This is a genomic window from Streptomyces sp. NPDC020996 (assembly GCF_040641355.1).
In the GTDB taxonomy this organism is placed as follows: Bacteria; Actinomycetota; Actinomycetes; order Streptomycetales; family Streptomycetaceae; genus Streptomyces.
Window position 1 is genome coordinate 67,046 of record NZ_JBFADM010000011.1, and the last position, 47,427, is coordinate 114,472.

At 73.0% G+C, this 47,427-nt stretch carries 49 protein-coding genes, 2 tRNA genes and 3 pseudogenes (1 of these 54 running past the window's edge); 30 read left to right on the forward strand and 24 right to left on the reverse strand.

Translation table 11 applies throughout. From position 1 onward, the window contains the following. A protein-coding gene (locus tag AB0G63_RS10890) for a transketolase (protein ID WP_360747567.1) crosses the window boundary here: on the reverse strand, nucleotides 1–235 show its 5' end (the start). 473 nt of this gene lie to the left of the window's left edge; only the first 235 of its 708 coding nucleotides appear in the window; it begins with the start codon at nucleotides 233–235; its stop codon lies beyond the left edge, outside the window. A 156-nt stretch (nucleotides 236–391) separates the two neighbouring features. Here AB0G63_RS10890 and AB0G63_RS10895 point away from each other — a divergent pair. Beyond that, nucleotides 392–465 (forward strand) — tRNA-Pro (locus tag AB0G63_RS10895). 97 nt (nucleotides 466–562) lie between these two features. Here AB0G63_RS10895 and AB0G63_RS10900 read toward each other — a convergent pair. Next, nucleotides 563–1,195: a TetR/AcrR family transcriptional regulator gene (locus AB0G63_RS10900; protein WP_360747570.1), complete on the reverse strand. Its 633-nt coding sequence runs from the start codon at nucleotides 1,193–1,195 to the stop codon at nucleotides 563–565. Between the two features lie 171 nt (nucleotides 1,196–1,366). Between AB0G63_RS10900 and AB0G63_RS10905 the strand changes: the two genes are divergently transcribed. Further along, on the forward strand, nucleotides 1,367–2,950 hold the full coding sequence (locus tag AB0G63_RS10905; protein WP_360747573.1) for an MFS transporter: 1,584 nt from the start codon (nucleotides 1,367–1,369) through the stop codon (nucleotides 2,948–2,950). 25 nt (nucleotides 2,951–2,975) lie between these two features. Continuing rightward, a complete protein-coding gene (locus tag AB0G63_RS10910; protein ID WP_360747576.1) occupies nucleotides 2,976–5,669 on the forward strand; it encodes a family 78 glycoside hydrolase catalytic domain in 2,694 nt (897 codons plus the stop codon). Nucleotides 5,670–5,684: 15 nt separating this feature from the next. Here AB0G63_RS10910 and AB0G63_RS10915 read toward each other — a convergent pair whose 3' ends face one another. Continuing rightward, nucleotides 5,685–6,311: an XRE family transcriptional regulator gene (locus AB0G63_RS10915; protein WP_360747579.1), complete on the reverse strand. Its 627-nt coding sequence runs from the start codon at nucleotides 6,309–6,311 to the stop codon at nucleotides 5,685–5,687. 110 nt (nucleotides 6,312–6,421) lie between these two features. Here AB0G63_RS10915 and AB0G63_RS10920 point away from each other — a divergent pair, with 110 nt between their 5' ends. Continuing rightward, nucleotides 6,422–7,252, forward strand: coding sequence for an IclR family transcriptional regulator (locus AB0G63_RS10920; protein ID WP_360747582.1), 831 nt, complete (start codon nucleotides 6,422–6,424; stop codon nucleotides 7,250–7,252). Nucleotides 7,253–7,966: 714 nt separating this feature from the next. On the opposite strand, the gene AB0G63_RS10925 is transcribed toward AB0G63_RS10920, so the two are convergent. Genes AB0G63_RS10925 through AB0G63_RS10935 form a run of 3 tightly spaced genes read right to left on the reverse strand, consistent with a single transcriptional unit; the run spans nucleotide 7,967 to nucleotide 10,739 of the window. Next, nucleotides 7,967–8,797: a fumarylacetoacetate hydrolase family protein gene (locus tag AB0G63_RS10925; protein WP_360747585.1), complete on the reverse strand. Its 831-nt coding sequence runs from the start codon at nucleotides 8,795–8,797 to the stop codon at nucleotides 7,967–7,969. Beyond that, complete coding sequence (locus AB0G63_RS10930) at nucleotides 8,797–9,744, reverse strand: 3-carboxyethylcatechol 2,3-dioxygenase (RefSeq protein ID WP_360747588.1); 948 nt, start codon at nucleotides 9,742–9,744, stop codon at nucleotides 8,797–8,799. The genes AB0G63_RS10925 and AB0G63_RS10930 overlap by 1 nt, the downstream gene beginning before the upstream one ends. An 11-nt stretch (nucleotides 9,745–9,755) precedes the next feature. Beyond that, nucleotides 9,756–10,739 carry a zinc-binding dehydrogenase gene (locus AB0G63_RS10935; protein WP_360747591.1) on the reverse strand — a complete coding sequence of 328 codons (984 nt, stop codon included), beginning with the start codon at nucleotides 10,737–10,739 and terminating at the stop codon, nucleotides 9,756–9,758. Between the two features lie 102 nt (nucleotides 10,740–10,841). On the opposite strand from AB0G63_RS10935, the gene AB0G63_RS10940 reads away from it, so the two are divergent. The 8 genes from AB0G63_RS10940 to AB0G63_RS10975 all read left to right on the forward strand — a co-directional run bounded on the left by AB0G63_RS10940 (nucleotide 10,842) and on the right by AB0G63_RS10975 (nucleotide 18,562). Continuing rightward, nucleotides 10,842–12,203 (forward strand): SRPBCC family protein, encoded by a 1,362-nt coding sequence (locus AB0G63_RS10940; RefSeq protein ID WP_360747594.1) that lies wholly within the window; start codon nucleotides 10,842–10,844, stop codon nucleotides 12,201–12,203. After that, nucleotides 12,200–12,535 (forward strand): non-heme iron oxygenase ferredoxin subunit, encoded by a 336-nt coding sequence (locus AB0G63_RS10945; protein WP_360747597.1) that lies wholly within the window; start codon nucleotides 12,200–12,202, stop codon nucleotides 12,533–12,535. The genes AB0G63_RS10940 and AB0G63_RS10945 overlap by 4 nt, the downstream gene beginning before the upstream one ends. Further along, entirely contained in the window at nucleotides 12,532–13,746 is a 1,215-nt protein-coding gene (locus AB0G63_RS10950) for an FAD-dependent oxidoreductase (RefSeq protein WP_360747600.1), read from the forward strand. The genes AB0G63_RS10945 and AB0G63_RS10950 overlap by 4 nt, the downstream gene beginning before the upstream one ends. A gap of 37 nt (nucleotides 13,747–13,783) precedes the next feature. After that, a complete protein-coding gene (locus tag AB0G63_RS10955; protein WP_360747603.1) occupies nucleotides 13,784–14,359 on the forward strand; it encodes a 3-phenylpropionate/cinnamic acid dioxygenase subunit beta in 576 nt (191 codons plus the stop codon). Between the two features lie 178 nt (nucleotides 14,360–14,537). Beyond that, entirely contained in the window at nucleotides 14,538–15,404 is an 867-nt protein-coding gene (locus AB0G63_RS10960; RefSeq protein ID WP_360747606.1) for an alpha/beta fold hydrolase, read from the forward strand. Continuing rightward, nucleotides 15,401–16,237, forward strand: coding sequence for a 3-(cis-5,6-dihydroxycyclohexa-1,3-dien-1-yl)propanoate dehydrogenase (gene hcaB / locus AB0G63_RS10965; protein WP_360747609.1), 837 nt, complete (start codon nucleotides 15,401–15,403; stop codon nucleotides 16,235–16,237). Before AB0G63_RS10960 ends, hcaB begins: the two co-directional genes overlap by 4 nt. A 278-nt stretch (nucleotides 16,238–16,515) precedes the next feature. After that, entirely contained in the window at nucleotides 16,516–18,099 is a 1,584-nt protein-coding gene (locus AB0G63_RS10970) for a long-chain fatty acid--CoA ligase (protein ID WP_360747612.1), read from the forward strand. A 1-nt stretch (nucleotide 18,100) separates the two neighbouring features. Further along, complete coding sequence (locus tag AB0G63_RS10975) at nucleotides 18,101–18,562, forward strand: hypothetical protein (RefSeq protein WP_360747615.1); 462 nt, start codon at nucleotides 18,101–18,103, stop codon at nucleotides 18,560–18,562. Between the two features lie 105 nt (nucleotides 18,563–18,667). Here the strand turns inward: AB0G63_RS10975 and AB0G63_RS10980 are convergent, their stop codons facing one another. Continuing rightward, nucleotides 18,668–19,948, reverse strand: a complete 1,281-nt coding sequence (locus AB0G63_RS10980) for a hypothetical protein (protein ID WP_360747618.1) — start codon at nucleotides 19,946–19,948, stop codon at nucleotides 18,668–18,670. Nucleotides 19,949–20,048: 100 nt separating this feature from the next. Beyond that, complete coding sequence (locus AB0G63_RS10985; protein WP_360747621.1) at nucleotides 20,049–20,516, reverse strand: helix-turn-helix domain-containing protein; 468 nt, start codon at nucleotides 20,514–20,516, stop codon at nucleotides 20,049–20,051. Between the two features lie 100 nt (nucleotides 20,517–20,616). On the opposite strand from AB0G63_RS10985, the gene AB0G63_RS10990 reads away from it, so the two are divergent. From AB0G63_RS10990 to AB0G63_RS11005, 4 genes are all read left to right on the forward strand, one after another. Continuing rightward, nucleotides 20,617–21,111, forward strand: coding sequence for a PaaI family thioesterase (locus tag AB0G63_RS10990; RefSeq protein ID WP_360747624.1), 495 nt, complete (start codon nucleotides 20,617–20,619; stop codon nucleotides 21,109–21,111). Between the two features lie 86 nt (nucleotides 21,112–21,197). Beyond that, the gene (locus tag AB0G63_RS10995) at nucleotides 21,198–21,860 is read left to right on the forward strand and encodes an NUDIX domain-containing protein (protein ID WP_360747627.1); all 663 of its coding nucleotides are present in this window, start codon (nucleotides 21,198–21,200) and stop codon (nucleotides 21,858–21,860) included. 99 nt (nucleotides 21,861–21,959) lie between these two features. After that, nucleotides 21,960–22,961, forward strand: a complete 1,002-nt coding sequence (locus AB0G63_RS11000) for an aldo/keto reductase (protein WP_360747630.1) — start codon at nucleotides 21,960–21,962, stop codon at nucleotides 22,959–22,961. 219 nt (nucleotides 22,962–23,180) lie between these two features. After that, nucleotides 23,181–23,513, forward strand: coding sequence for a DUF2218 domain-containing protein (locus AB0G63_RS11005; RefSeq protein WP_360747633.1), 333 nt, complete (start codon nucleotides 23,181–23,183; stop codon nucleotides 23,511–23,513). Between the two features lie 3 nt (nucleotides 23,514–23,516). Here the strand turns inward: AB0G63_RS11005 and AB0G63_RS11010 are convergent, their stop codons facing one another. From AB0G63_RS11010 to AB0G63_RS11025, 4 genes are read right to left on the reverse strand one after another with little or no spacing between them, the layout of a single operon-like run. Next, complete coding sequence (locus AB0G63_RS11010) at nucleotides 23,517–24,044, reverse strand: NUDIX hydrolase family protein (RefSeq protein ID WP_360747839.1); 528 nt, start codon at nucleotides 24,042–24,044, stop codon at nucleotides 23,517–23,519. Nucleotides 24,045–24,068: 24 nt separating this feature from the next. After that, nucleotides 24,069–25,202 carry an amidohydrolase family protein gene (locus AB0G63_RS11015; protein WP_360747636.1) on the reverse strand — a complete coding sequence of 378 codons (1,134 nt, stop codon included), beginning with the start codon at nucleotides 25,200–25,202 and terminating at the stop codon, nucleotides 24,069–24,071. Nucleotide 25,203: 1 nt separating this feature from the next. Beyond that, complete coding sequence (locus AB0G63_RS11020; protein ID WP_360747639.1) at nucleotides 25,204–26,607, reverse strand: glutamine synthetase family protein; 1,404 nt, start codon at nucleotides 26,605–26,607, stop codon at nucleotides 25,204–25,206. Between the two features lie 40 nt (nucleotides 26,608–26,647). Next, nucleotides 26,648–27,460, reverse strand: coding sequence for an SAM-dependent methyltransferase (locus AB0G63_RS11025; protein ID WP_360747642.1), 813 nt, complete (start codon nucleotides 27,458–27,460; stop codon nucleotides 26,648–26,650). 196 nt (nucleotides 27,461–27,656) lie between these two features. On the opposite strand from AB0G63_RS11025, the gene AB0G63_RS11030 reads away from it, so the two are divergent. Together AB0G63_RS11030 and AB0G63_RS11035 are read left to right on the forward strand one after the other, a co-directional pair. After that, nucleotides 27,657–29,204: a cytochrome gene (locus tag AB0G63_RS11030; protein WP_360747645.1), complete on the forward strand. Its 1,548-nt coding sequence runs from the start codon at nucleotides 27,657–27,659 to the stop codon at nucleotides 29,202–29,204. A gap of 64 nt (nucleotides 29,205–29,268) precedes the next feature. After that, nucleotides 29,269–30,135, forward strand: a complete 867-nt coding sequence (locus AB0G63_RS11035; protein WP_360747648.1) for a Cof-type HAD-IIB family hydrolase — start codon at nucleotides 29,269–29,271, stop codon at nucleotides 30,133–30,135. 159 nt (nucleotides 30,136–30,294) lie between these two features. On the opposite strand, the gene AB0G63_RS11040 is transcribed toward AB0G63_RS11035, so the two are convergent. The 3 genes from AB0G63_RS11040 to AB0G63_RS11050 all read right to left on the reverse strand — a co-directional run bounded on the left by AB0G63_RS11040 (nucleotide 30,295) and on the right by AB0G63_RS11050 (nucleotide 32,563). Further along, nucleotides 30,295–30,942, reverse strand: coding sequence for an endonuclease (locus AB0G63_RS11040; protein WP_360747651.1), 648 nt, complete (start codon nucleotides 30,940–30,942; stop codon nucleotides 30,295–30,297). Nucleotides 30,943–31,081: 139 nt separating this feature from the next. Then, nucleotides 31,082–31,564: a DNA starvation/stationary phase protection protein gene (locus AB0G63_RS11045; RefSeq protein WP_360747654.1), complete on the reverse strand. Its 483-nt coding sequence runs from the start codon at nucleotides 31,562–31,564 to the stop codon at nucleotides 31,082–31,084. A 189-nt stretch (nucleotides 31,565–31,753) separates the two neighbouring features. Next, entirely contained in the window at nucleotides 31,754–32,563 is an 810-nt protein-coding gene (locus AB0G63_RS11050; RefSeq protein ID WP_360747657.1) for a lysophospholipase, read from the reverse strand. A gap of 136 nt (nucleotides 32,564–32,699) precedes the next feature. Between AB0G63_RS11050 and AB0G63_RS11055 the strand changes: the two genes are divergently transcribed. Both AB0G63_RS11055 and AB0G63_RS11060 read left to right on the forward strand, forming a co-directional pair. Continuing rightward, nucleotides 32,700–33,887, forward strand: a complete 1,188-nt coding sequence (locus AB0G63_RS11055; RefSeq protein WP_360747660.1) for a thiolase family protein — start codon at nucleotides 32,700–32,702, stop codon at nucleotides 33,885–33,887. 166 nt (nucleotides 33,888–34,053) lie between these two features. Further along, nucleotides 34,054–34,836: a sulfite exporter TauE/SafE family protein gene (locus tag AB0G63_RS11060; protein ID WP_360747663.1), complete on the forward strand. Its 783-nt coding sequence runs from the start codon at nucleotides 34,054–34,056 to the stop codon at nucleotides 34,834–34,836. Here the strand turns inward: AB0G63_RS11060 and AB0G63_RS11065 are convergent. Further along, nucleotides 34,822–35,658 (reverse strand): HAD-IIA family hydrolase, encoded by an 837-nt coding sequence (locus AB0G63_RS11065; RefSeq protein ID WP_360747664.1) that lies wholly within the window; start codon nucleotides 35,656–35,658, stop codon nucleotides 34,822–34,824. The genes AB0G63_RS11060 and AB0G63_RS11065 overlap by 15 nt on opposite strands. A gap of 138 nt (nucleotides 35,659–35,796) precedes the next feature. On the opposite strand from AB0G63_RS11065, the gene rpmG reads away from it, so the two are divergent. The 4 genes from rpmG to AB0G63_RS11085 all read left to right on the forward strand — a co-directional run bounded on the left by rpmG (nucleotide 35,797) and on the right by AB0G63_RS11085 (nucleotide 37,380). Then, a complete protein-coding gene (rpmG, locus tag AB0G63_RS11070; RefSeq protein ID WP_324785832.1) occupies nucleotides 35,797–35,961 on the forward strand; it encodes a 50S ribosomal protein L33 in 165 nt (54 codons plus the stop codon). Nucleotides 35,962–36,005: 44 nt separating this feature from the next. Then, on the forward strand, nucleotides 36,006–36,269 hold the full coding sequence (locus tag AB0G63_RS11075; protein ID WP_360747668.1) for a type B 50S ribosomal protein L31: 264 nt from the start codon (nucleotides 36,006–36,008) through the stop codon (nucleotides 36,267–36,269). 128 nt (nucleotides 36,270–36,397) lie between these two features. Further along, on the forward strand, nucleotides 36,398–36,520 hold the full coding sequence (locus tag AB0G63_RS11080; RefSeq protein WP_360747671.1) for a ribosomal protein bL36: 123 nt from the start codon (nucleotides 36,398–36,400) through the stop codon (nucleotides 36,518–36,520). A 113-nt stretch (nucleotides 36,521–36,633) separates the two neighbouring features. Continuing rightward, the gene (locus tag AB0G63_RS11085; protein ID WP_360747674.1) at nucleotides 36,634–37,380 is read left to right on the forward strand and encodes a cobalt-precorrin-6A reductase; all 747 of its coding nucleotides are present in this window, start codon (nucleotides 36,634–36,636) and stop codon (nucleotides 37,378–37,380) included. Between the two features lie 21 nt (nucleotides 37,381–37,401). On the opposite strand, the gene cobF is transcribed toward AB0G63_RS11085, so the two are convergent. Next, nucleotides 37,402–38,172 (reverse strand): precorrin-6A synthase (deacetylating), encoded by a 771-nt coding sequence (gene cobF, locus AB0G63_RS11090; RefSeq protein ID WP_360747677.1) that lies wholly within the window; start codon nucleotides 38,170–38,172, stop codon nucleotides 37,402–37,404. Nucleotides 38,173–38,260: 88 nt separating this feature from the next. After that, nucleotides 38,261–38,773: a DUF309 domain-containing protein gene (locus AB0G63_RS11095; protein WP_360747680.1), complete on the reverse strand. Its 513-nt coding sequence runs from the start codon at nucleotides 38,771–38,773 to the stop codon at nucleotides 38,261–38,263. Between the two features lie 146 nt (nucleotides 38,774–38,919). On the opposite strand from AB0G63_RS11095, the gene AB0G63_RS11100 reads away from it, so the two are divergent. Then, nucleotides 38,920–38,993, forward strand: a tRNA-Pro gene (locus tag AB0G63_RS11100). Between the two features lie 446 nt (nucleotides 38,994–39,439). Beyond that, a pseudogene (locus AB0G63_RS11105) lies at nucleotides 39,440–40,066 on the forward strand (SAM-dependent methyltransferase); the annotation flags it as partial. 166 nt (nucleotides 40,067–40,232) lie between these two features. Here AB0G63_RS11105 and AB0G63_RS11110 read toward each other — a convergent pair. Further along, nucleotides 40,233–40,541, reverse strand: a pseudogene (locus AB0G63_RS11110) (ATP-binding protein); the annotation flags it as partial. 241 nt (nucleotides 40,542–40,782) lie between these two features. On the opposite strand from AB0G63_RS11110, the gene AB0G63_RS11115 reads away from it, so the two are divergent. Next, nucleotides 40,783–41,613, forward strand: a complete 831-nt coding sequence (locus tag AB0G63_RS11115) for a helix-turn-helix transcriptional regulator (protein WP_360747683.1) — start codon at nucleotides 40,783–40,785, stop codon at nucleotides 41,611–41,613. Then, nucleotides 41,610–41,813 (forward strand): DUF397 domain-containing protein, encoded by a 204-nt coding sequence (locus tag AB0G63_RS11120; RefSeq protein WP_360747686.1) that lies wholly within the window; start codon nucleotides 41,610–41,612, stop codon nucleotides 41,811–41,813. Before AB0G63_RS11115 ends, AB0G63_RS11120 begins: the two co-directional genes overlap by 4 nt. 148 nt (nucleotides 41,814–41,961) lie before the next feature. Here the strand turns inward: AB0G63_RS11120 and AB0G63_RS11125 are convergent, their stop codons facing one another. Both AB0G63_RS11125 and AB0G63_RS11130 read right to left on the reverse strand, forming a co-directional pair. Further along, on the reverse strand, nucleotides 41,962–42,813 hold the full coding sequence (locus AB0G63_RS11125) for a helix-turn-helix transcriptional regulator (RefSeq protein ID WP_360747689.1): 852 nt from the start codon (nucleotides 42,811–42,813) through the stop codon (nucleotides 41,962–41,964). Nucleotides 42,814–42,823: 10 nt separating this feature from the next. Continuing rightward, nucleotides 42,824–43,576, reverse strand: coding sequence for a DUF6879 family protein (locus AB0G63_RS11130; protein ID WP_360747692.1), 753 nt, complete (start codon nucleotides 43,574–43,576; stop codon nucleotides 42,824–42,826). A 347-nt stretch (nucleotides 43,577–43,923) separates the two neighbouring features. Between AB0G63_RS11130 and AB0G63_RS11135 the strand changes: the two genes are divergently transcribed. After that, nucleotides 43,924–44,424, forward strand: coding sequence for a hypothetical protein (locus AB0G63_RS11135; protein ID WP_360747695.1), 501 nt, complete (start codon nucleotides 43,924–43,926; stop codon nucleotides 44,422–44,424). Nucleotides 44,425–44,494: 70 nt separating this feature from the next. Continuing rightward, nucleotides 44,495–45,151, forward strand: coding sequence for a class I SAM-dependent methyltransferase (locus tag AB0G63_RS11140; RefSeq protein ID WP_360747698.1), 657 nt, complete (start codon nucleotides 44,495–44,497; stop codon nucleotides 45,149–45,151). Here the strand turns inward: AB0G63_RS11140 and AB0G63_RS11145 are convergent. From AB0G63_RS11145 to AB0G63_RS11155, 3 genes and pseudogenes are all read right to left on the reverse strand, one after another. Then, nucleotides 45,152–45,865, reverse strand: a pseudogene (locus tag AB0G63_RS11145) (transposase); the annotation flags it as partial. It abuts the gene before it with no gap. 197 nt (nucleotides 45,866–46,062) lie between these two features. Next, nucleotides 46,063–46,194 (reverse strand): hypothetical protein, encoded by a 132-nt coding sequence (locus tag AB0G63_RS11150; RefSeq protein WP_360747701.1) that lies wholly within the window; start codon nucleotides 46,192–46,194, stop codon nucleotides 46,063–46,065. 79 nt (nucleotides 46,195–46,273) lie between these two features. Next, a complete protein-coding gene (locus tag AB0G63_RS11155) occupies nucleotides 46,274–47,335 on the reverse strand; it encodes a tetratricopeptide repeat protein (protein ID WP_360747704.1) in 1,062 nt (353 codons plus the stop codon). Between the last annotated feature and the right edge of the window lie 92 nt (nucleotides 47,336–47,427).

The following is a 47,427-nucleotide window of genomic DNA, read 5'->3' on the forward strand; positions in this document are numbered from 1 at the left end:
CCAGCACCGCGTAGTACGCCATCGGCCCGTGTCCCTTGGACAGCAGGAACCGGTCCCGCTCCGGATCTCCGGCGCGCTCCGGGGTCACCCGCAGCACGCGGTCGTACAGCACCCATAGTGCGTCCAGCGTGGACGTCGCCGCCGGGCCGTGCTTCTCGTCGCCCGTCATCAGCCCCATCAGCCGGGGCAGGTCCTCGTACGTGTACATGTGCCGATGTGCGTGGGTGATCGTCATGCAATCGATCGTGCAACCTCAACCCAACTTGAGGTCAACTTCGGCAGGAAACGTAGCTGCGGCCCGGGGACGAAAAGCGGTGCGCGATCACCGAGCCGAGTGCGGTATTGTTCTTCTGCGCGCTCGGCCAGGGGAAACCCCAGGTCAGACGGGCACCGGGACGTGGCGCAGCTTGGTAGCGCACTTGACTGGGGGTCAAGGGGTCGCAGGTTCAAATCCTGTCGTCCCGACGGTGCGGAGGGCCTGCGCAGGCGAAAGCCTGCGGGGCCCTTTTCGCGTTCCCGCACACCGGCTTCCCGCGGGACCGGGACGCTCCCGCGGGCAGGATCACAGCCCCCGGCCGTCGGGCGTGATCGTGCGGGCGATGCGGTCGGCGTGCAGGCGCACGGCGTCGGCCAGGTCGAGGGAGCCCTGGGAGATGACCCACTGCAGTTGCAGGCCGTCGCTGACGGCGATGCACTCCCGGGCGACCGCGGCGCAGTCGGTGTCCTCGCGCAGCGTGCCGCGTTCCACGGCCAGCCGGAAGAGGTGGGCGAGTTCGTCGATCGCGCGCCGGTAGCGGTCGGCGAAGAGGGTGTGCGCCGCGCTGGTGGGGTCGGCGGCCTCCGCCGAGGTGAGCACGAACAGTTCGATGAGGCCCGGTTCGGCCAGGTGGCGTTCGGTGGCCGCGACCATGGCGCGCAGCACGTCCGTCCCGCCGGCGTCCTCCGGCAGCCGCGCCCACCACTCCGCCTCGGTGGCGAAGCGGTGCTCCATGACGGCCAGCAGCAGGTGTTTCTTGCTGCGGAAGTGGTGCAGCAGGCCGCCCTCGGTGATGCCGACGTCCTCGGCGATTCGGCTCAGCGCGGTGCGGTGGTACCCCTCCTGTGCGAACCGCTCCGCCGCCGCCTGGACGATCTTCCGGCGTCTGGCGATGCCGACCGAGTAACTGCCGCGCGGGCCCCGGGTGCTGCTGGTCATGGGGCTCACCGTAACCACTCGGCGGGGCACGCGAACGTCCGGGTGGCGCCGGACCGGCGTAGTGATGTGACCTGGATCACTCTACAAAAACCTAGTGCACTCGGTTTTCGCTGCGCATCATCGTCCGGAAACCTCGGCGTGACGAAGCGCCGACCTCCCCCCGGAGCGACCATGAACACTTCGCCCGACCCGGCGCGGCCGCGGACCGCCTCCCAGCAGGCACCCGCCACCGGCCCGACGGCTGTCACCACCGGCCCGACGGCTGTCACCACCGGCCCGACGACCGCCACCACCGGCACCGAGCGCTGGAGCGCCGCCGAACTGCGCAGGCTCACCGCGCTGATCTGGCCCGGCCAGCTCCTGGTGGTGGCGGGCATCGTCGCCGCCAACGCGCAGCCGCAGATCGCCCAGCACTTCCACACCACCCGGATCGCCTGGTTCGGTCTGGCGTTCACCCTGGCCACGATCGTGGCGACGCCGTTCGCGGTGCGGCTGGGCGACACCTACGGCAAGCGCCGCGTCATGCTCGTACTGGCGGCCGCCGGCCTGGTCGGCGACATGATCACCGTCCTCGCCCCGAGCTATCCCGCCATGGTCGCCGGCCGGGTGATCGGCGGCCTGTACGGACCGGTCGCCGTCCTGGTGCTCGCCGCGGTCCGTGACCTCTTCCCGCCCCGGAAGGTGGCCGTCGCGCTGGGCACCGTGGCCGGCTCGGTGGGCGTGCTCGCCCTGCTCACCCCGCTGCTGTCCGGCTGGCTGCTGGACGCCTTCGGCTGGCGCGGCGCGCTGTGGTTCCTCGTCGGCTCGACCGTCGTGGCCATCGCGATGCTGCTGTGCGTGCCGGAGACGCCGCGCCGGGCCGCCGTCGGCAGGCTCGACTGGCCGGGAGCCTGCCTGCTCGGCGGCGGCCTCGCCCTCGTCGTCTTCGCGCTCGGACAGGGCCGCGACTGGGGCTGGACCTCCGCGGGAGTCGTCGGCCCGCTGGCCGGGGGAGCGGCCGCGCTCGCCGTCTTCGCCGTCCTGGAACTGAAGGTCGCCGCCCCGATCCTCGACCTGCGGATGCTCGGACGCCGCCCGGTGGCGACGGTCCTCATCGGATCCTCCGTGCCGCAGGCCGCCTACTTCGCCTCGCAGACGATCCTGATCTTCCTCGCCCTGTTCCCCGCCATCCCGCACGTCTCCGACGGCCTGGGCTGGACCACCACCCACAACGCGGTGGTCGGCATCCCCGCGGGACTGGTCACCTTCGCCGCGGGCGTCGCCGTGGGCAACGCCGTCCGCAAGGTCAGCCCCCGTACCGTCTGGTACCTCGGCCTGGTGATCCTCACCGCCGGCATGGTGCTGGCCGCGTTCCTCCACCGCGACGCCACCGAGATCATCGTCACCGGCGTGGTGATGGGCCTGGGCGGCGGCATCCTGATGTCCGGCCAGCAGGCCATGATCGTGTCGGTCGTCTCGCCCGAGGAGCAGGCCGCCGCCAACGGCATGTCCTCCCTGCTGACCCAGGTGTTCCTCACCCTGACCAGCCAGCTCCTCTTCACCGTGCTGGCGGCCGACTCCACCGTGGTGCAGGGCACCGCCTTCTACCAGGACCGGGCGTTCACCCACGGCTACCTGGCGATGGCCGCCGTCGTCACCGTGGGCCTGCTCGTCTCCCTCGCCATACCGCGGCTGCGCCGCCCCTCGGAGACCGCCCAGGCCGACCCCGACGCCCAGGCCGCACCGGCTCCCGCGCCCGCCGCGCCCGCCGCCTGAGCGACCGCACCCCGGAAGGAACCCCGTGTCCTCGACCCGCCCCACCCACCTGCGTGTGGACCACCTCGACCGCCCGCTCGGCACGTCCGAGCCGAGGCCCCGTCTGTCCTGGCGGCTGCCGCGCGGCGCCACACGCCAGCTCGCCCACCGTGTCCGGGCGGGCGACTGGGACTCGGGGCGGGTCGATTCACCCGTCAACACCTACGTGCGCTACGGCGGTCCCGCCCCGGCCTCCGCCACCCGCACCGAGTGGCGCGTGAAGGTGTGGACCGACCTCGGCGAGAGCGACTGGTCGGAGCCGTCCTGGTGGGAGACCGGCCTGCTGCGCCCCGACGACTGGCGGGCCCACTGGATCGAACCCGCGGAGACCGAGCCGGCCGCGCCCGGCCACCGCCCGGCCCACCTCCTGCGCCACGGCTTCGGCCTCGGCAGGCCCGTACGGACCGCCCGCGTCCACGCCACCGCGCACGGCGTCTACGAACTCTTCCTCAACGGCCACCGCGTCGGCGACGCCGAGCTCACCCCCGGCTTCACCTCCTACCGCTCCCGGCTGCAGGTGCAGACCTACGACGTCACCGGCCTGCTCGCCACCGGCGACAACGCGATCGGCGCGGTGCTCTCCGACGGCTGGTTCCGCGGCCGGCACGGCTTCGCCCGCGAGGCGGACGGGTTCGGCACCCGCACCGCCCTGCTCGTGCAGCTGGTGGTGACGCACACCGACGGCACCCGCACCACGATCGGCACCGGAACCGACTGGCGCAGCGCCCGCGGCGCCGTCCTCGCCGCCGACCTGATGGACGGTCAGCACACCGATCTGCGCGCGTACGATCCGCGCTGGGCGGACCCGGGCTTCGACGACGGCGGCTGGGACAAGGCCCGCCCCGCTGAGGGCGGCCTGTACGCCGACCTCACCCGCCTGACCGGCCCCATCGCGCCGCCCGTACGGCGGGTGGCGGAGATCCGGCCGGTACGGGTGAGCGAACCGCGGCCGGGCCGCCACGTCGTGGACCTCGGGCAGAACATCAACGGCTGGGTCCGGCTGTCCGGCCTCGGCCCGGCCGGCACCCGCCTGACCCTGGTCCACGGCGAGGTCCTGGACCAGGACGGCGACGTCACCACCGACAACATCCGGGCCTTCGACTGGGCCACCCGCCGTCCGTTGCCGGCGGGCCAGGTCGACACGGTCGTCTCCGCCGGCCGCGCGGGCGAGGTGTTCGAACCCCGCCACACCACCCACGGGTTCCGCTACGTGCGCGTCGAGGGCCATCCCGGCCCGCTGACCGCCGACGACGTCACCGGCGTCGTCGTCCACACCGACTTGACCCGCACCGGCTGGTTCACCTGCAGCGACGCCCGCGTCGACCGGCTGCACGAGGCCGCCGTGTGGAGCCTGCGCGGCAACGCGTGCGACGTGCCCACCGACTGCCCGCAGCGCGAGCGGGCCGCCTGGACCGGCGACTGGCAGGTGTTCGTGCCGACCGCCGCCTTCCTCTACGACGTCGCCGGGTTCACCGCCAAGTGGCTGCGCGACCTGGCCGCCGACCAGTGGGCGGACGGCGTCGTCCCCAACTTCGTGCCCGACCCTGCGGGCGAGGCCGGCCGCCGCGCGTCCGCCGAGGGCGGCCTGAACGGCTCGGCGGGCTGGGGCGACGCGGCCGTCATCGTGCCCTGGGAGATCTACCGCGCCTACGGCGACCTGGACCTGCTGCGCGAGCAGTACCCGTCCATGCGCGCCTGGGTCGAGTACGCCGCCGGGCAGGCCCGCACCCGCCGCCACCCGGACCGGGCCGCCGCCCGCCCGCACCCGGCGGCGCACGAGGAGTTCCTGTGGGACACCGGCTTCCACTTCGGCGAATGGCTCGAACCCGGCGTGGCCCCCGACCTGGACCCCGCCCGCGACCGCGGTGACGTGGCCACCGCCTACCTGTTCCGCTCGGCGGGCCTGCTCGCCCGCGTCGCCGCCCTCCTCGGCCACCGCGACGACGCCACCCGCTACCGCCGCGTCGCCGACGGCGCCCGCGCCGCCTGGCGGCACGAGTACCTCACCGCCGACGGCGCCACCGTCCCCGACACCCAGGCCACCCTCGTCCGCGCGCTCGCCTTCGGACTGGTCCCGCCCCACCTGCGCCCCCGCGCGGCCGACCGGCTGGCGGAACTGGTCCGCGCGGCCGGGACCCAGCTGTCCACCGGGTTCCTCAGCACCGCGCTGCTGCTGCCGGTGCTCGCCGACCACGGCCACCTCGACCTCGCCTACGAGCTCCTGCTGCGGGACACCCCGCCCTCCTGGCTCGCCATGATCGACAAGGGGGCGACCACCATCTGGGAGGACTGGGAGGGCACCGACGAACACGGCCGCCCCAAGATGTCGTACAACCACTACAGCAAGGGCGCCGTGGTCTCCTTCCTCCACCAGTGCGTCGCCGGCATACGCTTGCCCGACGACCCCGTCGACTGCTCCGTCGACCCCGATGACATCGCCGCGGCCGGCGCGGGGTACCGGCGCTTCGTCGTCGCCCCGCGGCCGGGCGGCGGCCTGACCTCGGCGTCGGCCCGTCACGACTGCCCGCACGGCACGATCCGCTCCGCCTGGGAGCGGCACGGCGACAGCTTCGCCCTGACGGTGGAGGTGCCGCCGGGCACCGAGGCCGAGGTCCGCCTGCCCGGAGGCACCCGGACCGTCGCGGGCCCCGGCGTCCACCGCTTCGACGCCCACTTGTGAGAGCGGCCGCCGGTCCTAGCCGTCCTCGCCGGGGGCGCCGCCCTTCACGACGGTCGGCCGCGCCCGGCGGATCTGCGGCACCGTGGTGACCATGTGCACGGTGGCCCGGTCGGTCAGGCAGGAGAAGTGATGCGGGACGTCGCCCGGGAAGCGGGCGAAGTCCCCGGCCGCCAGGTCCACCGGCTCCACCACCGGCCCCGTGCGGACCTTGCCCGTGATCACGTAGACGTGGTGCAGGGTGCCAGGCGAGTGCGGTTCGACGACCGCGGGCTCGCCGGCCGTGCGCTCCATGCGCAGGGACAGCGTGCGGACGTAGCCGGAGCCGTACGTCTCGTCGAGCAGGCGCTCCGACCAGCCGCGGGCGTCGCTCCACTCGCCCTCGGCGTGCCGCTGGACGTAGACCGGGGTGCCCCACTCGGTGAGCAGGCGCCGGGCCGGCATGTCGAGGGCCGCGCCCAGCAGGGAGAGCGTCTCCACGGTGGGGTTGCCCGAGCCCTGCTCGATCTTCGACAGGGTCTGCTTCGACAAGCCCGAGCGGCGGGCGAGGTCGCCCAGGGACATGGCCCGCTCCAGCCGGAAGCGCCGGACGTTGCGGGCCACGAGCTCGTTCTCGCGGGCCAGGGCGTCACTTTTAATGTGCATGTTGTCATTGTTGACGAACCGCCGCCCGGCTCGCATCCTGTGTCACGTAAATGTTTCCACACCGTGTACTCAAATTGACGCGGACCCCTCGAAACTGAGGTGAGCCAACCATGACCTCCCCCGTCGCCAGCACGTCCCGGGACGACCGGGCCGCCGTCGACAAGGCGATCAGTCTTCTCATCGCCTTCGGCGACCGGGCGAGCAGCGGGGTAGGCGTGAGCGAGCTCGCCCGGCGGGCGCAGCTGAGCAAGTCGACCGCGTACCGGGTGCTCGGCATGCTGGAGCGCAACGGGGTCGTGGAGCGGGTCGGCACCGACTACCGGCTCGGCGAACGCCTGCACGACCTGGGGCGCGCGGTGTACGCCCCGGGGTACGAGGGCATCCGCGACGTGCTCCTGCCCTTCCTGACCGACCTGTACGAACTGACCCGGCAGACCGTCCACCTCTCCGTGCTGCACGGCACCGACGTGGTCTACCTGGCCAAGCTCTACGGTCACCGGCCGGCCCCGGTCCCCTCCCGCATCGGCGGCCGGCTGCCCGCGCACGCCACGGCCGTCGGCAAGGTGCTGCTGGCCTACGACTCCCGCGCCGCGGCCCAGGTGACCTCCACGCCCCTGCGGCGCTTCACCGAGCACACGATCACCGACCCGGACGCGCTCGCCGCCGAACTGGAGCGGATCCGCCGCACCGGCGTCGGCTACGACGACCAGGAGAGCCAGCGCGGCCTGAACTGCGTGGCCGTCCCCGTCCTGGGGCACGCCGGCCGTGCGGTCGCGGGACTGTCGGTGGCCGGCCGCTGCGGCGAGTTCGACCCCCGCCGCCTCAGCGCCGACATGCGCCGCCTCGCCGCGGCGGCCTCCCGCGCCTGGACGGTCCGCGGCTCCCGCCCCCGCACCGCCCACCACCCGGCCGACCTGCGCACCGCCCTGCCGACGGGGTGACACCGCGCGTCGGCACTCCGAGGGCCGACGCGATCGCGCCGCGCACCGCCGACGGGGCCTGCCGTGAGCGACAGGGCTGATGGCGTCCACCGGGCTGCCGTGATCACGCTCCACGCCGGGCGCAACGGCCCCGGCCGCCGACTGACGCGAATGCCCCGGCCGTCGACTGACGTGAATGCCCCGGCCGTCGACTGACGTGAATGCCCCGGCCGTCGACTGACGTGAATGCTCCGCCCGCCGCCGGTGCCGAAACTCCGCCCCGGCCGGGCGTAGCTTGCGGCGGACACGACGAGGTCCTGCCTGACGCCGGATGGGGCGGTCTCTCGTCGATCCGCCCTGATCGGGGCCCACACCCCGGGCGCTCTCGCGCCGCCGCCCGTCGACCAGCTCTCCGTCGGGCCGCTTCATGCCCGGCGGCCGGACGTTGCCCCGTTCCGCCGAGCCGGCACATGGTCCTCCGCACGCCTGCCGTACCGTCCGGACGGCGTGTTGCCCAGCCGGGGTGACGGAATTCCATGCCCGGCCGACCCCGGACCGACCCCGGACCGGCCTCCGTCCGAAACCCGCCGACCGGTGCTCCGCCCGCCCGATGTGACCGTTCTCTCATCCGCCCGACGCCGCCGCGTACCGTTCATCCGACGGAAACCGTCCGGCCAAGTTGACGCCACGGGTGGGGCGGGTTTCACCCCACCGGGTCCGGGGTGGTGCTGGCGATCACGTCGTCATGGACGCCGACCGAGCCGGGTCCGCGGAGTCCGTGAAAGCGGCGGTCACCGTGCCGAGTCCGGAGATCTCGGCGCGCACGGTGACGCCGGGGACTACGACGGCCATCGGGCCGAGCGCCCCCGAGAGCACGACCTGGCCGGCCCGCAGCGGGTCGCCGTACTCGCGCGCCGTGCGGGCCAGCCACGCCAGCGCGTTCAGCGGGTCGCCCAGGCAGGCGGCGCCGTCGCCCTCCGAGACGAGGACGTCGTCCGCGTACATCCGCATCGTCGTCTCGCGGGGTTCGAACGCGCTCAGCGGCAGCCGCTCGGCGCCCAGCACGTACAGGCCGCTGGAGGCGTTGTCGGCGACCGTGTCGGTGATGGTGATGTCCCAGTCCGCGACGCGGCTGTCGACGATCTCCAGCGCGGGCGCCGCGTACGCGACCGCCGAGCGGACCGCGGCCGCGTCCAGGCCGTCGGCGTCGAGGTCCGCGCCGAGGACGAAGGCGATCTCCGCCTCCGCCTTCGGCTGCAGCAGACGCGACACGGGCACCCGCCCGGCGACGCCGGACACGTCCATGTCGGCGAACAGGACGCCGAAGTCCGGCTGGTCCACGCCGAGCTGGCGCTGCACCGCGGGCGAGGTGAGCCCGATCTTGCGGCCCGTCACGACCGCGCCGCCGGCCAGCCGGCGCGCGGTCAGCTCGCGCTGGACCGCGTAGGCGGCCGCGACGTCCTCGCGGCCGAGGAGGTCGCGCACCGGCGCGCAGGGCCGTCGCTCGGCGGCCGCGCCCTCCAGCCGGCGCACGGCCTCGTCGATCACCCGGGGGTCCGTGGTCATCAGCCAGCTTCCTGCTGCGCCGTCGCCACCGCGAAGCCCGCGATCCATTCGGGGACCGGCGTGTAGAAGCGGGAGGTCATCCGGTAGGCGCCGGTGGCCGCGAGGGAGGCGAACGCGGCGACCCAGGTGCGCACCTCGTGCGCGGAACCGCCGCCCTCGGCGGCCATCCAGTCCACCGTCCAGGAGTCCACCTCCGGCAGCCGCCCGCGGTCGGCCAGCGTGTCCAGGACGAGGTTGTCCCACTCCGGGGAGAGGGGGATCATCCGCGTCGAGCCCGCCGCGTAGTCCCGGCCGGCCTGGATGACGCGCTCCTCGCCGCGCGCCCGCTGCTCCGGCGTGGGCGGGTGGCCCTCGATGAGGGCGTCGGCGACCCGCGGCGGGGCGCCCTCCAGCACCGGGACCGGCGGGTCGTGGGACAGACCGCCGGAGGCGACGAACAGCACCCGCCGGTCCAGCTCGGCCGCGGCCTCGCCGACGGCCGTGCCCAGCGCGCGGATGCGGCTGACCGGGCCGAGCGGGGTGGCCACGCCGTTGACGAAGACGGGCACGACCGGGACGTTGGCGATGCCGTCGAACAGCACCTCCAGCGGCTGGGTGAAGCCGTGGTCCACGGTCATCCGGGCCGACACGGTCAGGTCGACGCCCCGGTCGAGCACCCCGCGCGCCAGGGCCTGCGCGGCCTTGGCGTCGACGGACAGCGGACCGGCGGACGAGCCGAAGTCGCCGACCGCGTGCGCCTCGGTGGCCAGGCAGAAGGGCGGCATCTCCTTGTAGAAGAAGCCGTTGTAGTGGTCGGGCGCGTACAGCACGACCAGCTCCGGGTCGAACGCGCGGACGAAGGCCCGCGCCTCGTCGACGGCGGCGTCCACGGCCGCGACGACGTCGGGCGCCGGGTCGTTCTTGCCGATGAGAGGGGAGTGGGACAGGCCGACAACGGCGGCGGTCATGACGGTGCTCCTCAGGAGGCCGAGGGGGAGGGATGGACGACGAGTTTTCCGGTGAGCCGGCCGTCGATCATGAGCTGGAAGCCCTTGTGGATCTCGGCCAGCGGCAGCGTGCGGTCGATGACCGGACGGACGCCCGTGGCGTCCATCATCTTCAGCAGGGCCACCAGCTCACTGCGCGTGCAGCCGGTGGAGCCGAGGACGCGCTGCTGGAGGTAGAAGACGCGGCCCAGGTCGGCGGGCGGGTTCATGCCGCTGGTGGCGCCCGCGATCACCACGGTGCCACCGGGGCGCAGGGACTTCAGCGAGTGCGACCAGGTCGCCTCGCCGACGGTCTCGATCACCACGTCCACGCGCTCCGGCAGCCGCTCCCCGGTCGGTACGACGGCCCGCGCGCCCCACGACAGCGCCTCGGCCCGCTTCTCCTCGCTGCGGCTGGTGGCGTAGACGACCGCGCCCGCGGCCACGGCCAGCCTGATGGCGGCCGAGGAGACACCGCCGCCCGCGCCCTGCACCAGCACCCGGTCGCCGGCCCGGATCCGCGCCTGGGTGAACAGCATCCGGTAGGCGGTGCCCCAGGCGACGGGCAGACAGGCGGCCTCGTCGAAGGACAGCCACGACGGCTTGGGGATCAGGTTGCGGGTGGGCACGGACAGGAACTCCGCGAAGGCGCCGTGGTGCTGTTCCGACAGCAGCGCGCGCCCCGGGTCGAGGGTCTCGTCGCCCATCCCGGCGTCCGGGTCGGCGATGACGGGGTGGACGAGGACCTCGTTGCCGTCCTCGTCCCAGCCGGCGGCGTCGCAGCCGAGGATGATCGGCAGCCGGTCCGGCGGGTGACCGACGCCGCGCAGCGTCCACAGGTCGTGCATGTTCAGCGAGGAGGCGGCGACCCGGACGACCGACCAGCCGGGCCGGGGCTCGGGCGGGGGAACGTCGCCGAGCACGAGTCCGGCCAGCGGATCGGTCGCGCTCTGGGATACGGCGGTGGCGGCAAGCATGCGGCCACGCTCTCCCGCGTCACCCGCCCCGCGTAAGCGCGTGTGCCGCTGTGCGGAACGACGCGTGGCTCGCCGCCGGGCGACTGCTGTTCCCTTGCCGCCATGACCTCGACGATCGAACCCCGGGGCGCGGCCACCACGGCCCCGAGCGGCGCCCTGCGGCGCCCGGCAGACCTGGCACGGAACATCGACGTCTCCGGCCTCGTCGACAACGAGGGCGGACTGCTGGACCGCGTCGTCTTCACCGACCAGGACCTGTACAAGCAGGAGCTGCGCCGCGTCTTCGCCCCGAGCTGGCTGTTCCTCGCGCACACCGACCAGTTCCACAAGCCCGGCGACTTCTTCACCACGTACATGGGCGAGGACCCGGTCATCGTCACCCTCGACCGCGAGGGCAGGATCCGCGCCTACCTGAACTCCTGCCGTCACCGCGGCGCCCGCGTCTGCCGCGCCGACGCCGGCACCACCCGCAACTTCACCTGCACCTACCACGGCTGGTCCTTCAACCTGGACGGCGCGCTGGTGAGCGTCCCCAACCAGGACGCCTACGGGGAGTCCTTCGACTCCGGCAAGTGGGGCCTGGTCGAGGTCCCGCACGTGGAGACGTACCACGGCCTGATCTTCGGCACCTGGAACCCCGAGCCGGTGCCGCTGCGCGAGTCGCTCGGCGACATGGCCTGGTACATGGACGCCATGCTCGACCACGACGAGCAGGGAACGGTCGTCGTCGGCGGGGTCCACAAGTGGGTCCTGGAGGGCAACTGGAAGCTGGCGGCCGAGCAGTTCGCCACCGACTGGTACCACGTGATCATGAGCCACGCCTCCGCGCTCATGGTCCTCGCGCCCGCCGGCAAGAAGCCCAAGGACGAGGTCGTGCACCGCACCGGCCGCCAGTACTCCGACGCGAACGGCAACGGCGCCGGCTTCCCCGTGCACCCGAAGAACCGTTTCGACGCCCAGACCGTGCACAAGTGGATGGACTACGACGCGCTGCGCGAGCGGCTCGGCGAGGCCCGGGTCGAGGGCCCGCTGACCAACGGCCACGCCACGGTCTTCCCCAACTTCTCCTACCTGCCGGTCAACGGCTCCATCCGGGTCTGGCACCCCAAGGGCCCCGACAAGATGGAGGTCTGGGCCTGGACCATCGTCGACAAGTCGATGCCCGAGGAGGTGCGGGAGGCGCAGCGCCTGTACAACCTGCGCACCTTCGGACCCAGCGGCATCTTCGAGCAGGACGACGGCGAGAACTGGAGCGAGGTCCAGGCGATCTCGCACGGCTTCATCACCAACAACGTGGCCCTCAACTACCAGATGGGGATGGGCACCGAGCGTGAGGACGGCCGTTACCCCGGCACCACCAGCGAGCTGTACAGCGACGCGGCGGGCCGCGCCTTCTACGGGCGCTGGCGCGAACTGATGAACACCCCCGCCTGGCACGAGAACCGCCACGAGGAGCAGAAATGAGCGACGGCATCCGCGTCGCGGCCCTGGACGACATCCCCCAGGGCGAAGGCATCGCGATCGACAAGTCCGTGACCGGCACGGCCGACAACATCGCCCTGCTGCGCGACACCGACGACAGCGTGTACGCGCTGGACGACACCTGCACCCACGAGACCGCCTCGCTCGCCGAGGGCTGGGTGGAGGACGGGTACGTCGAGTGCCCGCTGCACTCCAGCAAGTTCTGCCTCAAGAGCGGCGAGGTGCAGGGGCTGCCCGCGACGAAGAACGCCTGCCCGCACCGCGTCGAGGTCCGCGACGGCGAGGTCTACCTGTTCCCGGGAGAGACCCCGTGACCGAACGCGTGGTCATCGTGGGCGGCGGCATCGCCGGCGTCAGCACCGCCGGCGCGCTGCGCGCCGGCGGCTTCGACGGCGACGTCACGATCGTCGACCCCGGCGAGTTCCCCTACGACCGGCCGCCGCTGTCGAAGGACTTCCTGCTCGGCGTCAAGAACACCGAGCAGATCGCCCTCCAGCCCCCGCAGTGGTACGACGACCAGCGCGTCCGCCTGGTGAACCGCACCGCCGTCACCGCCCTGCACCCGGCCGAGGGCAAGGTCGAACTCTCGGACGGCGCCGTGCTGCCCGCCGACCGGGTCGTCCTCGCCACCGGAGGCGCCGCCGCCCGCCCGCCCATCCCCGGCATCGGCAGCGAACGCGTCCACGTGCTGCGCACCGCCGAGGACGCCGACCGGCTGCGCCCCGCGCTGGCGCCCGGCGCCGACATCCTGGTCGTCGGCGCCGGCCTGATCGGCGCCGAGGTCGCCTCCACCGCCCTCCGCCTGGGCTGCGAGGTCACCCTGGTCGACCCGGTGGCCGTCCCGCTCAACGCCGCGCTCGGCCCGGACCTGGCCGCCTGGCTGCACGGCCTGCACGCCCGGCACGGGATCACCGCCGTCCAGGCGGGCGTCGAAGCCTTCGCCGACCGCGGCGAGCGCATCGAGGCCCGGCTGGCGGGCGAGTCCGCGGCACGGTCGTACGACGCCGTCGTCCTCGGCGTCGGCATGGTCCCGCACACCGAACTCGCCGAGCGGGCCGGCCTGGAGGTCGACCGGGGCATCGTGGTCGACGCCGGACAGGTCACCTCCCACCCGGCGGTGCTCGCGGTCGGCGACCCCGCCCGCACCCGCCACGACGGCGTCCTGCTGCCCCGTACCGAGCACTGGGAGGCCGCCCGGCACGACGGAGCCCGCGCCGCCGCCACCCTGCTGGGCGCCGAGGCGCCCGCGCCGACGGCCCCCTGGTTCTGGACGGACCGGCACGGCCGCCACGTCGAAGCGGTCGGCCACATGGACGCGGCCGAGTCGACCGTCGTCCGCGGCGGCTTCGACGACCCGTCCTTCGCGGTCTTCGGCCTGCGCGACGGATTCGTCGTCGCGGCCGCCGCCGTGGACGACTCCACGGCCGTACGGGCCGCCCGCCGCATGATCGACCGCCGCGTCCCGGCGGACGCCGGGAAGCTGGCCGACCCCGCCGTGAACCTGCGCAGCCTGATGCGCGGATGACGCGCCGCACCGAGTGGAGAAGGGACCGAACGACACCGTGAGCACCGCCACCCCCGAGCAGACCCGGTCGCGTGCCGGGAAGCGCGCCGACCGCGACACGCACTTCGAGGTCGAGCAGTTCTACTACGAGGAGGCCGCCCTCCTCGACGACGGCCGCTACGCCGACTGGCTCGGCCTGCTCGCCGACGACCTCGAGTACTGGGCGCCCACCCGCACCAACCGGCTCCGGCGCCAGCAGTCGCTGTCGGTGTCCCCGCGCGGCGGCACGGCCTTCTACGACGAGACCAAGGACAGCCTGGCCTGGCGCATCCGCCGGTTCGACTCGGGCATGGCCTGGTCCGAGGACCCGCCGTCCCGCACCCGCCATCTGGTGACGAACGTGATGGTCCAGCACGTGGACCCGGCGGAGCACCCCCACTTCACCGAGGACGACCTCCAGGTGCGCTCCGCGTTCCTGGTCTACCGCAACCGCCTCGAACGCGAGGAGAACGTGTTCGCCGGCAGCCGCACCGACGTGCTGCGCCGGGTCGGGGACGGTCTGCGTGTGGCACGCCGGACCATCCTGCTCGACCAGAACATCCTTCAGGCGAAGAACATCTCCACCTTCTTCTGAGCCCCTCGTCCGAGCCCCTCGTCCCCTCGTCCGAGCCCCTCGTCCCCTCGTCCGAGCCCCTCGTCCCCTCGTCCGAGCCCCTCGTCCGAGCCCCTCGTCCCCTCGTCCGAGCCCCTCGTCCCCTCGTCCGAGCCCCTCTTCCGAGCCCTTCGTCCTGATTCCTCCGATGGGAAATGCCGTGACCGACGTGACCGACCTCGAACTCAAGCACCACCGTGTGGCGACCTCGCTGGGCGAGATCGCCGTGGCCGAGACCGGTGAAGGCCCGGTGCTGGTGATGCTGCACGGCGGCGGACCGGGAGCGTCCGGCGTCAGCAACTACCACCAGAACCTCCCCGAGCTGGCCCGGCACTTCCGCGTCGTCCTGCCCGACCAGCCCGGCTTCGGCGCCAGCTACCGTCCGACCGAGGAGGACCTGGCGGAGCGGTCGATCACGCAGATCACGGTCGACGCCCTGTACCAGGCCCTCGACTCGCTCGGCATCGACACCTTCCACCTGCTCGGCAACAGCCTCGGCGGCGCGGCCGCGATCGCCATGGCGCAGCAGCGCCCGGACCGCGTCACGCGCCTGGTGCTGATGGCCCCCGGCGGCGGCTGGCTGCCCTTCGGCCCCACCCCCACCGAGGGGCAGAAGGAGATGTTCCGCTACTACAACGGCGGCGGGCCCAGCGAGAAGAAGATGGCCGCGTTCATCCGCACCATGGTCTTCGACCACAAGCAGTTCGGCGAGGACGTGGTGCGCGCCCGCTACGAGGCGTCCCTCGACGACAGCCACATCGCCTTCTACCACCTCTACAACGCGGCCTTCGCCAAGCGCGGCGGCATGGACCCGCTCTGGCGCGACCTGCACAAGATCAAGGCGCCGACGCTGCTGCTGTGGGGCCGCGACGACCGCACCATCACCCTCGACGGCGCCCAGCTCATGCTGAAGCAGATCCGCGACGTGCAGCTGCACGTGTTCGGCCGCTGCGGCCACTGGGTGCAGCTGGAGCGGCAGCGCGAGTTCGAGGAGCTGGTCACCGGCTTCCTGGCGGAGCAGCGATGAGCGGCGGCTGGCTGGACGGGTACGCCGTTCTGATCACCGGCGGCGGTTCCGGTATCGGCCGCGCCGTCGCCGAGCGCTTCCTCGCCGAGGGCGCGTCCGTCACGGTCCTGGGCCGGGACGCCGACCAGCTCGACGACGTCGTGCGCGGCGCCGCCGACCCCTCCCGCGTCCACCCGGTCACCGCCGACGTGCGCGACTCCGACGCGCTGCACCGGGCCGTGGCCGAGACGGTCGACCGGTTCGGCAAGCTGGACACGCTCGTCGCCAACGCCGGCGTGTGGGACTACCAGCGCCAGCTGACCCGGCTCGGCGCCAAGGAGCTCGACACCGCGTTCGACGAGATCTTCTCCATCAACGTCAAGGGCTATCTGCTGGCCGCCGAGGCGGCCTGGCCGGAGCTGGTCAAGACCCGCGGCAGCATCGTCATGACGCTGTCCAACGCCTCCTTCTACGTCAACGGCGGCGGGCCCCTGTACACCGCCAGCAAGCACGCGTGCCTGGGCCTGATGCGGGAACTCGCCTACGAGCTGGCCCCCAAGGTGCGCGTCAACGGCGTCGCCTGCGGGGGCATGAACACCGACCTGCGCGGCCCGGAGTCCTTGTCCCTGGACGGGCGTTCGATCGGCGCGTCCTTCGCCAAGCGCGGCCCCGACACCCCGCCCCCGCCCATTCCGCTGCACGACTCCAGCACGGACCCGCGGGACTTCACCGGCCCGTACGTGCTGCTCGCGGCGCGCGACCAGAGCGGACCCATCACCGGCCACGCGATCTCCGTGGACGGCGGTATCGGCGTCCGCGGATTCGGCAGTGCGGCCGGCGGCGACCACCTGTGACGACCGCAGCCGCACGGACGAGCGGCTGACGGACAACCCCGGGGGGACGCGTCCCCGCACGACGCGTCCCGCCGTCGACGAGATCCCCGTCGACACGACCAGCCGACCCCTGACCTGCCGACCTGAGACCTGCCGACCTGAGACCTGCCGATCGCTCACCTGCTGACCTGCTGACCTGCCGATCTCAGACCTGCTTGACCCCTCGATCCCCTGATGACCCGATGCCGTCGAGGCCCCGACGATCCTCCGACTCGACGATGCTCAACGAGGAGCCGACCGTGACAAGACCCCACCCCCGCAACTCCGGCCTGCGGGTCGACCTCAACCCGGCCGCCGCGGTCGCCCGCAACGCACGCCACCAGGGCGACAGCGTGGTCGTGCGCTACGCGGGGGGAGACCTCACCTACGCCGAACTCGACGACCGGTCGGCGCGCCTGGCGAGCGTGCTGGCCTCCGGCGGTGTCGGGGAGGGCGACCGCGTCGCCTACCTCGGTCTCAACAGCACGGCGTTCCTCGTCACGATGCTGGCCGTCTTCCGGATCGGCGCGGTGTACGTCCCGGTGAACTTCCGGCTCGCCGAGCCGGAGCTGGAGCGCGTCCTGGCCAAGAGCGGGGCCCGCGTCGTGGTCTGCGAGGAGGGCCACCGGGCCGGCGTCGAAGCCGTGCGCGCGGCGACGCAGCTGACGCGTTTCCTGCTGATCGACGACGACCCCGAGGTCCCGGCCGGCCAGGCGGAGGGCTGGGAGCCCTGGTCCCCGCTGATCGAGGCCGCGCCGCCGAGCCCGGTCCTCGTGCCGAAGGGCGCCGACGACCCGGCGATCCTGATGTTCACCTCCGGCACCACGGGAACCCCCAAGGGCGTCGTCCTCACCCACGGCAACGCCTGGTGGAACTCCGTCAACGTCGAGATGCGGCTGGACACCCGGCGCGGCGACGTCACCTACGCCGCCGCCCCGCTGTTCCACATCGGCGCCCTCAACAGCTTCGTGCTGCGCACCCTGGTGCGCGGCGGCACCGTCGTCGTGCGGCGCGCCTTCGACCCGGAGCAGTGCCTGGACGACCTGGTCACCCACCGCGTCAACTCGATGTTCGGCGTCCCGCAGATGTTCACCGCGCTGGCCCGCGTCCCCGGGGCGTTCGACCGGGACCTCAGCGAGCTGCGGGCCGTGGTCGTCGCGGGCGCGCCGGTTCCCCCCTCGCTGGTCCAGCAGTACGCCGACCACGGCGTCCTGCTCCAGCAGGCCTGGGGCCTGACGGAGACCGCGCCCTTCGCCACCCACCTGCCGGCCGAGCACACCCTGGACAAGCTGGGCTCCGCGGGCATCCCCATGCCCTACACCGAGGTGCGGGTCGTCGACAGCGTCACCAACGAGCCGGTCAAGCCCTTCGAACCCGGCGAGGTCGTGGTCCGCGGCCCCAACGTCACCGCCGGCTACTGGAACGACCCCGAGGCCACCCGCGCCGCCTTCGACGACGAGGGCTGGTTCCACTCCGGCGACATCGGCTACCTCGACGAGGACGGCTACCTCTTCATCGTCGACCGGCTGAAGGACATGATCATCAGCGGCGGCGAGAACGTCTACCCGGCGGAGGTGGAGCGCGTCGTGTCGTCCATGCCGGGCGTCGTGGACGTCGCCGTGGTCGGGGTCGCCGACGAGCAGTGGGGCGAGGCGGTCGCCGCCGTGGTCACCGTCACCGGGGACACCGTGATCACCCTGGAGGACATCCGCGCCTACGCGGGCGACCAGCTGGCCCGCTACAAGCTGCCCAGGCGTCTCAAGCTCGTTCCGGCGGTGCCGAGGAACGCCTCCGGCAAGCTCGACAAGACCGTCATCCGACGTCTGGCGACCGAGGAGAACTGACATGATCACGGTGCCCGCGCTTCCCGCAGGACCGGCGCTCGGGGCGGGCTGGGAGGTGCTGCGGGAATCCCGCAGACGCCACTCGGCCGACCTGCTGGTGGCCGGCGACGGTGCGCGCGTCGAGGTACGGCTGGAGCGCTGCGCCGCGGGACGGCTGCGCGACAGCTACCCCGTCAGCGCGCACGACGTGGAGGTGCGGGTCGGCGACGACTGCCCCCGCGCGCTGCTGCCCGCCCTGCTGCGCGTCCTCGCGGACGCCGTGCTGCGCGCGGACCCGGAGTGCCGCCGCGTCGTGCACGCCGTGCCCGCGGGCGACCCGGCCGCACGCACGGCGGCCGAGGCGGCGGGGTTCCGGTACGTCGTCGACGTCGACCTCGGACGGCAGGAGCTCGGCCTCCTGGTCACCGAGCCGGACTGGGTCACCGGCACGGACATCGACCTGGACCGGGTACCGGGCGCCTGACCGGCGCCGGAGCGTGGAGCCGGCACCGCCTCGCGGGCCGGCTCCTCCGCCGCGCAACGGGGCCGCAGCGCGCGCACCCGTCCTGTCCGTGGGGCCGACCGGCCGTCACCGTCGATTCGCGCGTCGGCGCGCCGCGAACACGGCGCCCGCGCCGATCGCCACGGCTCCCGCGGCCGCACCCGCGAGGGGCAGCGCCGAACCCGAACCGGTGCTCGCCAGACTGCCGTCCGGGGTCGTGGCGGAGCCACCGGTGGACCCCGAGGAGCCCGTGGAGCCGGTGGACCCCGAGGAGCCGGTGGACCCGGTGGACCCCGAGCCGCCGTCGCCGCCGGTGGAGCCGCCGGCCGAGCCGCCCGCGGAGCCGCCGGTACCGCCGGTGGAGCCACCCGTGCCGCCGCCGGTGACGTCGAGCACGATGCGGGCCGAGTCGTCGGCCTTGTCCTCGTCGAACGGCCGGGCCGCGCCGGCGAGCTTCACCGAGCCCTCGGCCCCCGGCACCGCCTTGTCGATCCGCAGCCTGAAGGCGTACGTCTCGCCGCCGCCCTCGTCGACCCAGGACTGCGCGGTGCCGCAGCTGTACGCGCCGGCCCGTACCTTGTCGCAGAAGCCGGGGGTCTTCGTCACCGTCGTGCCGGCGGGCATCGTGACGCGCACCTCGGTCGCGGGCGTGCCCAGGTCCCGCAGCACCCAGCCCGGACCGTCGTTGGTGAACTTCACCTCCAGGCCCACCGTGTCCCCGACCCGCCCCGTCAGCTCGGCCCCGGTCACCCGGAAGTCGGCGGTGTTCACCGAGGTCACCCGCACGTCGGCCGCGTCCCAGCCGGGGTGCTCCGCGGTGCCGCCCGGGGCGGGCGTGGCGTCGGGCAGATCGGCCAGCCGCAGCGCGGGGCCGGTCCCGCGCACGGGCGCGGCGGCGCCGTCCCCGGGAGCGGGGTCGTCGGCGGCGACGACGACGCGGAGGTCGTCGTACAGCGCGTGGTCGAGCGCCTTCAGGGTCAGCGCCTTCTCGGGCGCGTAGACGGTGCCGGGCTCCACCCGCTGGTCGAACTCGCAGACCGCGACCGACTTGCTCGGCGCCTCGTCGAAGGAGGAGACCTCGTAGCGGAGGCAGTTGGAGGGCAGTTCGGTGTGGCTCAGCCCGCGGGTGACGGAGTACGACAGATAGACCTTCTCCAGCGCCTCGGCGCCCGTGTTCGTGAAACTCGCGGGCACCGGTACGGTGCCGCCCGGCCGGACCCCGTCGATCGGGGCGATCCCGCTCAGCGCCAGGCCGGGCGCGGGATCGTCGGCGGCGGCGGGTCCTGCGGCCAGTGCGACGAGGGCGGCGGCCCCCATCGCTCCCGTGCACCGGCGGAGGGTGCGGCGGCCGGGGGCGGAACGGAACATGAGGTCCCCTGTGAAGCGTCGGCGGCGGTCGGAGGAACCGCGGGAGAACGGCGGTTCCGTTCATGAGACCTCCGCCTGGCCCCAACGGTTGTAGCGGGCCTCAGAGTTGGGGGCGCGCGGCGGGCCCCGGCGAGACCGTGACATCGGCCGGGGACAGCGCCGTGCGCTCGTCGGCGCACTCCACGACCACGCGCACGGGGGCGCCGCAGTCGTCGTGCCTGATGTCCAGCACCGGCCCCTCCGGGTTCGCCGCGTGCGTCTCGCCCCACTGCCGCAGGGCCACCAGGATGGGCCACAGGTCGCGGCCCTTGGCGGTCAGCCGGTACTCGTGCCGGGTCCGGCTGCCCTGCTCCCGGTACGGCGCCGTCCTGAGGATCCCGGCCGCGACCAGCTTGCGCAGCCGGGCGGCGAGGACCGCGTCGGACAGCCCGACATGGCGCCGGAAGTCGTCGAAGCGGCGGACCCCGTTGAAGGCGTCGCGCAGGAGGAGCAGGGTCCACTTCTCGCCGATCAGGTCGAGCGTGCGCTGAACCGTGCAGTTCTCCGTGCTCATCTCCAGCCACTCCATGGGGGCCATCGTAGGCAGGCACCCTGGCTTTGTCATTGACAGCCAGCTCACGCCGAAGCTAGCTTCATCGAACAGAGCCAGATGAGGATGGAGCGGAGACATGGAACGGTCTCGTACGTACGACTGGCAGGACCCGGCGGTCACGGCGGCCGCCGTGGGCCGGGCCTCGGGCCTGGAGTTCCTGCGGGACATCCTCGCCGGGCGGCTGCCCGCGCCGCCGGTCGCCGCCACCCTGGGCATGGACCTGGAGGAGGTCGACCACGGGCACGCGGTGTTCTCCCTGGTGCCGGGCGAGGAGCACTACAACCCCATCGGCAGCGTCCACGGCGGGATGTACGCGACCATGCTCGACTCGGCGGCCGGCTGCGCCGTCCAGTCCACCCTCCCACCGGGCACCGGGTACACCTCGGTCGACATCGCCGTGAAGTTCCTGCGCCCGGTCACCGTCGACACCGGCAAGGTCCGCGCCGTCGGCAGCGTCCTCAGCGGCGGCCGGCGCACGGCACTCGCCGAGGCGCGCCTGCTCGACGGATCGGACCGCCTGCTCGCGCACGCCACCAGCACCTGCATGATCTTCCCGCTGCCCACGCCCTGACGTCGTCCGGCGAGCCCGCCGGGCCGGTCGTGATAGAAGCGGACCATGAGCAACTCCCGCCCCGCATCCCGTGCGACCGGTGTCCGATGACCGCCGGCATCGACACCCCCGACCGCCGCGGCCGCACCGGCCTCCACCGGACCGGCCTCGACCTGACCGGCAACCCGCGCGTGAAGGTGCGGGACGTGAAACTGCTGTCCAGCCACTGGTACGTGGAGCGCACCACCACCTTCGACCTCCGGCGCGCCGACGGCACCTGGATCACCCAGGAACGCGAGACGCACGACCGCGGCAACGGCGCCACCATGCTGCTGTACGACGCCGAACGCGAAACCGTGCTGCTCACCCGGCAGTTCCGGTTCCCGGTGTACGTCAACGGACACCCCGACGGCATGCTGATCGAGACCCCGGGCGGTCTCCTCGACGACGAGCACGAGCACCCCGAACTCGCCGTCCGCCGCGAGGTGGTGGAGGAGACCGGGCACACCATCGGCGAGGTCCGGCACGTCTTCGACGTCTACATGAGCCCCGGCTCGGTCACCGAGCGCGTCAGCTTCTACGCCGCCGCCTACGGCCCCGCCACCCGCACCCACCAGGGCGGCGGCCTCGACGAGGAGGGCGAGGACATCGAGATCGTCGAACTGCCCTTCCGCCGGGCCCTGGAGATGATCCGTACCGGCGAGATCAACGACGCCAAGACCATCATGCTGCTCCAATGGGCCGCACTGGAGGGCCCGTTCAGCAAGTGACCGCCGATCGGATCACCGACCGGCTTGACTTCGCGTGCACTCCAAGCTGAAGACTCCCGTGCGTGCCCGGAGACCCGGGCGCGTACGGGAGGCAGCACCATGAGGTACCGCACCGTCGGAACCGATCCGCGCACCCGCCGCGAGGTGAGCGTCCTCGCGCTCGGCGCGATGCTGTTCGGCTCACAGACGGACGAGGAGACGTCCTTCGCCGTGCTCGACCGGTACGTCGAGGCCGGCGGGAACTTCATCGACACGTCCGACAACTACGCCTTCTGGACCGACGGGAGCCAGGGCGGCCACAGCGAGCACCTCCTCGGCCGGTGGCGGCGCAGCCGCGGCGCCGGCGACGAGATCGTCATCGCCACCAAGCTCGGCGCCCGCCCCCTCGCGCCTGGCACCGGCTACGTCGACAACCCGGAGGGCCTGTCCGCCAAGGTGATCCGCGAGGCCGCCGAGCGCAGCCGCGAACGCCTCGGCGTGGACCGGCTGGACCTCCTCTACGCCCACATCGAGGACACCACCGTCCCGCTGCGCGAGACCGTCGAGGGCTTCGCGGAGCTGGTCGCCGAGGGCGCCGTCGGCCTGCTCGGCGTCAGCAACCACGCCGTGTGGCGCGTGGAACGGGCCCGCGCCCTCGCCGCCGCGGCCGCACTGCCCGGCTACGAGGTGCTCCAGTACGAGCACAGCTACCTGCGGCCCCGCACCGACGTGCCCGGCGGCCTCTTCCCCGACGGCAGCCTCGGCGCGGTGGGCCCCGAGACGCTGAGCTACCTGCGGGCCGAGCCCGCGCTGACCCTGGTCGCCTACTCGCCCCTCCTCAAGGGCAGCTACGTCCGCCCGGACCGGCTGCCGTCCGAGTACGACCACCCCGGCACCCCGGCCCGCCTGGCGGCCCTGCGGGAGGTGGCCCGGGAGACCGGGGCGACCCCCAACCAGGTCGTACTGGCCTGGCAGCTGGGCGGCGACCTGCCGGTCGTCCCGCTGGTCGGCGCGTCCTCCGTGGCCCAGATCGAGGAGAGCCTGGCCGCCGTCGACCTGGAACTGACACCGGACCAGCGAGCCAGGCTCGACGCGGCCCACCGACCGCGACGCGCCCACTGACCGCACCGCGTGCACCGCCGCACCGACCGCGCGTGCACCGCCACATCGCCGCACCGCGTGCACCGACCGAGCCGCGGCAGGCGGACCACGGCGCGGCGCACCGACCGCGCCGCGGCGGGCATCCGTACCTTGCGGCATGCGACGGGTGGCGCGGGGGCCTTCCGGGCCCCCGTCCGGCACCCTCGACCCGTACCGTCCACCCACACCCGGGAGCCCCCGATGGCCCGTTCCGAAGCCCGCGTCCGCACCGACCGCCCGCACCGCTACGCCAAACAGCTCGCCTCCCACCTGGGCCGGCGCTCCACGACGAACTGGGACGAGGAGACGGGCGTGGGCAGCCTGGTCTTCCAGGACGGGACCGGTTCCCTCACCGCGGCCGACGGGGCGCTGCTGCTGGCGGTCGACGCCGACGCCGAGCACCTGGCCCGGCTGGAGGACGTCGTCGGCCGTCACCTGGTCCGCTTCGGCGCCAAGGACGAACTGGTCGTCGAATGGCACCGCGACACCGGCGAGCCCGGCACCACCCAGCGCAAGGCGGAGGACACCGCCTGACCGTCAGAGCGCGCAGCCCACGTGGGCCAGGGCCTGCTTCAGCAGCATCCCGTGGCCGCCCGGCATCTCGCTCTGCACCGCCGGCGACAGGGCCTCCTGCGGGCTGAACCAGACCAGGTCCAGAGCGTCCTGGCGCGGGCGGCAGTCGCCGGTGACCGGAACGACGTAGGCCAGCGACACCGCGTGCTGGCGCGGGTCGTGGTAGGGCGTGACGCCCTGCGTCGGGAAGTACTCCGCGACCGTGAAGGGCTGCAGCGAGGCCGGGACGCGGGGCAGCGCCACCGGACCGAGGTCCTTCTCCAGATGGCGCAGCAGGGCGTCCCGGACGCGTTCGTGGTGCAGTACCCGGCCGGAGACCAGGGTCCGGCTGACCGTGCCGTCCGGTCCGATCCGCAGCAGGAGGCCGACGCTGGTGACTTCGCCGCTGTCGTCGACGCGTACGGGCACGGCCTCGACGTACAGGATCGGCATGCGGGCGCGCGCCATCTCGAGTTCGTCGGGGCTCAGCCAGCCCGGTGTGGTGTCGGTCATGTCAGACATTGCTTGATCATACTTTCAGGACGGGTCGGACAGACGGTAGATCCGGCGGGCATTGTCCGCTGCCGCCCACCGGGCGATCCGCAGCGCGTCGGGCAGGCACAGCTCGTCGGCGTCCACCCGGTCCTGCAGCAGACCGGCGAGGCCCCGGCGGAAGGCCAGCGCTCCCAGCCAGTAGAACTCGGCCAGGCCGCAGGCGTCGGAGCTGTACAGCAGCTTGCGGAACGGGGTGATCTCCAGGGCCTCCTCCAGGACGGCCCGGGCCCGGGCGGGGCCGACGTGGTGCAGGGTGAGGCCGACGTCCAGGTACACCTGCTCGAACACCGCCGAGAGGTAGGCGGCCTGGCGCTGGTAGGGCCAGCAGTGCAGCAGCAGCACCGGGACCGTCCCGGCGGTCAGGTGCAGCCAGTCGGTGAGGTGGGTGGGGTCGGCCCGGTGCATGCGGAGGTCGTTGTCGCCGAAGCCGGTGTGCAGTTGCAGGGGCAGTCCGAGGCCCACCGCGGTCCACAGCAGGTGCCGCATGAGGACGGGATCGGCGAGCCGGCCGCCGCGCGCCAGCCACCGCCCCGCCGCCCGCGTGACCTCCGCGTCCGCCGGACGGGCCGGGTCCAGGTCGAACCCGGTGCGGTAGGCGGCCACGGACTTCACCGCGACCACGCCCGGCCGCCGCACCGCCTCCCGCGCGGCGGCGACGAACGCGGTTCCGTACGCGCCGGCCTGCACGCCCCGCGCCGCCACCGCCTCGGCGACGTTCTCCAGCCGCACCACCTCGTACGCCCTTCCGCCGCAGGCCGCCGCGAGCTGCTCGGGCGTGGTCAGGCGGTTGCGGTCCGGGGCGAACCCGGTGTCCACGCAGAACACGTCCGTCCCCGCGGCGGTCAGGAAGCGCCGGTTGACCTCCCGCGCGCCCAGTTCGGCGCGCCGGGCCAGGTACGCGTCGGCCGGGGCGTGCGGCGGCAGGTCCAGCAGGGGAGCGCAGTGGCGGCGGACGGCCACCCCCACGGGGCTGTCGAACGGGGAGACGCCGGGCCACACCCCGCCCTCGGTGAGCAGCGGCTCGAACTCCTCGCGGGGCAGGCCGGCGGCGACCACGCCGTGGCAGTGGTGATCCGTCAGCGGCCACCCGTCCAGCGCCTCCCGTACCGCGCCCACGTCAGTACTTCCAGCGGTAGGCCGCCGCCACCCCGTCGTCGTCCAGCCCGTCGGCCGCCGCGATCTCGCCCTCCCGTACGGCGATCACGGCGTCGGCGAGGACCGGGCCCAGGGCGGCGCGCACCACCTCGTCCGCGCGGAACTCCGCGACGGACTCGGCGAGCGAGGCGGGCAGCCGGCGTACACCGCGGGCCGCCGCCTCCGCGGCGGGCAGCCGGACCGGGTCGCCGGTGACCTCGTCGGGCAGGGCGGCGGACGACGTCAGGCCGTCCAGGCCGGCCGCGATCACGCAGGCCAGCGCGAGGTAGGGGTTGGCGGCCAGGTCGACCGGCTTCACCTCCAGGTTCGCCGCCCGCTCGCGCTGCCCCGTCGTGCCGGTGACGATCCGCACCGCCGCCTCGCGGGTCTCGCGGCCCCAGACGGTGAACACCCCGGCCCACTGCGAGGGCCTGAGCCGCAGATAGCTGGCGGGGCTGGGCGCGGTGACGGCCAGCAGGGCCGGCAGCCGGGCCAGCACCCCGGCTGTGAAGGACTCGGCCTCGGCGGTCATGCCGTAGCGGTGCCCGCCACCGCTGTGCAGGTTGACGCCGTCGCGCCAGGCGGAGAGGTGGATGTGGCCGCCGTTGCCGACGCCCTGCCCGAGGACGGCCGGGGAGAAGGAGACGACGAGACCGTGCCGGCGGGCCACCGCCCGGATCGTCTGCCGCACCAGCACGCTGCGGTCGGCCGCCGCGACCGGATCGAGCGCGCCCACCGAGACCTCGAACTGTCCGGGCGCGTACTCGGGGTGCAACTGCTCCACGTCCACGCCCTGCGCCGCGAGCGCCGCCAGCAGGTCGGCCGCGTAGTCGCTCGACTCGACCTGGCGCACCGCGCCGTACGCCGGACCCGTGACCGCCGGCACGAACGCGCCGTCGGGCCGGTCTCCCCGTCCGACGGCCCACTCGACCTCGATCGCGGCCCGGAAGGTGACGCCGTGCCGCTCGGCGGCGTCGGCGACGATCCGGCGCAGCACCGTGCGGCCGCATCCGGGATGCGGCTCGCCCTCCTGGGTGATCCGGTCGACCGGCGCCCACGCCCAGCCGGGCTGCCCCGCCAGGACGGTGAGCCGGTCGAGGTCGGGGTACAGCCGCAGATCCCCGTCCGGGGAGCCGAGCACGTCGGTGGTGACGATGGAGTCGTCCGCCAGGAAGGTGTCGAACACCGGGGACATGCCGACGCCCCAGGCCGCGGCGGCGGCCAGCTTCGCCGTGGGGACCGTCTTCACCCGGCCGATCCCCGCGGTGTCGACGTAGGACAGCACCACACCGTGCACTCCACGGCCGGTCAGCTCGGCGCTCCGGGCGGTGGCCCGCTCGACGTCACCGGGTCGCCCTCCGGGGACGGGGTCGGCAAGGGTGGTCATGCGTCCTCCTCGACGGGCTCGGCCGGACCGGCGTCGTGCGTCAGGGTTTCACGGCCACCGCTCCGTACTGCGGTACGACCATGGAAGAGTCGGGCTCGGCGCGCCACCGCGAGCACGACACCAGCCCCGGGTCGAGCAGCCGCAGTCCCTCGAAGAACGCGGCGATGTCCGCGCCGCTGCGGGCGGTGATCGGGGGAGTGGCGTTGTCGTTCCAGAACTTCATGGCCGCGACCTGGCCCTCGCCGCCGACCTCGGGATCGGAGGTGGGGTGGGTGAGGACCAGGAAGCTGCCGGAGGGGACGGCGGCCATGATCCGCCGCACGATGTCCCGCGCCGCGCCGTCGTCGAGCACGAAGTTGAGGATGCCGAGCATCATGACCGCGACGGGACGGGTGAAGTCCAGGGTGGCCGCGGCGTGTTCGAGGATGGCGTCCGGGTCGCGCACGTCGGCGTCGATGTAGTCGGTGCCGCCCTCCCGGCTGCCGGTGAGCAGGGTGCGGGCGTGGGCGAGCACGATGGGGTCGTTGTCGACGTAGACGATCCGGGACTCCGGCGCGATCCGCTGGGCGATCTCGTGGGTGTTGTCGGCCGTCGGCAGCCCGGTGCCGATGTCCAGGAACTGCCGCACCTCGCGCTCCTCGGCGAGGAACCGCACGGCCCGGCCCAGGAACCAGCGGTCCGCGCGGGCGATGTCCCGGATGACCGGGATCATCCCGGCGACCTGCTCGCCGACCTGCCGGTCGACCTCGTAGTTGTCCTTGCCGCCGATCCAGTAGTTCCACACCCGCGCGTTGTGCGCCACGCCGGTGTTCAGCCTGGCCGACCTGCCCGACGGGGTGTGGCTGTCCGTCACGTTCTCGCTCCTTCTCGCGCCGCTGTGGCCGTCGCCGTCATTGTGCCGTGGCGATGATCAGCCTGTCCCGGGATTCGCCACGGTCACCTGCCCGCACTCCTTGCTACCGGTGAGTACCCCGCGGTCCGGCCCGCCCGGGCGCTGGGATAGGGTCCCCCCGATTCGGGGTCGGTGTCGAAGGGGGCGGCGGCGGGACATGGACATCCACCTGGTCGACGACGGGGACGAAGCGACCGCGCGCCCGGACGGCACGCCGCTGGAGGACCTGGCCGCCGAGCCCCTGCTGACCCGGGACTACGAGACGCGGCCCGGGCTCGTCCACGAGCGGCTGCGGCAGCGCCACGGCCCGGTCGCCCCGGTCGACCTGCTGGGCGTGCCCGCCTGGCTCGTGCTGGGCTACCGCGAGTCGCTCCAGGTGCTCCAGGACGACGCCGCCTGGCCCAAGGGCCTGGAGAACTGGCGGGCCCGCACCGAGGGCCGGGTGCCGGCCGACTGGCCGCTCGCCCCCTCCCTCGAGGTCAACCACGTGCTGATCCAGGGCGGCAGCGGCCACCGCGCGCTGCGCACCGCCTGGGACGCCGCGCTGCGCCCCTTCCAGGACCCGCGCCGGCCCCAGGCCAAGCGGCTGAAGGCGGCCGTCACCGGTTACGCCGACGAGCTGATCACCCTGCTCGCGCAGGGCGGCGGCACGGGCACGGCCGACCTGTCCGCCCAGTTCTCGCGCCCGCTGCCGCTGATGGCGGCGAGCCATCTGCTCGGCTTCCCCGGGTCGCAGGGCGACGACGCCCTGATGGACATGTGGCGGGTGCTGGACGCCGGCCCGGACGCCGGACCCGCCCTCGAGCGGCTGCTGGTGACCCTCACGGAACTGGCCGCCGCCAAGGCCGCCGAGCCGGGCGACGACTTCCCCTCCCACCTCCTCGCCGCCCACCCGGACCTCACCGTCGACGAGCTGGCCCGCGAGCTGTTCATGCTGCTCGGCATGACCTCCGACCACGTCGGCATCCTGATCTCCAACACCGTCGTCGAGGTGATCTCCGGCGAGCCCGACGGCGGCGTGCGCTCCACACTGTCCGCCGGGATGGTGCGGGAGACCATGAACCGCGTGGTCATGCGCAAGCCGCCGCTGGTCAACTTCGTGCCGCGGTTCGCCGCCGAGGACACCCGGCTCGGCGCCTACACCGTCCGCGCGGGCGACCCCGTGTGGGTCTCCGCCGCCGCCGCGCACGCCGACCCGCTCTTCGCCGCGCGGATGACGCCGGGCGCCGGCATCAGCAGCCGGGCCCACCTGTCCTGGGGCGCGGGCCCGCGCCAGTGCCCCGCCCGCGAGCTGGCGTCGGCCATCGCGGCGGTCGGCGTGAGCCGCTTGGCCGAACGGTTCGCGCACCTGGAGCTCGCCCTTCCCGTGGACCAACTGCCCTGGCGCTCCTCGCCGTTCATGCGGGGACTGCGCTCGCTGCCGGTGCGCTACGTGCTCGCCGGTCCGGCCGTCGCCGCCCGTGCGCCGGAGCCGGAGGAGGACGGACCGGCCGGGACCGGGGGCGCCGGCGTCGTACCGGCCGGGACCGATGGTGCCGGACCGGCCGGGACCGGGGAGACCGGGGCGGGCGTGGCGGAGGAGGCCGCGCCGGACGGGCCCGCAGCGGCTTCCGGGCCCGCCGGTCCGGCGGGCGGCGGTCCGGCGGCCAGGCGGCGGTCGTCGCTGTGGCGGTACCTGACCGGACTGATCCGCTCGGGCGGCTGACCTGGGTCCCGGAGCCCTCGCATAGGGTGAGGAGACCGACGCCGTCCCCTACCGGAAGCAGGTCATGTCCTCCGTCCCCGCGCCCCTCCTCGGCACTCCCGGCCCGTGCGCCGGGGCCGCCGGCATCCGGCTGATCGTCACCGACATGGACGGCACGCTCCTGGACGACGCCAAGCGGATCCCGCCCGGGCTGTGGGACACCCTGACCGAACTGCGCCGGCGCGGCGTGCTGTTCAGTCCGGCGAGCGGCCGCCAGTACGCCACCCTGGCACGGGACTTCGCCGACGTCGCCGAGGGCATGGTGTTCATCGCGGAGAACGGCGCGCACGTCGTGCGCGACGGCGTGGAACTGAGCTCCGACCCGCTGGAGCCCGGCGTCGCCGCCCGCGTCGTGCACGCCGTACGGCGACTGGCGGCGCGGGGCGTGGACGTGGGCGCCGTCGTCTGCGGGAAGCGGTCCGCCTACGTCGAGCGCGCCGACGAGGCGTTCCTGGCCGAGGTGCGCAAGTACTACGTCGAGCACCGCGTCGTCGAGGACGCCACGGAGGTCGGCGACGACGTCGTCAAGGTGGCCCTCTTCGACTTCGGCGCGGCCGCCCGGACCACCGCCCCGGCGCTGGCGGACCTCGCCGCGACCCACCGGGTCGTCGTCTCCGGCGAGCACTGGGTCGACGTGATGAACCGCACCGCCGACAAGGGCGCGGCGGTGCGCCGGCTCCAGCGGGAGCTGGGCATCACACCGGAGCAGACCATGGTGTTCGGCGACTACCTCAACGACCTGGGGATGCTGGACGCCGCGGAGTGGTCCTACGCGGTGGCGGGCGCCCACCCGGACGTCGTCGCGCGGGCCCGCCACCTGGCCCCCTCCAACAACGACAACGGCGTCCTGCGCACCATCACGCGCGTCCTGGACCTGCCCGTACGACTCTGAGCCGCCGGCGCCCGAGGCGGCGCCGGACTCCTTCGCAAGCGGTGAGGGCGTCAGGCGTCGAGCGGCGCTTCGGCGTCTCACGCGGTGTGTTGGTGTCTCACCACGTGGCTCACGCGGCGTGCCGGTGTCTCACCACGTGTCTCACGTGGCGTGGCGGTGTCACGCGGCGCGGCGGAGACTGTCCTCGGCCACCTCCTTGTCCAGCGCCGCCCGCACCAGCCCGGCCGCCAGCACGGCCGGCCGGACGTCACCGGCCAGCTCCACCAGCCGGTCGGGGTCGGCCGGCAGTCCGAGCCGCTCCGCCCCGGCCAGCGCCTTGCGGTCCAGGTACGGCGCGGTCTCCGGCCACACGTCCTGCACCTCGCGCAGGAAGATGTCCGCGCCCGTGGGCCCCATGCCGGGGACCTCCTGCAGCAGACGGCGCAGTCCGGTGGCCTCGCCGTGCGCCGCCGTGCGCATCCGGCGCAGATCGCCGCCCCACCGCTCGATCAACAGCCGTGCGCCGTCGCCGAGTTGGGTGGCCGTCCGCTCGTCGTAGCGCCGGTAGCCACCCCGGCCCAGTGCGTCGACGCGTTCCTGCCGGTCGGCCCCCGCCATCCGGCGCGGGTCGCGCAGCCCGGCCCGGTGAAGCTCACGGGCGGTCGCGACGGCGACGGAGGCGCGGATACGCGCGCTGAGCAGGACCGCGAGGACCAGCAGCCGGTACAGCGGCTGCGGGGTGTCCCGCAGGGTGATGCCCGCCTCCTCGGCGAGTGTCGTCCCGTGGGCGCGGACGAGTTCCCGTACGACGTCCTGCTGCGTGCTCATGGCTTCAGCGGGCCTTCGCTGAGGCCGGTGCGCCGCTTCCGGTTCCGTGTCCTGCGCGGCTTCGCGGACCGCGGCGCGTCGAGTTCGGGGGCGGCGAGTTCGGGGGCGTGGGTCATCACGTGTCCCTCCCGTGGGTCGTTCAGTCGCCGCGCGGCACGTTCTCCGCGGCGAACATCCAGCGCTGCTTCTCCAGGTCGGCGGTGACGGTGATCAGCAGGTCCTGGGTGACCAGGTCGGCCTTCTCGGTCGCGTCGATGCGCTCGCGCAGCCGCCCGATCGCGGCCTCCAGGGAGTCCACCATCAGCTGGACGACGTCGGAGTCCCGCAGCCAGCCCCGCGCCGGCACGGGCAGGCCGAAGTCCTTGGCGACGGTCTCCGGCCGGCCGTCCGGCGGATCGCCGAGCGCCGCGGCCCGCTCCGCCACCGTGTCGGCGTGGGCGCGTGCCGTGCCGACGATCTCGTCGAGCTGGAGGTGGATCGAGCGGAACCTCGGTCCCACGATGTTCCAGTGCGCCTGCTTGCCGGTCAGCGACAGCCCGAGCAGGTCCACGAGCGTGTCCTGGAGCGCGGTGCGGACCACCTGCCGGGCCTCTTCGGGCAGGGTGCTCTTCACGACGGTCATAGCGGGGTCCTCCTCCTCGCGTGGTCCGGGGACATGTGCGGCGGCGGTGCCCCGCCGGTCCGGCCCCGTCGTACTCACCGGGAAGAACGATCCGGGGGCCGCGCCCACGCAGGCAGCGCTCCGCAACCACTCCACGCGGGCGCGGGTGCCCTGGGCGAAGTGGTGCAAACGCGGCGCCGTGGGCCGGGTTCAGCCCGCGAGGACGCCGTCCAGGAACCGGGTGAGCTCCGCGAAGACCTCCGCCCGGTCCGTCTCGTGGAAGACCTCGTGCCGGGCGCCGTGCCGGATCCGCTCGGTGAGGCGGCCGCCGCTGAGCCGCTCGACTCCGATCCGGCTGCCGGCGAGCGGGACGAGCCGGTCGTCGTCGCCGTGCAGCCACAGCAGCGGGAGCGGGCCGACGTCGCCGCCCTCGGCCACGGCCCGCAGGGTACGGGCGAACGCCCGCACCGTCGGCCGCTTCATCGGCCCGTGCCAGACCAGCGGGTCCGCCGCGTACGCCGCGCCCACCCGCGGATCGCGGGAGAGCGCGGCGGGGCTGACGGGCGTGTCCGGGATCTCGTCGAGGGCGAGCAGTCGTCCCGGCAGCTCCCACGCGCCGATCACCGGCCCGGACAGCACCAGCGCGGCGAGCTCGGCGCCGTACCGCTGGGCGTAACGGGCCGCGATCAGCCCGCCCATGGAGTGCCCGACGAGGACCACCGGCACGTCCGGGAAGTCGGCCCGCGCCAGTTCCGCCACCGTGCGCAGGTCGGCGACCACGTCCTCGAAGTCGTCGATCAGCACCCGTTCGCCCGCCGACCTGCCGTGGCCCATGTGGTCGGGCGCGAACACCGCCGCCCCGTGCCCGGCCAGGACACCGGCCAGTTCCGCGTACCGGCCGGCGTGTTCCCCGTAGCCGTGCGCCACCAGCGCCAGGTACCGGGGCCGTTCCCGCGGCCACTCGTGTACGGCGAGCGAGCCGCGGCGACCCGGCAGGACGCGCACGCGGGAGTCGGCCATGTCTCCTCGTCTCCTCAGGCTGTGTCGGCCAGGACCCTGCCGGGAATCTTCCCAGCGGGCGAGGCGGCGTTCTATAGTCCAAAACTAGCATCGCTAATTAATTGTCGCCGTGTGCCGTCGGTCAGGAGTCCTGTTCGTGCGTCCCGTCCACTTCGCGGCCGCCCGCCGCACCCCCATCGGCAGACTGCGCGGAGCCCTCTCCGGCGTGCGGCCCGACGATCTCGCCGCGGCCGTGATCCGCGGTCTCGTCGCCGACGTGCCCGCCCTCGACCCGGCGCGCGTCGACGACGTCTACTGGGGCGCCGCGAACCAGGCCGGCGAGGACAACCGCAACGTCGCCCGCATGGCCGCCCTCCTCGCGGGCCTGCCCGCGTCCGTCCCCGGCGCCACCGTCAACCGCCTGTGCGCCTCCGGCCTGGAGGCGGTCACCGCCGCCGCCCGCACCATCGCCGCGGGCGAGGCCGACATCGTGCTCGCGGGCGGCTCCGAGTCGATGAGCCGCGCCCCCTTCGTGCTGCCCCGCCCGGACGAGGCCCTCCCGCACCGGATGGAGACCGCCGACACCCGCCTCGGCTGGCGTCTGGTCAACCCCGCGATGCGGGAGCTGCACGGTCTGCTGTCGATGGGCGAGACCGCCGAGGAGGTCGCCGAGCGGTACGGCGTCTCCCGTGAGCGGCAGGACGGCTTCGCCCTGCGCAGCCACCGGCTGGCCGCCGCGGCGCGCGCGAACGGCCACTTCGACGACGAACTGCTGCCGGTGCGGCGCCCGGACGGGGCCGTCGTCGACGCCGACGAGTGCATCCGCGAGGACACCTCCCCCGAGAAGCTGGCCCGGCTCAAGCCTGTCTTCCGCCCGGGCGGCACGGTCACCGCGGGCAACGCCTCGCCGATGAACGACGGCGCGGCCGGTCTGCTGCTGGTCAGCGAGGAGGCCCTGAACGAACTGGGCCTGGAGTCGCTGGGCCGGTACGTCGCCGGCGCCTCGGCAGGCGTCCACCCCGACGTGATGGGCATCGGGCCGGTCCCCGCAACGCGCCGGGCGCTGGCCCGCGTCGACTGGGGGATCGGCGACATCGAGGAGGCCGAGTTCAACGAGGCCTTCGCCGCCCAGGCCCTCGCCTGCGTCGACCAGCTCGGCATCGACCCGGACCTGGTCAACCCGAGCGGCGGCGCGATCGCCCTCGGCCACCCGCTCGGCTGCTCCGGCGCCCGCATCCTGACGACCCTGCTGCACCGGATGCGGCGCACGCGGGCGCGGCGCGGGCTGGCGACCATGTGCGTGGGCGTGGGCCAGGGCAGCGCGGTGCTCGTCGAGCGGCACTGAGCTGCACCGAGGGGCAGCGAGGGGCAGCGAGGGGCACCGAGCGGGGCGCGGGGGGCTGCTGCGGGGCGGCTGCGACGTGGCTGCGGGGCCGACTGGCTGGCTGCGGGGCCGACTGGCGAGACGGTCCTTACCGCTCCGGACGCCTGCGCATAGCATCGGTGCCCGCATGGACACGATGACGCTGTGGCACATAACCGGCTGGGGATTCGCCGCCCTCGCCTTCGCGGCCCTCCTGGTCGGCTTCTCGAAGACCGCCGTGAGCGGGGCCAACACCGTGAGTCTCGCCATCTTCGCGGCGGTGCTTCCGGCCCGGGCCTCCACCGGCGTACTCCTGCCGGTCCTGATCGCCGGGGACGTGCTCGCCGTCCTCACCTACCGGCGGCACGCCCACTGGCCCACGCTGTGGCGGCTGTTCCCGGCCGTCGCCGCGGGCGTGGTCGTCGGCACGCTGTTCCTGGTGTGGGCCGACGACGCCGTCGTGCGGACCTCCATCGGCGCGATCCTGCTGCTGATGGCGGCGGTGACGGTGTGGCGGCGGCGCACGGCCGACGCCGACCGGGAGCCCGAACCGGTCACCGGCCGGGCCGGCCGGGCGGGCCGCGCCAAGGCCCGCTCCTACGGCGTCCTAGGCGGCTTCACCACGATGGTCGCCAACGCGGGCGGCCCGGTGATGTCGCTGTACCTGCTGTCCGCGGGCTTCCGCAAGCTCGGCTTCCTCGGCACGTCGGCCTTCTTCTTCCTCATCGTCAACGTCTCCAAGCTGCCCTTCAGCGCCGGTCTCGGCCTGATCGACGGCCGCTCGCTGCTCCTCGACGCCGCGCTCGCGGTGTTCGTCGTACCGGGCGCGCTGCTCGGCAAATGGGCCGTGACCCGGATCAACCAACGGCTGTTCGAACAGCTCGTCATCGCGGCGACCGTGGTCGGCGGGGTGCAGCTACTGCTGCACTGACCCCCGCAGCAGCGCGGGCAGCTCCGCGAAGGAGTCGATCACGTGGTCCGGCCTGCCGCTCGCCGTCCGGAGCGTGTCCGGCCGGTACTTGCCGGTCCGCACCAGCACCCCGGTGATCCCGGCCGCCTGCGCCGCCAGCACGTCCGACTCGACGTCGTCCCCGATCATCACCGCTTCGCCGGCGCGGGCCCCGAGCCGGGCCAGCGCCGCCTCGAAGAACGCGCGGGACGGCTTGCCGACGACCTCGGCCTCGACGCCGGCCGCCTTCTCCAGCCCCAGCAGGAAGGCGCCGGAGTCGAGCTGCAGCCCCTCGTCGGTGCGCCAGTACAGGTTGCGGTGCACGGCGACCAGCCGCGCCCCGCGCCGGACGTGCCGGAACGCCCGGTTGAGCGCCGCGTAGCCGAACTCGGGACCGGCGCCCCCGACGATGACGACGTCCGGCCCCCCGGCCGCGCCCTCCGGGGCATCCGGGTCCTCCGCGTCCTCCGGGGCCTCCGGGTCGACGAGGGTCACGTCCCCGAGGTCCTCCGCGATGTCCCCGCTGTTCAGCAGCAGGCAGCGGGCCCCGGGGGCGTGCTCGGCGAGATGGGCGGCCGTGACGACGGGAGCCGTCAGGATGTCCCGCGCGTCCACCGGGAACCCCGCCTCGCGCAGCGTCCCGGCGATCACGGCCCGCGTCCGGGAGGTCGTGTTGGTGACCAGCGCGACGCCGAACCCGGCCGAGCGGATCTCCCGCAGCGCCTCCACCGCACCCGGCAGCGGCCGCCAGGAGACGGTGAGGACTCCGTCGATGTCGATGAGCACGGCACGTACAGACTCCATGCCCGGACGATAGCCGCGAAGAGGCGCCCGGGGCGGGAATGCGACGGCGGGGGGCGTTGTTGGACCGGCTGTGATTGACATGCCCGGATCAAGGAAATCGATCCCGGTCCGCGGCGTGGGTGAAAGGAGATGACCCTCATGGCACGCAGCAAGGCGCGCCCCGTCGTCACGCTGAGGTCGACGGCCGGAACCGGCGTCACCTACGTGACCCGCAAGAACCGGCAGAACCACCCCGACCGGCTGGTCCTGCGCAAGTACGACCCGGTGGCCGCGGCGCACGTCCCGTTCCGGGAGACGCGCTGACGAACCTCCGCCATCCGGCGGACGGCCACGAGGAAGGAAACACCGTGAAGCCCCGCATCCATCCCGTCACCCGTCCGGTGGTCTTCCGAGACCGCGCCGCGGACGTCGCCTTCCTGACCCGCTCCACCGCCGACTCGCCCCGGACGATCGAGTGGGAGGACGGCAACACCTACCCGCTCATCGACGTCGAGATCTCGTCGGCGAGCCACCCCTTCTACACCGGGAACCAGCGGGTCCTGGACACCGCCGGCCGTGTGGAGCGCTTCGAGCGCCGCTACGGCCGCCGCAGGGCCACAGCCCGGCACTGACGCCGCCCGGCGCCCGGGGAACCCCGGAGACCTCTGGGGAACCCCGGAGCCCCCGGGGAACCCCTGAGAACCCCGGGGAACCCCTGAGAACCCCGGGGAAGTTTCCGGAGAACGAGGAGAGTCCACCCATGAAGGTGCGCAAGTCCCTGCGCGCGCTGAAGTCCCGCCCCGGCGCCCAGGTGGTCCGCGGGCGGGGCGTCACCTACGTGCTCAACACGAAGGACCCGCGCTTCAAGGCCCGTCAGGGCTGACGACACCGCGATCGCGGGCGGCCGTCCGTTCCGGGCGGCCGCCCGCCCGTGTCGGCGGCAGCCTCGGGCGGGCCCTCGCCCTTGTCCGCCCGCGGACCTCGTACGCTCCTGGCATGTCCCCGCACGTCCTGATCCTCGGCGGCACCGCCGAGGCCCGCGAACTGGCCGCCGTCCTCACCGCACGCCCCGGCACGCGTGTCACCACGTCCCTCGCCGGGCGCGTGAATCGGCCGGGCGCGCTGGCGGGAGAGGTGCGCGTCGGCGGATTCGGCGGCGCGCCGGGCCTGGCCGGCTGGCTGCGCGAGCAGCGCGTGGACGCCCTCGTCGACGCCACCCACCCGTTCGCCGAGTCGATCACCGCGAACGCGGCGCGGGCCGCGGCGGAGACCGGCGTGCCGGCGGTGGTGCTGCGCCGCCCCGGCTGGCAGCCGGGCCCCGGCGACCGCTGGCACCCGGTCCCGTCGCTCACCGCGGCGGCCGGCCTGCTGCCCTCGCTCGGCCGCCGGGTGTTCCTCACCACGGGGCGCCTGGGTCTCGCCGCATTCGCCCACCTGACGGAACTCCACTTCGTCGTACGGTCGGTGGAGCCGCCCGAGCCCCCCGTGCCGCCGCACACCGAGGTGCTGCTCGCCCGCGGGCCGTTCACGGTGGCCGATGAGACCGCGCTGCTGCGGGAGTTCGTGGTCGACGTGGTGGTGACCAAGGACAGCGGGGGAGAGGCGACGGCCGCCAAGCTGACGGCCGCGCGCGAACTCGCCCTGCCCGTCGTGGTCCTCCAGCGGCCACCGCTGCCGTACGGCGTGACCGCGGTGCCCGACGTGGCCGGGGTGCTCGCCCGCCTCGGCCTCACCGCGCCGTGACCGGCGCCCGCCCGCCCCGGCCTACTCCCCGCGGTGCCGCCGCAGCAGATACGTGTCCATGATCCAGCCCTTGCGCTCCCGGGCCTCGGCCCGCAGCCGCTCGATGCGGCCGGCGGCCTCCGCGATCGGGCCGGAGACCAGGATCTCGTCCGGCGTGCCTATGTACGCCCCCCAGTAGATGTCGATGTCCTGGTCGGCGTACTTCCGGAACGTCTGGTGGGCGTCCAGCATCACCACCACGTCGTCCACGTCCTCGGGGAACCCTTCCGCGAGCCGCCGGCCGGTGGTGATCTGGACCGGACGGGCGACCCGGTTCAGCCCCGTGCGGTGCCGGGCGACGAGCGCCGAGACGCTGCTGATGCCCGGCACGACGTCGTACTCGAAGGCGACCGCGCCCCGCGCCAGCACCTCCTCCAGGATCCCGAGCGTGCTGTCGTACAGCGCGGGATCCCCCCACACCAGGAACGCCCCGCTCTCGTCCTCGCCCAGCTCCTCGGCGATCAGCCGCTCGTAGATGCCGGCGCGGGCGCTGCGCCAGTCCCCGACGGCGGGGGAGTAGGCGGACCCGCCCGCGCTGCGGTCCCGCTCCGGGTCCCGCGCCTCGACCACGCGGTACGACCCCTGCGGCAGGTGCGCGTCCAGCATGTCCCGGCGCAGCCGGGTGAGGTCGTTCTTCACCTCGCCCTTGTCCAGGACGAAGAAGACGTCCGTGCCGCGCAGCACCTTGACCGCCTGCAGGGTCAGCTGGTCGGGGTCGCCTGCGCCGATACCGATGACATGAATCTTTCGCACGCCCCGAGTCTGCCGCACGCCACTGACAACGCCCGCGCCGCGTCCACCCCGGCCGGCATCCGCACCACGTCCGCCCCGCCCGGCCGCCTCACCGCAGCCTGGGCGCCCGCGCCGCCGGATCCACGGCCCCGCCGTCCCGCTCCACGCCGTCGGCCAGCTCCCGCGCCCACACATCCAGCCCCGCGAGATCCATCCCGTACGGCCGCCGCACCCCCGAGTGCGCCGCCCACTCCGCGACGTTCCCGGCGCCCCGCCGCAGCAGCCGGGCACCGCCCGTGACGTTCCCCCGGGCGGCGTGCGTGAGCCCCACGGCGAGCTGGGCCAGGCCCCGCCACAACCCCCGCTCCTGCTCGGGCCCCGACTTCCAGGCGTCCTCGAACACCTCGTGCGCGTGGAAGGGCCTGCCCGCGTCCAGCAGCTCCTGGGCCTCGGCGACCGTCCGTTCCGGCGTGCGCACGACCCCCTCGGGCTGCCGGGCCACGCCCTGCACCCCGTACGGCAGGGGCCGCCCGAGCCCGTCCCGGGGGCGCGCGCTGCGAGCCCGCCCCGCACCGTCCCGGTCCCGCACGCCCGCCTGCCGCTTCGAGCCCGTGTCATCCATACGCCGATTGTCCCGCGCCCCCGTGCCCCCGAACCCCCGTGCCCCGCACCCCCGTGCCCCCGCGCCCCGAGCCCGCTTCGGCCCGGCCCCGCGCGTGGGGTAAAGTAATGTCCGCGCGATCACACGGCCGACCGTGTGCGGCGCACCGGGACGTGGCGCAGCTTGGTAGCGCACTTGACTGGGGGTCAAGGGGTCGCAGGTTCAAATCCTGTCGTCCCGACGGGAGCTTCGCTCCGTAGTCGCAGATCGAAGGGCTCCATCTCGCACAGCGGGGTGGGGCCCTTCGACCATGTCCCGGCCGCACCGAGCGCCCTGTACGACGACACATTCGGCTGCCAACACCTGACGATCACGAGAGCTCAGAAGCCGTTGTCCTTCTCGGTCTCCTTGTCCCGGCTCGGTCCGTCCGTTCCGCCGCCGGCCCTCGTCGTGGGCGGCACGGGCATGCTCGCCGGTGTCGTCCGCGGGCTGGCGGCCGACGGCCGGCGTACCGCCGTGGTCGCCCGGAGCGAAGCGGCGCTGAACGCGCTGGCCGACGCCGCCGCGCCTCCCGGCGAGGTGCTGCCCCTGCCGGCCGACTACTCCGACGCCGGGCAGTTCCGTGCGGCCTTGCGGCGGGCACGGCACGAGGCCGGCCCGTTCCGGCTGGCCGTGCTGTGGGTGCACACGCTGGCCCGTCTCGCCGACGCCCTCTCCCGTGACAAGGACTTCGTTCCGTCGCCAAGCTCTACGCCACCCGCAAGGAACTCGCCAAGGTCGTCGCCGAGCTGATCACCGACGAGCATGTGCCGTTCCTCGCCGCCCTGCGTTACAAGCCCGCCGGGCTCAAGAAGCGTGCCGACTGGGAAGAAGTGTGGGACCTCCAGCGCAAGCAGGACGCCGCGCCGGATGAGCCTGCCAAGCGGAAGATCCGGGACTCCATCCCCGTGCCGCCGAAGTAGACCTCGGCCGACTTCCTCCGCCCGTCCTACTGGAAGGCGCGCGGCAAGCTGGACGTGCCCAATGAGCGGTTCATCTCCTACGGGCAGACCAGCGCCGCCACCCCCGAGCTGTAAGGGTGGGCCGGCTGGGACCACCGGGAGCAGGCGCAGGCCCTCGCCACGTACTTCACCAACACCCTACTGTCCACCGAGGAGATCAACCCGTTCCTTGCAGGCTGCTCTACAGCGGCTCCCCGGCGGACTTCTTCGCCGGTTACCCCCAGCAGAAGCAGGGCGAGCACGGACGACGAACTCCGCAATTGGCGTCCCCCCGGCTGCAACGCGAGGCCGTCGCGCCGCCGTGAAGAAGTAGCCGGGAACGACTCGGCATCGTGCCCGTGCGCCGATGCCGTCTCGGCCGGGCGAGGGGCCACCGGGTGTGTGCCCGGGTGGCCTCCGGTCGGTACGCGCAGCTCGGCCCAAACGGTCTTGCCGGGGGCGGCTGGATGAGGGGTGACGCCCCAGTCGTCCGCGAGGGCGGCGACGAGGTGGAGGCCGCGGCCGGACTCGGATGCGGGGTCCGGGGCCGGGGGAGTGGGCGGGGGCTGCTTCTCGGCGCGGGTGTCGGTCACCTCGATCCGGAAGGTGCCCTCGACCAGGGTGAGCTGGATGTGGAAGTCCCGACCGGGCACGTGACCATGGCACACGGCGTTGGCGCTGAGTTCGGCCGTGATGAGGGTGAGCGTCTCGTTGACCGGGGTCGTGTACGGGTGCCCCCAGTCGTCCAGGCGGTGCGAGACGAGCCGGCGGGCGAGGCGCGCACCGCGTGGGGTCGAGGTGAAGCGCATGGTGAACTCGCGTTCGGGCCGAGACGCTGTGGCACATGCTCGTTCGGGAGAGTTGCTGACTTCATGCAGTCAACGTTCGCGGACTCTGCGTAGCGTTGAACAGCAGCGACGTGCTGACCGGTGCGGGCTGTACACGTGGTCGGCGTGCCTGTACGTGGTGTCGGGCGTGACCGGTTTTCGGGCTGTGCGTTCGCCCGGTGGAGTCTGGTGACGGGGATGGTCGTACGGGAGGAGCTGCGACGTGGACGACGAGGTTCAGCAGCCGGAGTACGAGGTCGGAACGGGCATGTTGTGCGTGTTCGGGCGGCATTTGAAGTTGTTCCGGGAGCGGGCGGGGATGGATCGCCCGAAGTTCGGTTCGTTGACCGGGTACTCGGCCTCGACGATCGCCTCGTTCGAGCAAGGGAGACGTATTCCACCGCCCAAGTTCATCGATCAGGCGGATGACCTGCTGGGAGCGGGTGGGGTACTGAGCGCGAGCAAGGAGGAGGTGGCTCGGGCTCAGTATCCGGCGTTCTTCCGGGATGCGGCCAAGTTGGAAGCCGAGGCGGTCGTGCTGCACGTGTACGCCATCCAGGCTGTGCCAGGACTCCTGCAGACGCAGGAGTATGCGCGGGCGGTGTTCGCCATGTGGCGCCCACAACTGGACGAAGTGGTCATCGAGCAGCGGTTGGCCGCACGACTGGCCCGACAGGAGATCTTCGACCGACGGCCCGCTCCACACCTGAGCTTTGTGATCGAGGAGGCCGTACTTCTGCGCCCGCTCGGTGGTGAGGTGGTGTGGCGGGGGCAGTTGGAGCAGCTTCTGCTTATCGAGGAGAAGCGGAACGTGGAGATCCAGGTGATGCCGCTCTCTCGTCAGGAACATGCGGGACTGGCCGGCCCGTTCACCTTGATGGAGATGAAGGATGGGCGCAGGATCGCCTACGCGGAGGTACAGGGCGACAGCCGTGTTCACACGGAGCGGCAGAAGGTCCGGGAACTTGAACGAACGTACGGGTCCCTACGCGCGCAGGCCTACACTCCGGCAGAATCACGTTCGTTGATCGAGAGGCTGTTGGGAGAGACATGAGCGGGGAGATGGCCATGCTCGGCCTGGACGGACTGGCTTGGTTCAAGAGCAGTTACAGCGCTGGTGACGGCGGCGAATGCGTAGAGGTCGCCACCACCCCCGGCAGGGTTCACGTCCGCGACTCGAAGGACACAACCTGGGCTTCACTGGCCGTGAAGCCCACGACCTGGACCGCGTTCGTCGAGTTCGCGGCACTCTGACAGGGACAGGGCCCTGGGCAGGCGTGTGCGTGCGCAGGGCCCTGCGCACGTCCCAACGGGAGTCGCCCCCCAACGTGCCATCCGGACGGCAGGCCTCGGTGGTGTGGCGCTCACGACCCGGTTCCTCGGACGCACGCCCACAACGTGGTCAGCGCGCGTTCAACGCTCGGCGGGCCGAGTTGATGACGTTGTGGGCGTCGGCCCCGTACACCGCCGACTCGTTGAGGGTCTTCCAGACCTTCTTGTACAAGGCGATGTTGTCGGCGTCGTCCAGCCACAGTTCGGCGTGCCAGTCCTCGGCGACGACCAACCGGTCGTCGAGCACCCAGAAGCCGTTGGCAGGCACGATCTTGACAGCCGCGGTGAAGGGGATGACTCCCAGCTCGACCGTGTCCATACCGATCATGCCGTTGAGGCGGTCGAGTTGGCTCGCCAGCACCGAGGGCGGGCAGATCAGCGACCGCAACGCGGCCTCCCACATCAACACGTGCAGCTTGCGGCCGGACCGGTACAGCCATTCCTGGCGCTGCACCCGGGAGCGGACGGCTGCCTCGATGTCGGCGGCTCCGCCCAGCAGCTCCGCGTACCGCTGGATGACGTGGCGGGCGTACTCCGGGGTTTGCAGCAGTCCGGCGATCACCGACTCTTCCCAGACCCACATCTGCGATGTGCGGTCGATCTCGGCGCTCAGCCCCTCGTGAAGGGGCTTGAAGCCGTTCGCCAGTGCTCGCCGCCATGACCGGATGTGCGATTCGAACCCGGCCAGTCGGGCAGCGAGTTCGGGGTAGACACCCGGCTGCCCGGTCGCGTCGGCCCACGCCCTCAGGTCCTCGGGGGTGGCCGTCTGCCTGCCGTTTTCCAGTTTGCTGACCTTGGAGCCCGGCCAGCCGAGGCGCTGCGCGAGCTGCCGGCCGGTGAGCCGACCGCTGGGGCACGTGAAACGGAGTTCGCGCAGCCGCGCACCCAACGCCGTCCGTGCCTGCTGGTAGTCAGTGCTCACCGGTCACGCGCTATTCGCTCGGGGCCACCTGCGCGGCGAACTGGTCGCGCGGGATCGCGTGGTGCATCGCCGCGTCGCGCACGATGGCGTACCGCACGACCTCAGCCGGTTCGGTGATCAGCTCGATGTCGAGCAGGTTGTCCTCGTCATCGAAGTGCAGCAGGGCGACCAGCCGTGAATCGAAGAGCCAGAAGTCCTCAGCCGGCAGGCCGGCCCGCGCGGCGTCCTCGCGCCACAGGTACCGGATGTCCTCGCCGAAGGCGGCGTTGTGCCGGGCGTAGTCGAGCAGGAACCGTTGTTCCACGGTGGGCGGGTTGTCGGCGATGCGGACCCGGCCGACCGTCTTGCCGGCGCCCGTCTGGGCCTTGATGTTGACGAACCAGGGTTCGTCGGGGTCGCAGGGCGACGAGCCGGTGGCCAGGAACGCCTGAAAGTCGGGATCCTGCCGGTCCGACGCGTAACCGCGCCGTGTCTCCAGCCGCCAGGCGGTGTGCTCGAAGGTCTCGAACAGGCGGCGGAAGGTGGCGCGGTCCACGAGTTCCGGCACCCGCTCCATCTCCTTCGGCCCCCAGTTCACGAGCAGTTCGCGTGGCACGGCCACCGCTGCCTCGTCCACTCCGAAGTGCTGGAGCTGCGCGAGGTCTTCGGGATCGGTGACGGGCGTGCCCTGGACGATGATCTCGCCGGTGCCTTCGTCCGTGTGCAGGGCGGGGCAACCGTCGACCTTGCTGTCCGTGCCGGTGAAGCGCAACCGACGAACCATGGACGCTCTCCCTTCTGAGGGGTGCTGACCCCATCAGCATGGTCGGGGCTTCGGCCTGGCACTACGGGTGTCGGCAGGGTTCGGGAGAAAACACCAGCAACTTAGGCAGTGCGACGAGCAAATTCGAGAAAACAGCGTACCGCCAGACAGCAGCCGCCTTCTAGCGTCCTGCTCATGGCCACGAGAGAACGGAACACCGCCGACCCGCACGGGTCCACCAGGCCAACCGGTAATCCTCTGGAGCGGGATCTGTAAGGCGCCTGACCCGCGCTTGCAGCCCAGGACGGGCTGAAAGGCGGGACGGGCTCACATCGGTACCACACGAACTTTCCTCGAAGGAGCAGTCCATGACCGTCACGCTCGACCGGCCCGCGAGCACCCGCACGCGGGGTCCCAAGGAACTCCTCAACGCAGTCCAGCCGCGCATCAAGCACCTGACGATCAACGTGCTGGACGGTGGCATGACCCTCTGGGACCGCGAGGTGGCTCTGCTGCTGCGCGACCACACCATGGTCCGCGACATGGCCGAACGTATCCTCGGCAACGCCGTGATGTACACCATCGGCTGCATGGAGCACCCGGAGGTCCACCTGGGCGTCGGCAAGCTCGTCGACATCGGCGTTCACCAGCTCATCCTCGACACGCCGGTGTGGTGGGCGCTCTGCGACGTGTACAACGAGGGCCGCTACAAGCACCACGCCCCGTTCATCGAGCGTCGGCGCGACGGTCTGTGCCTGCGCACGGCGGACTTCCTGAAGTCCATCGGCTTCCACGTCGACGAGGAGCTGTGGGCGATCGACGGCACGGAGTGCTCGCCATGTGACAACAAGGTCCCCGACAGCCACTGAACCGTCCAACGCTGGCCCCTGTCCCCGGCCCCCGGAGGTCAGGGGCCAGCCACTGCGAAGAGGAATCGCCTTGCCCGCACAACACGACATCGCCGCCGAGGCGGAGCTGTGGGACACCTTCGCCGCTTCCGCCTTCAAGGACGACGCGGAGCCGAGCTTCTGCTGGACCCAGTACGCCGGTCACGGCCCCGGCCCGGAACTGCTCGGCGACCCTCGCTCCGTCCTGGAGATCGGCTGCGGCACCGGCCGCGCCCTCGCCTATCTCGCAGAACGCGGCGTCACGGCCCGGGGGGTGGACCTCTCCCCCGTCATGGTGAAGAAGACCACCAGGAAGTGGGCCGACACCGGCGCGGAGTTCGTGTGCTCCGAGGTCCTGGAGTACCTGAGCGAGCACGAGGGCGAGTACGACGCCGTCTACTCGATCTTCGGTGCCGCATGGTTCACGGACCCGAGCCGCCTCTTCCCGCTTGTCCGCCGACGGCTCACATCCGGCGGCGTCTTTGTCTTCTCTCAGCCGCCGGCCATTCCTGGCGCGTACGGGCCGCAGGGCATGTACAAGGGAGGCTTCGCGGGCAAGGCGATGTTCACCTACCGCTACAGCTACCGCCCAGCCGTCTGGGAGCGCCTGCTCACCCGGGCCGGGTTCGCCACGGCCGACGTGCGTGTCCTCGATGCCCCTGAGCCTGGGCACATCGGGACGCTCCTCGTGTGCGCGGTCGCTCCGTGAACGGCGACGCCGGTCATCAACAAGCTGGGAGGCGGCGGAGAACAGCCGCAGTCGCAGGCGCTTGGGTTCCCACAGTCGGGCCGGGTCGCCAGGGCGAGCATCGGCATCCAGGCCAGCGGGTCGAGGGCGATCTGGGCGATCTCCAGCCAGGCCTGGTTCTGTGCGCTGTCGTGGAAGATTGCGCAGTCCGGTGGCGCGGGCGGCGCGGATGCGGTCCTCGGCGCGGGCCCGCCGGCGGTGCCGCAGTTCCAGTGCCGGGATCGGGACGTTTTGGTGTTGGTGGCGAACGCCGTCAGGCGCATGCCGTCGGCATCGGTGAAGCGCAACTGGGCGCCGGGGCGCGGGCGTTGCTTACGGACGATCAGCCACATGCCCTTGGGCCGGCAGTCCAGGACATCTCCGGCGAGTTCGGCGACCCAGACACCGTCAAGGATCTCACCGCCGGGTTCGACGGCCGGCGTCCATGCCGAGGCGGGGATCTTCAGCACCGCCTGATGGATCTGCTCGGTGATGGTCATGCCCACTGAGTACGGCAGCCACCGCCCGCGCGCGGTGAGGCCGGTCGAGGAACGTGTGGGTGCCGCCGGCGGAGTCGGTGCGGATCAGGGTGCGCCGGCCGCGCCGGAACTTTCCCGGCAGCTGGGCCAGTGCCAGGCGGGTGGTCTCGATGTGGTCGGCGGCGGTGTCGCTGCTCGCCCTGCCCGGCCGCAGCAGCCACCGGACTTGACGCTTGCCCGGTCGGCGAGAGGTGAGGAAGGCGGCCTCGGTCCGGCGTCTGTCACCGCCGCGAAGTCGATGCGGAAAACCACATTCAGGGCGACGCGTACCGCGAGTGCCGTGCGCGCTCGGCCCCCCGTCCGAAGGGTGGGGTGACGGCGGGTGCTGTCACCCCGGTGCGTGGCCCAGCCCTTTCACTGATCCCGCATCATGATGCATCCGTCCTTGCCGGAGACCGGCTCCGCTGCCGTAGCGCTCGCCGCGCCGAGGACGCCGAAGGCGACGACCAGGCCGACGATGACGGTGCAGCTGCGCATCATCCTCACGTGAACAGCACTCTCCCTTGATCCACTACCGGGGCAGGGAGATTATCTGATGATCAGCTTCCTGTGAAATCGAAGAAGTTCACTGTCTTTGCCGGTAGTTGCCGCTCAGGGTGCCTGTCAGAACGCTCTCCGCCCGCGCCTTCTCGTCGAGGTCGTGGGTGCGCTCGGCCATGGAGATCGCGGCCTCCAGGTGCTCCCTCGCCGTGCCGGGCCGACCCGCGTCGAGATGGGCCTGCCCGGTGCGCCGCAGCGCCCGGATCTCCTGGTGCGCGGCGCCGATCAGACGGGCGACGTCCAGGGCCTCCGTCAGATGCCGCACCGCCCCCTCCGCGTCGCCCGCTCTGCGGTGCGCCTCGCCCAGGCCGATCAAGGCGTCGGCCTGGCTCTTGCGGTCACCGAGTGCGCCGAATTCCGCGAGCGCCTCCCGATAGAGCGGGAGCGCTGCGGAGATGTCACCCATTTCCGTCAGCGCGTCGGCCAGGCTGCTGCGCACCGTGGCGCGGTCGTAGCGGTTTCCGCCGTGTTCGAGGATCGACAGTGCCTCCTCCAGCGAGCCTCGGGCGGACCGCAGGTCTCCGCGGCGCATGTGCAGGTCGCCCATGTTGTTGAGCGTCTTGCCCACGGCCGCGTGATCGCCGGCCTCGGTGAACCCGCGCAGGGCCTTGTCGAAATGTTCCAGTGCGCGATCGTGATCGCCGAGGAACAGCAGGGTGACCGCCATGTTGTTGTGCAGGCGGGCGCGGGCCAGGGAATCCCCGGACACCGCGACGATGGCGTACGACTTCTGGAAGCGGGCGAGTGCCGCCCGGTGGTCGCCCAGGTGCCAGTGCAGGGTGCCGAGCGTACGCAGCACCTCGGCCTCCGCCTCCGCGTCCCCCGTCGCGCGCGCGATGCGCAGGGCCCGGTCGCCGCTGTCGGCGGCCTCCTGGTAGCGGGCGGTGTGCGCGTGGACCGCGCTGAGGTGGAGCAGGGCGCGGCACAGCGCGGCCTGCTCGCCGGTGTGGGACCAGTGGTCGACGGCGTTCTCCAGCACGATCCGGGCGTCGTGCCAGTGGCACTCCTCGTTGAGGTGGCCGGCCATGGCATAGGCGAGCCGGGCGGCGGGGCCGGGGTGGCCCTGGCTGCGCGCGTGCCGCTCCACGGCCAGCAGGTTCGCCCGCTCGGCGGTCAGCCAGGACCGCGCCGCGGGGGGGGGCGCGCCGGGGGGGGGGGCGGGCCCCCCCCGCGGGCGCG

Coding starts and splice junctions, on each gene's coding strand:
- AB0G63_RS10900 (WP_360747570.1), bottom strand. CDS start 1,195: ATGACCAGCAGCACCCGGGGCCCGCGCGGCAGTTACTCGGTCGGCATC.
- AB0G63_RS10905 (WP_360747573.1), top strand. CDS start 1,367: ATGAACACTTCGCCCGACCCGGCGCGGCCGCGGACCGCCTCCCAGCAG.
- AB0G63_RS10915 (WP_360747579.1), bottom strand. CDS start 6,311: ATGCACATTAAAAGTGACGCCCTGGCCCGCGAGAACGAGCTCGTGGCC.
- AB0G63_RS10920 (WP_360747582.1), top strand. CDS start 6,422: ATGACCTCCCCCGTCGCCAGCACGTCCCGGGACGACCGGGCCGCCGTC.
- AB0G63_RS10925 (WP_360747585.1), bottom strand. CDS start 8,797: ATGACCACGGACCCCCGGGTGATCGACGAGGCCGTGCGCCGGCTGGAG.
- AB0G63_RS10930 (WP_360747588.1), bottom strand. CDS start 9,744: ATGACCGCCGCCGTTGTCGGCCTGTCCCACTCCCCTCTCATCGGCAAG.
- AB0G63_RS10935 (WP_360747591.1), bottom strand. CDS start 10,739: ATGCTTGCCGCCACCGCCGTATCCCAGAGCGCGACCGATCCGCTGGCC.
- AB0G63_RS10940 (WP_360747594.1), top strand. CDS start 10,842: ATGACCTCGACGATCGAACCCCGGGGCGCGGCCACCACGGCCCCGAGC.
- AB0G63_RS10945 (WP_360747597.1), top strand. CDS start 12,200: ATGAGCGACGGCATCCGCGTCGCGGCCCTGGACGACATCCCCCAGGGC.
- hcaB (WP_360747609.1), top strand. CDS start 15,401: ATGAGCGGCGGCTGGCTGGACGGGTACGCCGTTCTGATCACCGGCGGC.
- AB0G63_RS10975 (WP_360747615.1), top strand. CDS start 18,101: ATGATCACGGTGCCCGCGCTTCCCGCAGGACCGGCGCTCGGGGCGGGC.
- AB0G63_RS10980 (WP_360747618.1), bottom strand. CDS start 19,948: ATGTTCCGTTCCGCCCCCGGCCGCCGCACCCTCCGCCGGTGCACGGGA.
- AB0G63_RS10985 (WP_360747621.1), bottom strand. CDS start 20,516: ATGGAGTGGCTGGAGATGAGCACGGAGAACTGCACGGTTCAGCGCACG.
- AB0G63_RS10990 (WP_360747624.1), top strand. CDS start 20,617: ATGGAACGGTCTCGTACGTACGACTGGCAGGACCCGGCGGTCACGGCG.
- AB0G63_RS10995 (WP_360747627.1), top strand. CDS start 21,198: ATGACCGCCGGCATCGACACCCCCGACCGCCGCGGCCGCACCGGCCTC.
- AB0G63_RS11000 (WP_360747630.1), top strand. CDS start 21,960: ATGAGGTACCGCACCGTCGGAACCGATCCGCGCACCCGCCGCGAGGTG.
- AB0G63_RS11005 (WP_360747633.1), top strand. CDS start 23,181: ATGGCCCGTTCCGAAGCCCGCGTCCGCACCGACCGCCCGCACCGCTAC.
- AB0G63_RS11010 (WP_360747839.1), bottom strand. CDS start 24,044: ATGACCGACACCACACCGGGCTGGCTGAGCCCCGACGAACTCGAGATG.
- AB0G63_RS11020 (WP_360747639.1), bottom strand. CDS start 26,607: ATGACCACCCTTGCCGACCCCGTCCCCGGAGGGCGACCCGGTGACGTC.
- AB0G63_RS11030 (WP_360747645.1), top strand. CDS start 27,657: ATGGACATCCACCTGGTCGACGACGGGGACGAAGCGACCGCGCGCCCG.
- AB0G63_RS11035 (WP_360747648.1), top strand. CDS start 29,269: ATGTCCTCCGTCCCCGCGCCCCTCCTCGGCACTCCCGGCCCGTGCGCC.
- AB0G63_RS11040 (WP_360747651.1), bottom strand. CDS start 30,942: ATGAGCACGCAGCAGGACGTCGTACGGGAACTCGTCCGCGCCCACGGG.
- AB0G63_RS11045 (WP_360747654.1), bottom strand. CDS start 31,564: ATGACCGTCGTGAAGAGCACCCTGCCCGAAGAGGCCCGGCAGGTGGTC.
- AB0G63_RS11050 (WP_360747657.1), bottom strand. CDS start 32,563: ATGGCCGACTCCCGCGTGCGCGTCCTGCCGGGTCGCCGCGGCTCGCTC.
- AB0G63_RS11060 (WP_360747663.1), top strand. CDS start 34,054: ATGGACACGATGACGCTGTGGCACATAACCGGCTGGGGATTCGCCGCC.
- AB0G63_RS11065 (WP_360747664.1), bottom strand. CDS start 35,658: ATGGAGTCTGTACGTGCCGTGCTCATCGACATCGACGGAGTCCTCACC.
- rpmG (WP_324785832.1), top strand. CDS start 35,797: ATGGCACGCAGCAAGGCGCGCCCCGTCGTCACGCTGAGGTCGACGGCC.
- AB0G63_RS11080 (WP_360747671.1), top strand. CDS start 36,398: ATGAAGGTGCGCAAGTCCCTGCGCGCGCTGAAGTCCCGCCCCGGCGCC.
- AB0G63_RS11085 (WP_360747674.1), top strand. CDS start 36,634: ATGTCCCCGCACGTCCTGATCCTCGGCGGCACCGCCGAGGCCCGCGAA.
- AB0G63_RS11095 (WP_360747680.1), bottom strand. CDS start 38,773: ATGGATGACACGGGCTCGAAGCGGCAGGCGGGCGTGCGGGACCGGGAC.
- AB0G63_RS11120 (WP_360747686.1), top strand. CDS start 41,610: ATGAGCGGGGAGATGGCCATGCTCGGCCTGGACGGACTGGCTTGGTTC.
- AB0G63_RS11130 (WP_360747692.1), bottom strand. CDS start 43,576: ATGGTTCGTCGGTTGCGCTTCACCGGCACGGACAGCAAGGTCGACGGT.
- AB0G63_RS11135 (WP_360747695.1), top strand. CDS start 43,924: ATGACCGTCACGCTCGACCGGCCCGCGAGCACCCGCACGCGGGGTCCC.